General features: G+C 69.3%; 44 protein-coding genes, 3 tRNA genes and 1 pseudogene (1 of these 48 cut by a window edge). 35 read left to right on the forward strand and 13 right to left on the reverse strand.

Going from position 1 to position 57,671, the window contains the following annotated elements; all coding sequences use genetic code 11:
* From PSS76_RS08985 to mutM, 5 genes are all read left to right on the forward strand, one after another.
* Nucleotides 1-391: the 3' portion of a DivIVA domain-containing protein gene (locus tag PSS76_RS08985; RefSeq protein WP_013416591.1), read on the forward strand. Its footprint begins 365 nt before the window's first position; only the last 391 of its 756 coding nucleotides appear in the window; the start codon falls outside the window, past its left edge; it ends in the stop codon at nt 389-391.
* A gap of 156 nt (nt 392-547) precedes the next feature.
* Complete coding sequence (locus PSS76_RS08990) at nt 548-1,114, forward strand: YceD family protein (RefSeq protein WP_005512080.1); 567 nt, start codon at nt 548-550, stop codon at nt 1,112-1,114.
* Between the two features lie 2 nt (nt 1,115-1,116).
* Nucleotides 1,117-1,299 carry a 50S ribosomal protein L32 gene (gene rpmF / locus PSS76_RS08995; RefSeq protein WP_005512081.1) on the forward strand — a complete coding sequence of 61 codons (183 nt, stop codon included), beginning with the start codon at nt 1,117-1,119 and terminating at the stop codon, nt 1,297-1,299.
* A gap of 16 nt (nt 1,300-1,315) precedes the next feature.
* Complete coding sequence (gene rnc, locus PSS76_RS09000; protein WP_005512082.1) at nt 1,316-2,086, forward strand: ribonuclease III; 771 nt, start codon at nt 1,316-1,318, stop codon at nt 2,084-2,086.
* Between the two features lie 24 nt (nt 2,087-2,110).
* On the forward strand, nt 2,111-2,977 hold the full coding sequence (mutM, locus tag PSS76_RS09005; protein WP_005512083.1) for a bifunctional DNA-formamidopyrimidine glycosylase/DNA-(apurinic or apyrimidinic site) lyase: 867 nt from the start codon (nt 2,111-2,113) through the stop codon (nt 2,975-2,977).
* Here the strand turns inward: mutM and pdxR are convergent.
* The gene (gene pdxR / locus PSS76_RS09010; protein ID WP_337456117.1) at nt 2,913-4,385 is read right to left on the reverse strand and encodes a MocR-like pyridoxine biosynthesis transcription factor PdxR; all 1,473 of its coding nucleotides are present in this window, start codon (nt 4,383-4,385) and stop codon (nt 2,913-2,915) included. The two genes, mutM and pdxR, sit on opposite strands and share 65 nt — an antisense overlap.
* Nucleotides 4,386-4,463: 78 nt before the next feature.
* On the opposite strand from pdxR, the gene PSS76_RS09015 reads away from it, so the two are divergent.
* From PSS76_RS09015 to PSS76_RS09055, 9 genes are all read left to right on the forward strand, one after another.
* On the forward strand, nt 4,464-5,123 hold the full coding sequence (locus PSS76_RS09015) for a pyridoxamine 5'-phosphate oxidase family protein (protein WP_084968352.1): 660 nt from the start codon (nt 4,464-4,466) through the stop codon (nt 5,121-5,123).
* 226 nt (nt 5,124-5,349) lie between these two features.
* Nucleotides 5,350-5,448 carry a K(+)-transporting ATPase subunit F gene (kdpF, locus tag PSS76_RS09020; protein ID WP_084968353.1) on the forward strand — a complete coding sequence of 33 codons (99 nt, stop codon included), beginning with the start codon at nt 5,350-5,352 and terminating at the stop codon, nt 5,446-5,448.
* Nucleotides 5,449-5,468: 20 nt separating this feature from the next.
* Nucleotides 5,469-7,169: a potassium-transporting ATPase subunit KdpA gene (gene kdpA / locus PSS76_RS09025; protein WP_064077596.1), complete on the forward strand. Its 1,701-nt coding sequence runs from the start codon at nt 5,469-5,471 to the stop codon at nt 7,167-7,169.
* Nucleotides 7,166-9,292 carry a potassium-transporting ATPase subunit KdpB gene (kdpB, locus tag PSS76_RS09030; protein ID WP_084968354.1) on the forward strand — a complete coding sequence of 709 codons (2,127 nt, stop codon included), beginning with the start codon at nt 7,166-7,168 and terminating at the stop codon, nt 9,290-9,292. The genes kdpA and kdpB overlap by 4 nt, the downstream gene beginning before the upstream one ends.
* A gap of 7 nt (nt 9,293-9,299) precedes the next feature.
* Entirely contained in the window at nt 9,300-9,950 is a 651-nt protein-coding gene (locus PSS76_RS09035; protein WP_064057655.1) for a potassium-transporting ATPase subunit C, read from the forward strand.
* A complete protein-coding gene (locus tag PSS76_RS09040; RefSeq protein ID WP_337456118.1) occupies nt 9,928-12,501 on the forward strand; it encodes a sensor histidine kinase in 2,574 nt (857 codons plus the stop codon). The genes PSS76_RS09035 and PSS76_RS09040 overlap by 23 nt, the downstream gene beginning before the upstream one ends.
* Nucleotides 12,498-13,178: a response regulator gene (locus tag PSS76_RS09045; protein WP_005512090.1), complete on the forward strand. Its 681-nt coding sequence runs from the start codon at nt 12,498-12,500 to the stop codon at nt 13,176-13,178. Before PSS76_RS09040 ends, PSS76_RS09045 begins: the two co-directional genes overlap by 4 nt.
* A 58-nt stretch (nt 13,179-13,236) precedes the next feature.
* The gene (locus PSS76_RS09050; RefSeq protein ID WP_013416583.1) at nt 13,237-14,679 is read left to right on the forward strand and encodes an alanine/glycine:cation symporter family protein; all 1,443 of its coding nucleotides are present in this window, start codon (nt 13,237-13,239) and stop codon (nt 14,677-14,679) included.
* On the forward strand, nt 14,672-15,106 hold the full coding sequence (locus tag PSS76_RS09055) for an OsmC family protein (RefSeq protein ID WP_064057653.1): 435 nt from the start codon (nt 14,672-14,674) through the stop codon (nt 15,104-15,106). The genes PSS76_RS09050 and PSS76_RS09055 overlap by 8 nt, the downstream gene beginning before the upstream one ends.
* A 53-nt stretch (nt 15,107-15,159) precedes the next feature.
* Here the strand turns inward: PSS76_RS09055 and PSS76_RS09060 are convergent, their stop codons facing one another.
* Nucleotides 15,160-16,461: an HNH endonuclease signature motif containing protein gene (locus tag PSS76_RS09060; protein WP_084845785.1), complete on the reverse strand. Its 1,302-nt coding sequence runs from the start codon at nt 16,459-16,461 to the stop codon at nt 15,160-15,162.
* A gap of 897 nt (nt 16,462-17,358) precedes the next feature.
* Between PSS76_RS09060 and PSS76_RS09065 the strand changes: the two genes are divergently transcribed.
* From PSS76_RS09065 to PSS76_RS09110, 10 genes are all read left to right on the forward strand, one after another.
* Nucleotides 17,359-18,309 carry an SMP-30/gluconolactonase/LRE family protein gene (locus PSS76_RS09065; protein ID WP_443147371.1) on the forward strand — a complete coding sequence of 317 codons (951 nt, stop codon included), beginning with the start codon at nt 17,359-17,361 and terminating at the stop codon, nt 18,307-18,309.
* Nucleotides 18,310-18,317: 8 nt separating this feature from the next.
* Complete coding sequence (locus PSS76_RS09070) at nt 18,318-18,599, forward strand: acylphosphatase (protein WP_013416579.1); 282 nt, start codon at nt 18,318-18,320, stop codon at nt 18,597-18,599.
* Between the two features lie 22 nt (nt 18,600-18,621).
* A complete protein-coding gene (gene smc, locus PSS76_RS09075; protein ID WP_337456120.1) occupies nt 18,622-22,224 on the forward strand; it encodes a chromosome segregation protein SMC in 3,603 nt (1,200 codons plus the stop codon).
* A gap of 67 nt (nt 22,225-22,291) precedes the next feature.
* Nucleotides 22,292-22,825, forward strand: coding sequence for a glutathione peroxidase (locus PSS76_RS09080; protein ID WP_013416577.1), 534 nt, complete (start codon nt 22,292-22,294; stop codon nt 22,823-22,825).
* A 116-nt stretch (nt 22,826-22,941) separates the two neighbouring features.
* Complete coding sequence (ftsY, locus tag PSS76_RS09085) at nt 22,942-24,456, forward strand: signal recognition particle-docking protein FtsY (protein WP_221285548.1); 1,515 nt, start codon at nt 22,942-22,944, stop codon at nt 24,454-24,456.
* A gap of 236 nt (nt 24,457-24,692) precedes the next feature.
* On the forward strand, nt 24,693-26,066 hold the full coding sequence (locus PSS76_RS09090; RefSeq protein WP_013416576.1) for an ammonium transporter: 1,374 nt from the start codon (nt 24,693-24,695) through the stop codon (nt 26,064-26,066).
* A 3-nt stretch (nt 26,067-26,069) separates the two neighbouring features.
* The gene (locus PSS76_RS09095) at nt 26,070-26,408 is read left to right on the forward strand and encodes a P-II family nitrogen regulator (protein ID WP_005512103.1); all 339 of its coding nucleotides are present in this window, start codon (nt 26,070-26,072) and stop codon (nt 26,406-26,408) included.
* Nucleotides 26,398-28,935 (forward strand): [protein-PII] uridylyltransferase, encoded by a 2,538-nt coding sequence (locus tag PSS76_RS09100; RefSeq protein WP_005512104.1) that lies wholly within the window; start codon nt 26,398-26,400, stop codon nt 28,933-28,935. Before PSS76_RS09095 ends, PSS76_RS09100 begins: the two co-directional genes overlap by 11 nt.
* A gap of 124 nt (nt 28,936-29,059) precedes the next feature.
* A complete protein-coding gene (gene ffh / locus PSS76_RS09105; RefSeq protein ID WP_013416574.1) occupies nt 29,060-30,640 on the forward strand; it encodes a signal recognition particle protein in 1,581 nt (526 codons plus the stop codon).
* A 6-nt stretch (nt 30,641-30,646) separates the two neighbouring features.
* Nucleotides 30,647-31,741, forward strand: coding sequence for an amidohydrolase family protein (locus tag PSS76_RS09110; RefSeq protein ID WP_084844500.1), 1,095 nt, complete (start codon nt 30,647-30,649; stop codon nt 31,739-31,741).
* 171 nt (nt 31,742-31,912) lie between these two features.
* Here PSS76_RS09110 and PSS76_RS09115 read toward each other — a convergent pair whose 3' ends face one another.
* Complete coding sequence (locus PSS76_RS09115; RefSeq protein WP_337456121.1) at nt 31,913-32,899, reverse strand: ester cyclase; 987 nt, start codon at nt 32,897-32,899, stop codon at nt 31,913-31,915.
* Between the two features lie 152 nt (nt 32,900-33,051).
* Between PSS76_RS09115 and PSS76_RS09120 the strand changes: the two genes are divergently transcribed.
* Both PSS76_RS09120 and yidC read left to right on the forward strand, forming a co-directional pair.
* Nucleotides 33,052-33,372: a DUF6412 domain-containing protein gene (locus PSS76_RS09120; RefSeq protein ID WP_084844501.1), complete on the forward strand. Its 321-nt coding sequence runs from the start codon at nt 33,052-33,054 to the stop codon at nt 33,370-33,372.
* A gap of 123 nt (nt 33,373-33,495) precedes the next feature.
* Nucleotides 33,496-34,354 (forward strand): annotated as a pseudogene (gene yidC / locus PSS76_RS09125) (membrane protein insertase YidC); the annotation flags it as partial.
* A gap of 44 nt (nt 34,355-34,398) precedes the next feature.
* On the opposite strand, the gene PSS76_RS09130 reads toward yidC, so the two are convergent.
* Nucleotides 34,399-35,106: a hypothetical protein gene (locus tag PSS76_RS09130; protein WP_041674317.1), complete on the reverse strand. Its 708-nt coding sequence runs from the start codon at nt 35,104-35,106 to the stop codon at nt 34,399-34,401.
* A 29-nt stretch (nt 35,107-35,135) separates the two neighbouring features.
* Complete coding sequence (locus PSS76_RS09135) at nt 35,136-36,071, reverse strand: aldo/keto reductase (RefSeq protein WP_084866360.1); 936 nt, start codon at nt 36,069-36,071, stop codon at nt 35,136-35,138.
* 71 nt (nt 36,072-36,142) lie between these two features.
* Here PSS76_RS09135 and PSS76_RS09140 point away from each other — a divergent pair, with 71 nt between their 5' ends.
* On the forward strand, nt 36,143-36,751 hold the full coding sequence (locus tag PSS76_RS09140; RefSeq protein ID WP_233284580.1) for a TetR/AcrR family transcriptional regulator: 609 nt from the start codon (nt 36,143-36,145) through the stop codon (nt 36,749-36,751).
* A 20-nt stretch (nt 36,752-36,771) separates the two neighbouring features.
* Here PSS76_RS09140 and PSS76_RS09145 read toward each other — a convergent pair.
* Nucleotides 36,772-36,856: transfer RNA gene (locus tag PSS76_RS09145), tRNA-Leu, on the reverse strand.
* A 77-nt stretch (nt 36,857-36,933) separates the two neighbouring features.
* The gene (locus tag PSS76_RS09150) at nt 36,934-37,599 is read right to left on the reverse strand and encodes a DUF8548 family protein (protein WP_013416570.1); all 666 of its coding nucleotides are present in this window, start codon (nt 37,597-37,599) and stop codon (nt 36,934-36,936) included.
* A 444-nt stretch (nt 37,600-38,043) separates the two neighbouring features.
* On the opposite strand from PSS76_RS09150, the gene PSS76_RS09155 reads away from it, so the two are divergent.
* Together PSS76_RS09155 and acpS are read left to right on the forward strand one after the other, a co-directional pair.
* A complete protein-coding gene (locus PSS76_RS09155) occupies nt 38,044-47,343 on the forward strand; it encodes a fatty acid synthase subunit beta domain-containing protein (RefSeq protein ID WP_337456122.1) in 9,300 nt (3,099 codons plus the stop codon).
* On the forward strand, nt 47,343-47,756 hold the full coding sequence (gene acpS / locus PSS76_RS09160; protein ID WP_005512119.1) for a holo-ACP synthase AcpS: 414 nt from the start codon (nt 47,343-47,345) through the stop codon (nt 47,754-47,756). Before PSS76_RS09155 ends, acpS begins: the two co-directional genes overlap by 1 nt.
* Nucleotides 47,757-47,866: 110 nt before the next feature.
* Here acpS and PSS76_RS09165 read toward each other — a convergent pair whose 3' ends face one another.
* The 3 genes from PSS76_RS09165 to PSS76_RS09175 all read right to left on the reverse strand — a co-directional run bounded on the left by PSS76_RS09165 (nt 47,867) and on the right by PSS76_RS09175 (nt 50,366).
* Nucleotides 47,867-48,520: a TetR/AcrR family transcriptional regulator gene (locus PSS76_RS09165; RefSeq protein ID WP_013416568.1), complete on the reverse strand. Its 654-nt coding sequence runs from the start codon at nt 48,518-48,520 to the stop codon at nt 47,867-47,869.
* 107 nt (nt 48,521-48,627) lie between these two features.
* Nucleotides 48,628-49,416, reverse strand: coding sequence for an ABC transporter permease (locus tag PSS76_RS09170; protein WP_337456123.1), 789 nt, complete (start codon nt 49,414-49,416; stop codon nt 48,628-48,630).
* On the reverse strand, nt 49,413-50,366 hold the full coding sequence (locus PSS76_RS09175; protein ID WP_081182148.1) for an ATP-binding cassette domain-containing protein: 954 nt from the start codon (nt 50,364-50,366) through the stop codon (nt 49,413-49,415). The genes PSS76_RS09170 and PSS76_RS09175 overlap by 4 nt, the downstream gene beginning before the upstream one ends.
* A gap of 110 nt (nt 50,367-50,476) precedes the next feature.
* Here PSS76_RS09175 and PSS76_RS09180 point away from each other — a divergent pair, with 110 nt between their 5' ends.
* From PSS76_RS09180 to PSS76_RS09190, 3 genes are all read left to right on the forward strand, one after another.
* Nucleotides 50,477-51,238 (forward strand): TetR/AcrR family transcriptional regulator, encoded by a 762-nt coding sequence (locus PSS76_RS09180; protein ID WP_005512123.1) that lies wholly within the window; start codon nt 50,477-50,479, stop codon nt 51,236-51,238.
* 1 nt (nt 51,239) lies between these two features.
* Entirely contained in the window at nt 51,240-52,946 is a 1,707-nt protein-coding gene (locus PSS76_RS09185; RefSeq protein WP_084866363.1) for a DEAD/DEAH box helicase, read from the forward strand.
* Between the two features lie 77 nt (nt 52,947-53,023).
* Nucleotides 53,024-54,394 (forward strand): dipeptidase, encoded by a 1,371-nt coding sequence (locus PSS76_RS09190; protein ID WP_084866364.1) that lies wholly within the window; start codon nt 53,024-53,026, stop codon nt 54,392-54,394.
* An 11-nt stretch (nt 54,395-54,405) separates the two neighbouring features.
* On the opposite strand, the gene bcp is transcribed toward PSS76_RS09190, so the two are convergent.
* Nucleotides 54,406-54,876, reverse strand: coding sequence for a thioredoxin-dependent thiol peroxidase (bcp, locus tag PSS76_RS09195; RefSeq protein WP_022596838.1), 471 nt, complete (start codon nt 54,874-54,876; stop codon nt 54,406-54,408).
* A 144-nt stretch (nt 54,877-55,020) separates the two neighbouring features.
* On the opposite strand from bcp, the gene PSS76_RS09200 reads away from it, so the two are divergent.
* Complete coding sequence (locus tag PSS76_RS09200) at nt 55,021-55,242, forward strand: DUF3618 domain-containing protein (RefSeq protein WP_013416562.1); 222 nt, start codon at nt 55,021-55,023, stop codon at nt 55,240-55,242.
* 145 nt (nt 55,243-55,387) lie between these two features.
* Here the strand turns inward: PSS76_RS09200 and PSS76_RS09205 are convergent.
* Together PSS76_RS09205 and PSS76_RS09210 are read right to left on the reverse strand one after the other, a co-directional pair.
* Nucleotides 55,388-55,460 (reverse strand) — tRNA-Lys (locus PSS76_RS09205).
* A gap of 35 nt (nt 55,461-55,495) precedes the next feature.
* Nucleotides 55,496-55,568 (reverse strand) — tRNA-Lys (locus tag PSS76_RS09210).
* A gap of 272 nt (nt 55,569-55,840) precedes the next feature.
* On the opposite strand from PSS76_RS09210, the gene PSS76_RS09215 reads away from it, so the two are divergent.
* Nucleotides 55,841-57,085, forward strand: a complete 1,245-nt coding sequence (locus PSS76_RS09215; RefSeq protein ID WP_419179086.1) for a L,D-transpeptidase — start codon at nt 55,841-55,843, stop codon at nt 57,083-57,085.
* A gap of 52 nt (nt 57,086-57,137) precedes the next feature.
* The gene (locus PSS76_RS09220; protein ID WP_005512131.1) at nt 57,138-57,365 is read left to right on the forward strand and encodes a hypothetical protein; all 228 of its coding nucleotides are present in this window, start codon (nt 57,138-57,140) and stop codon (nt 57,363-57,365) included.
* Nucleotides 57,366-57,671 lie beyond the last annotated feature (306 nt).

A 57,671-nucleotide genomic window follows, 5' to 3' on the forward strand; every position in this document is an offset into this window, starting at 1 on the left:
CGCCGAGGCCGACGCGACGGTCGCCGAGGGTCAGCGCGAGTACGACTCGCTGACCGGGCGCGCGCGGGCCGAGTCGGACCGCATGATCGAGTCCGGCAAGGCCTCGTACGAGCGCTCCGTCGCGGACGGCATCGCCGAGCAGGAGCGACTGGTGTCGCAGGCCGAGGTGGTCCAGGCCGCCAACGCGGAGTCGGCGCGCGTGATCGACGCCGCCCATGCCGAGTCGGATCGACTGCGCTCGGAATGCGACCTGTACGTCGACACCAAGCTCGCAGAGTTCGAGGACTTCCTGAACGGCACCATCCGGTCCGTGGGGCGTGGTCGCCAGCAGTTGCGGACGGGGACCGGGGTGCCGGACTACGACGCCGGCTACGGCGACCGCCGCCGCTAGAAGGCCCCGGATCGGCGGCCGATCGACTGCCGATTTCGCCTCTCCGGGTTACATCGCGTACCGTGGAGTGGTTGCCCTACCCTGTGCTTCCTGAAAGAGATTCCGGTGTCATCCCATCATCGCAGTGCCTCACGTCCCGCCCGGGACGAGGGTTTCGTGCTGGATACGCTCTCGCTGGGCCGTCGGCCTGGTTCGATGCGTACGGTGTCACGGGTTGTCCCGGCTCCTTCCCGGATCGGTCTCGACATGGTCGCGATCGAAGAGGGTGCGGACGTGACTTTCGATCTGCGGCTCGAGTCGGTGTCCGAGGGTGTCCTCGTCACCGGCTCCGTCAGTGCGGACATCGTGGGCGAGTGCTCGCGGTGCCTCGAGCCGTTCACCGATTCGGTGAACCTCTACCTCACGGAGCTGTTCGCGTACCCGGACAGCGCCACCGAGGAGACCACCGAGGAGGACGAGGTCTACCGGGTCGTGGACGACGAGATCGACCTCGAACCGGTGATCGTCGATGCGGTCGGACTGGAGCTTCCGCTCCAGCCGTTGTGTAGCGACGACTGTGAGGGATTGTGTCCCGAATGTGGCATTCGCCTGGCGATTGCGGAATCCGGGCACGGTCATGAAATAATGGATCCTCGCTGGGCTGGGCTCGCAGCCAAATTCGGTGCAGGATCCGACGCCAGCAATGCAACTGCTGATGCCAGCAAGATCAACGAGGAGAAGTAGACGTGGCTGTTCCCAAGCGCAGAATGTCGCGGTCCAACACGAGGTCGCGACGGAGCCAGTGGAAGACCACTGCGCCCACCCTCATCACCTGCCCGAACCGTGCGTGCGGCGAGAAGACGCTGCCCCACGTTGCGTGCCCGTCGTGCGGCACCTACAAGGGCCGTCAGGTTACCGCAGCGGTCTAGTCTGCTAAGTCGCGCTGTGACCAGCAAAAAAAGCAATACAGCTTACGCCGGCGGCGAGGAAGATCACGGATCTCTCCTCGCCGCCCTTGGCGTGCCTCTGACGGAGGATCTGCTGACGCTCGCGTTGACCCATCGCTCGTACGCGTACGAGCACGGCGGGTTGCCGACCAACGAGCGCCTCGAGTTCCTCGGTGACTCGGTCCTGGGACTGACGATCACCGAGCGCCTCTACACGGCCCACCCCGAGAAGTCCGAGGGTGAGCTCGCGAAGATCCGCGCCAGCATCGTCAACATGCACGCCCTCGCGGAGGTGGCGCGCGGTCTGGGGCCTGGTGGTCTCGGTGCGCACCTGCTCCTCGGCAAGGGCGAGGAGATGACGGGTGGCCGCGACAAGCCGAGCATCCTGGCCGACGGCATGGAGTCGCTCCTCGGTGCGATCCACCTCGAGCACGGAATCGATACTGCCCGACGGGTGGTGCTCGATCTGTTCGCCGATCTGCTCTCGCGTGCCCCGAAACTCGGTGCCGGCCTGGACTGGAAGACCAGCCTCCAGGAACTGACCGCCGAACGTGGCATCGGTGTCCCGTCGTACGAGATCACCGCGACCGGTCCCGACCACGACAAGGAGTTCACCGCGACGGTCGTCGTCGGTGGCGATGCTTTCGGTGTCGGTGTGGGCAGGTCGAAGAAGGAAGCCGAGCAGAAGGCCGCCAGCACCGCGTGGAGCGCGCTGTCCGAGGCTGCGCAGTCGGTCGTCCTTCCCGACGACACCGTCGTCGAGTCCTGACCCGGCACAGGTCGAGGGCGTAGCGTGCCGGAGCTTCCCGAGGTCGAGGTGGTCCGACGGGGTCTCGAGGCGCACGTCGTCGGGCACACCATCGCCGACGTCGAGGTTCTGCATCCGCGTGCCGTACGCCGGCATCTGCCGGGCTCTCTCGACCTCGCCGGTCGACTCGAGGGCCAGACCGTGGTGGGGGCCGAGCGCCGAGGCAAGTACCTGTGGCTCGTCCTCGAACCGAGCTCGGTTGCGATCGTCGTCCATCTGGGCATGAGCGGGCAGATGCTCGTGCAGGATCCGACGGTGCCCGACGAGAAGCATCTCCGGATCCGGGCGCGCCTGGAGTCCGGCATCGACCTCCGTTTCGTCGACCAACGGACCTTCGGTGGATGGGCGCTGGCAGACCTCGTCACCGTCGACGGCACCGTCGTGCCGGACTCGGTCGCGCACATCGCCCGCGATCCGCTCGATCCGCGTTTCGATCCCGATCTCGTCGTGAAGGCATTGCGCGCCAAGCACACCGAGATCAAGCGCGCCCTCCTCGACCAGACCGTGGTGTCCGGCGTCGGCAACATCTACGCCGACGAGGCCTTGTGGCGGGCCGAGATTCACGGCAACCGTCCCACCGACAAGCTGAGTGGCCCGCGGCTGCGAGTCCTGCTCGACGCGGCCCGAGACGTGATGACCGAAGCTCTCGACCAGGGCGGCACGTCGTTCGATGCGTTGTACGTCAACGTCAACGGCCAGTCCGGCTACTTCGACCGGTCCCTCAACGCCTACGGGCAGGAGAACCTGCCGTGCCGACGCTGCGGGGCGCCGATCCGGCGCGAGAAGTTCATGAACCGCTCGTCGTACAGCTGTCCGAAGTGTCAGCCGCGGCCGCGGCTCGTTCGCGGATGACCTCGGCGATCGTCGTCGCGGCCGCGGATGCCTTCGATTCCGGCAACTGCGCGTAGCCGCACAGCAGTCCGCGCGGTCCGGCCTCGGACACCCGATACTTGGCCAGTGCCGGTACCTTCACGCCGCGGCGGGTGATCTCGGTGGCGATCGCGACGTCGTCGGCGCCGTCGGGAAGGCGTAGCGCCACATGCAGTCCCGCCTCGACTCCGAGGGGCTGCACGCCCGGCAGGTGCGTCCGCAACGCGTCGACGAGCGCCTGGCGGCGGGCCGCGTACGTGCGTGACGACCGGGTGAGGTGCCTGGTGAGCGAACCCGACTCGACGAACCTGGCGACGGCCTCCGCCGTGACGGCGCAGGCGGTCTCGCCGCTCGCCGCGAGTGCGTCGTGCACGCGGGGCAGCAGGTCGACCGGGGGCACGAGCCACGCCAAGCGCAGGGACGGCGAGAGGATCTTCGACACGGTGCCGACGTACGCCACCCGTTCACGTCCGCCCGCGATTGCGCGCAGAGCAGGCAGTGTCGGTACGCCGTAACGGAATTCGCCGTCGTAGTCGTCCTCGATGACGAGCCGTCCGGCCGTCGAGGCGTCGGCGAGGAGGGCGGCTCGCCGGGCTGCGGAGAGTCGCGAGCCCATCGGATACTGGTGTGCCGGTGTGCAGTACACCGCGGCGTCGGTGGCGCGTAGGGCCGCAGGGTCGATCCCGTCCTCGTCGACGGTGACCGGTCGGACGTCGGCGCCCGCGGCCGCGAGCGCGACCCGGGCTTTGGCGTAGCCGGGATCCTCGAACGCGATCGACTTGCCGGGCAGGTCTGCCGCGGCGACAAGGGTTCTCAGGGCGGCGAGCGCGCCGGGCACGACGACGATCTCGTCGGGTTCTGCCACGATGCCGCGAGTGCGCCGGAGGTGCACCGCGAGCGCCTCACGCAGTCGCCGATGGCCACCGGGCCCGGGTGGGATGTTCGGCACCGGCCCCGCCGTGGCCGCGCGCCACGCGGATCGCCAGTCGCGAGGAAGGATCAGGTCCGTGTCCGGGTAGCCGGGCGACAGGTCCAGGGCGACGGCGGGGCGGACGGTGCGGGGCGACGACGCCGTGCCCTCCGCCGGGGTCACGTGCGGGGTCACACCGGCGTGCGCCGCGACGTCGGCGCCCAGCGCGATCCGGGTGCCGGATCCCGCACGCGAGTCGACGAAACCCGCGGCCGCCAATTCGTCGTACGCGTCGACCACCGCGGAACGGGACACACCCAGTTCGACGGCGAGGACCCGGCTGGCCGGCAGGAGATCGCCGGGCCGGAGCGCGCCGCTCCGCAGAGCCGCGACCACTGCTCCGGCGATCCGCTGTCGGAGCGGTTCACTCGTGTCGGGCAGCGTGAGGTGCAGGGTCGACGCACGAGGGGTCCGGGCCATCCGTGCACCATACTGGTCTGGCTGATTGGACGATTCCGGACCTGGTCGGGGCGCCACTATCGGCCCACAGTTGTCGGTATGACCATCACACCGCCGCTGTGCGGCATCGGACGACTGCCCGAACGCTCCCGCGAGTCCCGCGCCGACCTGGACTCGGTGCTCGACGCCTGCGCCGTCGGCACGCTTGCCACCGTCGTCGATGGGCTGCCCTGGACGGTGCCGATGCTCTACGCCCGGGTCGGAGACCGGATACTGCTGCACGGTTCGACAGGGGCCGGCGCGCTGCGCCATGTCGCGTCCGGTGCGCCCGCATCGCTGTGTGTCACGCTTCTCGACGGAATCGTCGTGGCCGACAACCTCTTCAACTCCTCCGCCAACTACCGCTCTGCGGTCGTGCACGGCAACCTGACGCCGCTGCGCCGAGAAGAGGCGGAGTGCGCGCTCGTCCAACTGTCGGACGCGCTCATCCCGGGCCGCAGCACCGAGGTGCGTGCGTCGACCCGCAAGGAACTGGCCGCGACCCTCACGATCGCACTGCCGATCGAGCCCGGCCGCTGGACGGTCAAGGTGCGGGACGCCCCGCCGAGCGAGGGCGACCGGGATCCGGGGGTGTGGGCGGGGGTGGTGCCGATGCGAACCGTTGCGGGCGAACCGATCCGCGCCCCGTGGGTGTCCGACGACGTACCGGTGCCGGCGTCGGCACGGGCGCTCTCGAAGCCCGGACGGAGCGACGCGTAAAGATCGCGTCAACGCGATCAGTCGGTGGTGTCAGCGATGCGTAAGGGCAGCGCATCCGGGCGCAGAACGGGGGCACGCTCCGCAGTGGGCGTCGAGATACGACGCTGCGGTTTTCGAGGAAGACGAAGAGGAACGTCATGGCTGATTTGGCCTACGTCGGGTTGATCATCGGAGTGTTCGCCGTCTGTGCGCTGGTGCTGCGTGGTCTGCAGACGAGGAGCGTCCGGTGACGGTCGCCGGGACGGTCGGTGTCGCCGTCGTCGTGATCGCCGCCGCGCTGGTGATCTACCTGCTCATCGCGCTCCTGAGCCCTGAGCGGTTCTAGTCCTCGAGAGGTCTCCACACATGAATCCCGCTCTCGCAGCGGGACTGCAGATAGCACTGGTCGTTGCCGTGCTAGCGATTCTGTACGTCCCCGTCGGTGACTACATGGCGAAGGTCTACACCACCGACACAGATCTCCGGTCCGGGGATCTGCGCATCGAAACTGTCGTGTACCGGCTCTGCCGGATCAATCCCCGCACCGAGCAGACCTGGTACGGCTACGCCGGCAGCCTGCTCGGCTTCTCGGCCGCGAGCGTGCTGCTGCTCTACTTCCTGCAGCGGATCCAGGGAGTGCTGCCGCTCGGCGGCGGCCTGGAGGGCGTGAGTCCCGCCGTTGCGTTCAACACCGCGGCGTCGTTCGTCGCCAACACCAACTGGCAGTCGTACGTCCCGGAGACGACGATGAGCCACCTGACGCAGGCCGCGGGCCTGGCCGTCCAGAACTTCGTGTCCGCCGCCGTCGGCATGGCCGTCGCGGCGGCGCTCATCCGTGGATTCGTCCGCGTCTCGCGGGGCGGCGAGATCGGCAACTTCTGGGTCGATCTCACCCGCGGTGCCCTGCGCATCCTGCTGCCCTTCGCCTTCGTGATCGCGTTGATCCTGCTGAGCCAGGGCGTGATCCAGTCGTTCCGGACCGGCTTCTCGTCCACCGGGCTCGACGGGACCACTGTCACGAATGCACTGGCCCCGGTGGCCTCGCAGGAGGCGATCAAGGAACTCGGCACCAACGGCGGTGGCATCCTTGCCGCCAACTCGGCGCATCCGTTCGAGAATCCCACCCCGATCACGAACATCGTGGAGATCCTCGCAATCCTGCTGATCCCTGTCAGCCTCACCCGCACGTTCGGCACACTGGTCGGCGACCGTCGGCAGGGCCTGACTCTCCTCGCCGTGATGTCGACGCTGTTCTTCGGCCTGCTCGCGGTGACGCTCGCGGCCGAATCCGGGGCGCGCGGCGCCGCGGCGACGGCGGCCGGGTCGATGATGGAGGGCAAGGAAGTCCGCTTCGGAATCCCCGGATCGGCACTGTTCGCCGTCGCCACGACGGGCACCAGTACCGGTGCCGTGAACTCGGCGCACGACAGTATGTCGCCGCTCGGCGGCGGTGCGGTACTGCTGAACATGCTGCTCGGCGAGATCGCGCCCGGCGGCGTCGGGACCGGCCTGTACGGCATCCTCGTCCTCGCCCTCATCGCGGTGTTCGTCGGTGGTCTGCTCGTCGGACGTACCCCCGAATACCTCGGCAAGAAGCTCGGGCAGCGTGAGATCACGCTCGCGGCACTGTCGGTGCTCGTGATGCCCGCCCTCGTCCTGATCGGCACCGGCATCACCGTCATCCTCGGCTCGACCGTCGGATACCTCGGCAACAGTGGCGATCCCGGCACTCCGCAGTCCATCCACGGCTTCACCGAGGTGCTGTACGCATTCGCGTCGGCGTCCAACAACAACGGCAGCGCGTTCGGCGGCCTCACGGTCACGAGCGACTGGTTCCAGTCGGCGCTCGGTGTCTGCATGCTGTTGGGACGTTTCCTGCCGATCCTGTTCGTCCTCGCGCTCGCGGGATCGCTCTCCGCGCAGCGTCGGACACCCGCCGGTGCGGGCACCCTGCCCACGTCCGGCCCCATGTTCACGGGACTGCTCACCGGCACCGTCGTGCTGGTCGCGGCCCTCACCTTCTTCCCGGCCCTCGCTCTCGGGCCCATCTCGGAGGCCCTGCAATGAGTCTTCAGACCCACACGACGGTCCCCGTGACCGACGTTCCCACCGATGTGCCCGACGCGGATTCCGCGCACGGCCACGCGCCGGTCGCGGCCGGCATCTTCAGTCCCCGGCAGCTGATCACGTCGCTGCCCGGCGCGGTGCGCAAACTCGATCCACGCCACCAGGCCCGCAACCCGGTGATGTTCGTCGTCCTCGTCGGGTCCGTCGTGACCACGGTGATGGCGATCGTGCAGCCGACGGTGTTCTCGTGGGCGATTGCCGCCTGGCTGTGGTTCACGGTGCTCTTCGCGAACCTCGCCGAGTCGGTCGCCGAAGGCCGTGGCAAGGCCCAGGCCGCGAGCCTGCGGAAGGTGAAGCAGGACACCGTGGCCCGACGGGTCACGGCGTCCGGCGCGGTCGAGGAGGTCTCGGCCACCACGCTCGTGGTCGGCGACACCGTGGTGGTCGAGGCGGGCGAGGTGATTCCCGGCGACGGCGACGTCGTCGAGGGCATCGCGACCGTCGACGAGTCGGCCATCACCGGCGAATCCGCGCCCGTCGTCCGCGAGTCCGGGGGCGACCGGTGCGCCGTCACCGGTGGCACCACGGTGCTCTCCGACCGGATCGTCGTGAAGATCACCTGCGCGCCGGGGCATTCGTTCGTGGACCGGATGATCGCGCTCGTCGAGGGGGCGTCGCGCAAGAAGACGCCCAACGAGATCGCGCTGAACATCCTGCTCGCGTCGCTCACGATCATCTTTCTGCTCGCGGTGGTCGCGATCGGACCGATGGGCGAGTACGCGGGTGAGGCTCAGGATCCGGTCAAGCTCATCGCGCTGCTGGTGTGCCTGATCCCGACCACGATCGGCGCGCTGCTGTCCGCGATCGGTATCGCCGGGATGGACCGGCTGGTGCAGCGCAACGTGCTGGCGATGTCGGGCCGCGCGGTCGAGGCCGCCGGCGACATCGACACGCTGCTGATGGACAAGACCGGCACCATCACCTTCGGCAACCGCCGGGCCACCGCGCTCCATCCGGCGCCGGGCCGGTCGGAGGACGAATTGGCCGCCGCGGCAAGGCTGTCCAGCCTCGCGGACGGCACCCCCGAGGGGCGGAGCATCGTCGAGCTGTGTGCCGAGCGGTACGGGCTCTCCACCGAGGCTTCCGACAGCGAGCGGGGCGCCGAGTTCGTCGAGTTCACGGCGCAGACCCGAATGAGCGGACTGGACATCGCCACCGGCACCGGCCGGCAGCAGATCCGTAAGGGTGCCGGTGACGCCGTGCTGGCGTGGGTCGCCGGGTACGGTGCGGCGGTCGATCCGGCCGTGTCCGACTCGGTCGAGGAGGTCGCCCTCGGGGGCGGCACCCCGCTCGTGGTGGCGGTCGCCGAGCGTGGCACGGCGACGGTGCTCGGCGTGATCGCGCTGACCGACGTCGTCAAGCCGGGGATCGCCGAACGGTTCGCGGAGTTGCGGGCCATGGGGATCCGCACCGTCATGGTGACCGGCGACAACCCGCTCACTGCGCGGGCCATCGCGGAGGAGGCCGGGGTCGACGACTTCATGGCCGAGGCCACGCCCGAGGACAAGCTCGAGAGGATCCGTCAGGAGCAGGAGGGCGGACGCCTGGTCGCGATGACCGGCGACGGCACCAACGACGCCCCCGCCCTCGCGCAGGCCGACGTCGGCGTCGCGATGAACACCGGGACGTCGGCCGCGAAGGAGGCCGGCAACATGGTGGACCTCGACTCGGATCCGACCAAGCTGATCGAGGTGGTCGAGATCGGCAAGCAGTTGCTGATCACCCGCGGGGCGCTCACGACGTTCTCGCTCGCGAACGATCTCGCGAAGTACTTCGCGATCCTGCCGGCGCTCTTCAGTGCGATCTATCCGCAGCTCGCGGTGCTGAACATCATGCATCTGGCGACTCCGCAGTCGGCGATCCTGTCGGCGGTGATCTTCAATGCTCTCGTCATCGTCGGACTGATCCCGTTGGCGCTCAGGGGCGTCCGCTATCGGCCCGCGGCCGCATCGAAACTGCTCGGCCGAAACCTGTTGATCTACGGCGTGGGCGGTGTGGTCACCCCCTTCGTCGGAATCTGGGTGATCGACCTCGTCGTCCGCCTCATTCCTGGAATCGGGTGAAAAGCCAATGAGATTCGCTATCGGTTTCCTCAAGCAGGTGTGGGCGGGGCTGCTCGTCCTCCTTACGCTCACGGCGATCCTCGGGGTGCTGTATCCGGCCGCCGTATGGGGCGTGGGACGCATCGCCTCGGGGTCCGCGGAGGGCTCTCCGGTCCACGACGCCGCGGGGTGTGTCGTGGGCAGCCGCTGGGTCGGCGTCGATCCACAGGTCCCGGCCGGCGAGCCGGATCCGTTCTTCCACAACCGGGTCGTCGGCTCGGTCGCGGACGAGGACCCGTTCGCACCCGGTGACCCTGCAGCGGCCCTGCCCGGCAATCAGGGCCCCAGCAGCGAGGTGCTGGCCGGGTTCGTCGAGGCGCGCCGGGCAGCCGTCGCCGAGCGGGAGGGCGTGCCTGCGCGGGACGTCCCCGTCGACGCGGTCACCGGGTCCGGCTCCGGCATCGATCCCCACATCTCACCCGCCTACGCGCAGCTGCAGGTGCCGCGCGTCGCCGCGGCCACAGGCCTGGGGGAGGACCGGGTCCGAGAGCTCGTGGCCGAGCACACCGAGGGCCGTCAGCTCGGTTTCCTCGGTGCCGAGCGCGTCAACGTGCTCGAACTCAACGTCGCGCTCGGACTGACCGCACCCGGATGCAATGCGGTCCCCGCGGGTGAATGATGGCGTTGTGAGCAGTCCCGAGCAGCACCGCGCGCCGCGCCGTGGTGAGCTGCGCATCTATCTCGGTGCGGCGCCGGGCGTCGGCAAGACGTACGCGATGCTCGGGGAGGCGCACCGGCGCCTCGAACGTGGTGGTGACGTGGTCGCGGCCGTGGTGGAAACCCACGGCCGCGCCCGCACCGCCGAGCAGGCCGCCGGACTCGAGCTGATTCCACCGAAGTTCGTCGAGTACCGCGGCACGGCGATGCCCGAACTCGACGTCGAGGCCGTGCTGGCGCGGCGGCCGGCGGTGGTGCTCGTCGACGAACTCGCCCACACGAACACCCCGGGCAGCCGGAACGAGAAGCGCTGGCAGGACGTCTACGAGCTGCTCGACGCCGGGATCGACGTACTCTCGACCCTCAACGTCCAGCACCTCGAAAGTCTCAACGACGTGGTCCAACAGATCACCGGTGTGACTCAGCAGGAGACGGTGCCGGACGCTGTGGTGCGGGCCGCATCGCAGGTGGAGCTCGTCGACATCACCCCGGAAGCGCTGCGACGCAGGCTCTCTCACGGAAACGTGTACTCCGCCGAGAAGGTCGATGCGGCGCTCGGCAACTACTTCCGACGCGGAAACCTCACGGCGCTGCGCGAACTCGCGTTGCTGTGGGTCGCGGACCAGGTGGACGCCGCCCTCGCCAGGTACCGCGCCGAGAACAAGATCACCGACACGTGGGAAGCACGCGAACGCGTCGTCGTCGCCGTAACCGGGGGTCCCGAATCCGAAACCCTCGTACGGCGCGCGAGCCGTATCGCCGGCAAGGCGAGCGCGGAACTGATGGTGGTGCACGTGGTCCGCGGCGACGGCATCGAAGGGGTGTCCGCCGCCGAGATGGGGAAGGTGCGCAAGCTCGCCACGAGCATCGGCGCGAGCCTGCACAGCGTGGTCGGCGACGACGTCCCGACCACGCTGCTCGAATTCGCCCGCGAGGTCAACGCCACCCAACTCGTCATCGGGACGTCCCGGCGGTCGCGGTGGGCCCGGATCCTCGACGAGGGGATCGGGGCAGCGATCGTCCAGCAGTCCGGGAAGATCGACGTGCACATGGTGACGCACGACGAGGCCGCGACCCGGCACCGGATCTCGTTCCTCGGTCGCGGCGAACGGCGCGCGGTGTCGTGGCTGGCCGCCGTCGTCGTCCCGTCGATCGCTGCCGCCCTGATGGGGCTGATCGACCGGGTGGCGGGGGTCGGCGGACAGAACGCGTTGTTCTTCGTCGTCGTGCTCGTGGTGTCACTGCTCGGCGGCGTCGGGCCCGCGATCCTGTCCGCGTTGATCTCGGGCCTGCTGCTCAACTATTTCTTCACCGCCCCGCTCTACAGCTTCACCATCGCCCAACCGGACAACTTCATCACCACCGTCGTGCTGCTGGTGGTCGCGGTCGCGGTGGCGATCCTCGTCGACGCGGCGGCCAAACGGTCGCGCGAAGCCAGACGGGCGTCGCAGGAGGCCGAACTGCTGGCGCTGTTCGCCGGCTCGGTGTTGCGCGGCGCGGATCTGCCCGCGCTGCTCGAGAAGGTGCGTGAGACGTACTCGCAGACCGGGGTCAGCGTCGTCCGGCGCGGGGAGGGCGTCGTGAGCGCGGCGGGGGCGTCGGCGCCGAGCACCGTCGACGAGGCCGGCACGGTGTGCGAGGTGAGCGACGGCGAATACGCCCTGCTGCTCGCGGGCGAAGAACTGGGCGCCCGGGACCGCAAGGTCCTGTACGCGGTCGCGAATCAGGCCGTGGGCCTGATCCGGCAGCGGCAACTCGCCGAGGAAGCCAGCAAGGCGCAGGCCCTCGCGGAGGCCGACCGGCTGCGTCGGTCGCTGCTCTCCGCCGTCAGCCACGACCTGCGCACCCCACTCGCCGCGGTCAAGGCCGCGGTGTCGAGCCTGCGCAGCGACGACGTCGAGTTCTCACCCGAGGACACCGCGGAACTGCTCGCCACCGTGGAGGAGTCGACGGACCAGCTGACCGCTCTCGTCGGCAACCTGCTCGATTCCTCGCGTCTGGCCGCGGGCGTCGTGAAACCGACGCTGCGCCGGGTGTACCTCGAGGAGGTGGTGCACCGGGCGTTGGTCGGCGCGGGGTTCGGTGGGCCCGGGTCCGCACGACGGGTCCGGGACCAGGTGAAGGTCGAGGTGGGCGACGCCGCGGTGATGGCGGACGCCGGCCTGCTCGAGCGTGTGATCGCCAACCTCGTCGACAACGCGCTGCGATACGCGCCCGACGAGCCGGTTCGGATCGGAGCGGCTCGCGCGGGCGACCACATGACGATCACCGTCGCCGACACCGGACCGGGATTGGTGCGAGGCACCCACGAGCAGGTCTTCGACGCCTTCCAGCGACTCGGCGACCGCGACAACACCGTGGGCGTGGGCCTCGGGCTGTCGGTGGTCAAGGGGTTCGTCGAGGCGATGGGCGGCACGGTCGGGGTGACCGACACCCCCGGCGGTGGACTGACGATGATCGTGGAACTGGATGCGGCACCCGCGGGTGCCGGGGAAGTGGAAGGGGCCCGATGACGCGGGTGCTGGTGGTGGACGACGAGCCGCAGATCCTGAGGGCACTGCGGATCAATCTCAGTGTCCGTGGCTACGAAGTGACGACCGCGTCGACCGGGGCGGCGGCGCTGCGGGCGGCAGCCGAGCGGCACCCGGAGGTGATCGTCCTCGATCTGGGCCTGCCGGACATGGACGGCATCGAGGTACTGGCGGGTCTGCGCGGGTGGTGCACGGCGCCGGTGATCGTGTTGTCGGCCCGGACCGACTCGTCGGACAAAGTGGAGGCGCTCGACGCGGGGGCGGACGACTACGTCACCAAACCGTTCGGGATGGACGAGTTCCTCGCGCGCCTGCGGGCCGCGGTCCGGCGCGGCGCGGCGGCCGCGGAGACCGGTGAGCCCGTCGTCGTGACCGATTCGTTCACGGTCGACCTGGCCGCGAAAAAGGTCACCCGTGATGGGGCCGAGGTGCACTTGACGCCGACCGAGTGGGGCATGCTCGAGATGCTCGTCCGGAACAAGGGCAAACTGGTGGGGCAGAAGGAACTCCTCCGCGAGGTGTGGGGTCCCGCGTATGCCACCGAGACGCACTATCTGCGGGTTTACCTCGCACAACTGCGTCGCAAGCTCGAGGTCGACCCGTCGAAACCGCGGCATCTGCTGACCGAGACCGGTATGGGGTATCGGTTCCAGGTGTAGCAACTAACGGTCGGTTCGCGACTGGCGGACCGGACGAGCGTCCCGCATAGTCGCTGATGTGGACTCGCTCGTGGAACTGGTCACCGACGTCAACGATGCGTACTGGTACGCAGTAATCGTGCTGCTGGTCGGGCTCGGCCTGTACTTCACGGTGCGGTCCCGGTTCGTCCAGATCCGGTTGCTGCCGGACATGCTCCGATCGGTCACCGAGCCGGCCGAGACGCTGCCCGACGGGGAGAAGGGGATCTCGGCGTTCCGCGCCTTCTCGATCTCGGCGGCGTCGCGGGTGGGCACCGGCAACATCGCCGGCGTCGCGATCGCGATCAGCGTCGGCGGACCCGGCGCGGTGTTCTGGATGTGGGTGATGGCCCTCATCGGCGCCGCCACGGCGTTCGTCGAGTCGACGCTGGCGCAGGTCTACAAGATCCGCGACAAGGACGGAGGCTTCCGGGGCGGACCGGCCTACTACATGCTGCACGGACTGCGCCGTCGCTGGATGGGCGTGATCTTCGCCGTCATCATCACCGTCACGTACGGCTTCGTCTTCAATGCGGTGCAGACGAACTCGATCGTCGACGCGGTGTCCACCTCCGTGGGCGAGGACTCCCGCGCACTGAGCATCGTCGTCGGGCTCGTGGTCGCGGGTCTGACGGCTGCTGTGATCTTCGGTGGGGTGCGCCGGATCTCGGCCGTGTCGCAGGTGGTGGTCCCGGTGGTCGCGGGCGCATATCTGGTCATCGCTCTGATTGTGGTGGCGCTCAACATCACCGAGGTGCCCGGCATGATCCGGCTCGTTGTGGAGAACGCCTTCGGCATCCGTGAGGTGGTCAGCGGCGGATTCGCGGCCGCGTTCATGCAAGGCATCCGACGGGGGCTCTTCTCGAACGAGGCGGGCATGGGTTCGGCCCCCAATGCCGGTGCGACGGCCGCTGTCTCACACCCGGTCAAGCAGGGTCTGGTGCAGAGCCTGGGCGTCTACTTCGACACGTTGCTGGTCTGCACCGCAACGGCGTTCATCATCCTGCTGTCGAACCCGGACTACGGGACCAAGGCCGGCGCGTCACTGACGCAGAACGCACTCAGCGCGCAGCTCGGCGGCTGGACCGTGCACTTCCTGACCTTCGCGATCTTCTTCCTCGCCTTCACGTCGGTGATCGGCAACTACTACTACGGCGAATCCAACATCGAGTTCCTCACGGGAAGCCGACGCGTGCTGCAGGGGTTCCGGGCGATCGTCGTGGTGTGTGTGTTCGCCGGGGCCGTCGGATCACTGCCATTGATCTGGGCGCTCGCCGACCTGGTAATGGGTGTCATGGCTACCGTGAACCTGGCCGCACTGCTGCCGCTGTCGGGTGTCGCGTTCCTGCTGTTCGGCCACTATCGACGTCAGCGCGCGGAGGGCAAGGACCCGACGTTCCACCGCGACGAAGTGCCGGAGATCTCGGGCATCCAGGTGTGGGACGAGGCACCGGAAGATGGCAGGATCTCCACTCATGGCTGAACAGACTCCCGCACCCACGCCCACCGAACTCTGGGTCGAGCGCACCGGAACCCGCCTCTACACCGGACGTAGCTCGCGTGGCGCCGAGGTCCGGATCGGATCGGAGTCGGTGGAGGGCGTATTCACCCCCGGTGAACTGCTCAAGATCGCGCTGGCCGCGTGCTCGGGAATGAGCTCGGACTTCCCGCTGTCGCGCCGTCTCGGTGACGACTACGACGCCACCATCCGCGTGTCCGGCGCGGCCGACCGGGAGAACGAGGTGTACCCGCAGCTCGACGAGGTTCTCGAACTCGATCTCAGCGAACTCGACGTAGAAGCCCAGGATCGACTGGTCGCGCTCGTCGAGCGTTCGGTCGACAAAGTCTGCACCGTCGGCCGCACGCTCAAGGCCGGCACCAAGGTGACGTTGACGATCAAGCGCGACTAGAGCACGCCTGGTCGACGCCTGCCGTCCTGGGTGACGGCAGGCGTCGACGGTGCCTACGCCGCCCGGGGTCCGGCGCGATTGTGGGCGGGGATGGGTTTCTTGTAGGTATCCACGGTCGACGGTGGGGTGAACCACGGCTTTCTGTCCGGGCCTATGTGGACTTCCCAGTGGCTGTGATGCAGTAGCTGGTGGTGGTAGCGGCAGAGTAGGACGAGGTTGTCGAGGTCGGTGGGTCCGCCGTCGGCCCAATGTGTGACGTGGTGGCCTTCGCAGTGGGCGGGCACTGCGCCGCAGCCGGGGAAGGCGCAGCCGTGATCGCGGGCGATGAGTGCCCGCCGTTGCTTCTTCGACACAGTCCTACTGGTGCGGCCCAGATCGATCGGGACGCTGTCGCTCATGACGATCGGCGTGAGGTGGCAGTCGCAGGCCAATCTGCGGGCGGTCGCGATCGACAGTGGTCCCAGGTGTGGCATGCGGGCGATGTCTTTGTCGCCGAACAGGTCCGGATCGCCGTCCGAGCCTGTCCACTCGTGGTCCGCGTCGGCACGCGCGAGGTCCTGCGCGTTCACGTGCAGGGATAGATGGGGTCGCTCGCCACCCTCGATGGGCGCCTCGCCCGAGTCGAGGTAGCGGTGCAGAATCTCTGCGAACGCATCGGCCCGCTGCCGCGCCGGGGTGCGGGCGCCGGCGGGGTCGTCCATCGGGTTGCGCGGCTTGGTCAACGTCGACAGGGCGGTCAGGAGCATCTCTCCGGTGACTGCGTCGAGATCACCCTTGACTGCAACTCGCCCGTTCAAGGTCTTCGACGCATGGAACTCGTTGCGTTCGGTGTCCTCGCTGGGTGGCAGTTCGTCGGATTCGAAGATCCGCTCGAGCCGGGAGATGCAGGTGCGGACGGTCATGGTGGTTGCAGTGGTTCCGGAGGCGCTGTCCAGCAACACCTTCCGGCAGGAATCCAACGCTTCGTTCGGCATGCCGCGGGGTGGGGTTTCGCAGAACTTCCCGATCAACGCCGCATGCTCGGCCGATATATCGCCGGAGTTGAAGGCGTCAGCGATCTCGGGCTGCCGGCTCAGCATCCTGCCCAACGCGAGGATCCGGGCTGCGGCCGGCACTTCCAGCAATGTGTTCGCGGCCAGCCACTGCTTGACGCTGCGGAAGCCGAGGGTGTCGAACGAGACTGCGCGCTCGTCGATTTCGGAGACCATCGCGACCCGCAATGCCTCGAGGCGTTCGATCTCGCGGGTGACTTCGAGAGTGTTCTGCAGCAATGTGATTTCGGTGAGCAGGCGCACGTCGTCGGGCTGCAGCGCGGTAGCTGCGATGCCCGTGTCGTTGAGTCCCCCCGGATTCATGATGCAAGCTTAGTTCGAACTGATGTTCGAGTCAATGGATGTGGCTGTCGCAGCCGGACGTGATCGCAGGGTTCCTGCGTGTGGTGTCAGGCGTCATCGTGTCCGAAACATCGGGCTCCTGATCTTGGTGTAGGTCGACGGGGGTCGACCCACACCTCGGTAGGCCCGCCCGGACAGCGGCACGGCATGTGGAAGCGGAACTGAAACCGGCTACGGCACAAACGCTCACACCTGATCGACCCTCCGAAGCGGGCAAGGCACACTGGCATACCATGCAGCCCAGTTCAAAACGTAGCTTGCGGGGAGGGGCTTGCTCTGCAGTGCTCTCGGCCCCTGTCGCGGCCGGCTTGACAGCCCTGGTGTGGCAGTTCCCCGTAGCTATCGCCGGCACCGCCGGCCATTCCGTAGGGGCTGCAATCGGAGCGGCGGTCACCATGGTCGCGTTCATGACGTTGTTCTCAATCTTCGGCGGTGTGCTCGCCATCGGATTGGTGGGAGCTGGGGCCGGCTACCTCGTACGGCACTTCCGGCCTGGATCGCCGCAGATTGCCGGTATCGCTGTTGGTTGTGCGTCGGCGTTGGTGGTTGCTGTCGCAGATGTATTCCTGACCGGTCGTTAGAACTCGGGGACCGGGTTGGACTGGGCGGATTCGACGATTACGTTGGTCGTCCGCGTCTGGGGTCGCGACAGTTCGGGACTGGTCGGTTGGCGTGAGCATCCGCCGACCGTGCGCTCGGGATTCACGCCGGATGATGCCGATCGAGTCGCCCGCGCATGGCATACAGGTGATCCGGACCGATCCGAGGTCCTGGTTCGACGGCGTTGTGCGGGTCGATTCCGATCCCTGCAGGCTCGACGTCTGCAACAATCGCGCCCTCGGCCCGGAACGGACGGACATGGGGGACATTGTGCGGAGTCAGCGAAGGGTGCGGCTCGGAGTTCTTGCGCTTGCGGCGGCAGCAGTCACGACACTGCTGACAGGGTCGCCGGCGTCGGCCCAGTCGTCGAGTGACGGGATCGGTTGTCCGCGTTGGGACGTCGTGACGATCGCGTCCGGCTACGGGATGCTCGAGAACCTTGCGTTCGACGGTCGCGGTTCCATGCTGCTGTCGGATTCGTCGATGACGGCGCCCGGCGCTGTGCGCACGCTCGACGCGTCGGGTGCGCGGGGAACGCTCGCCGATCCAGTGAACGGTCCGGGTGGGCTGGCCGTATCCGGCGACGACGTGTACTTCACCACCGGTAACAGCGCGGTTTCCGGGCTCTTGAACATCGCTGACGGCACCGTCGACGTGGTGAACCTGGTGAGCCGCGAGCGCCGAACCGTGGCCGGCGGTCTCGTGATGCCCAACGGTCTCGCCCGACTCGGCAACGGCGACCTGCTCACCACCCACAACCTGGGAACCCCCGGACTCACCCGGATCCCCGCGGACCGCCCCGGCACGTCCGAGCGCGTGCGCACCGACCTGGGCACGGTCGACGGGATCGCCGGCGACGGTGAGCGCGTGTACCTGACGACGTCGTTCGACCCGGTCAGCGAGCTGAAGGTCCTCTCCGCGTCGGATCTGCGTGGCCCGGTCCGACCGATCCCGCTGCCCGGCATCGGTCCGCTCAACGTCGCCGACGACCTCACCGTCGGCCCGGACGGCGCCGTCTACCTGGCGTACAACGTCGCGGGCAAGGTGCTGCGGGTGGATCCCGTCGCGGGTACGAGTTGCGAGATAGCGTCGGGGCTCATGTTGACGTCGGCCGTGAAGTTCGGTGCGGGTCCCGGATGGGACAGCCGCGCCCTGTACGCGGTGGGCTTCGACGGCGCCGTCCGGAAGCTGACACCGCCCGTCGGATAATGGCAGCCATGACTTCCGACACCGAACGCCTCACCGCCTGGGTTCACGGCTACGTCCAGGGTGTCGGCTTCCGGTGGTGGACGCGGGCACGTGCCCTCGAACTCGGGCTGGTCGGCCACGCCACCAACCACGCCGACGGGCGGGTGCTGGTGATCGCCGAGGGCCCGCGCCCGCAACTCGAGCGGCTGCTCGAGCTGCTGCGATCGGGACAGACGCCGGGAAACGTGACGCTGGTAGTCGAGCACATCGACGCGGCACGCGGAGGCCTTTCCGGATTCGTCGAGCGTTGATCCGCCGGTAGAGTCCACCGTCATGCACCTGAAGAGTCTGACGTTGAAGGGCTTCAAGTCCTTTGCGTCCGCAACGACTCTGCGGTTCGAGCCGGGCATCACGTGTGTCGTGGGACCCAACGGCTCCGGCAAGTCGAACGTGGTCGACGCCCTCACCTGGGTGATGGGGGAGCAGGGCGCGAAGGCGCTGCGCGGCGGCAAGATGCAGGACGTCATCTTCGCCGGCACCGCCGGGCGGGCCCCGCTCGGCCGCGCCGAGGTGACGCTCACGATCGACAACTCCGACGGCGCCCTGCCCATCGAGTACTCCGAGGTGTCCATCACACGACGGATGTTCCGCGACGGCGCCGGCGAGTACGAGATCAACGGCAACTCGTGCCGCCTGATGGACGTGCAGGAACTGCTCAGCGACTCCGGTATCGGCCGGGAGATGCACGTCATCGTCGGGCAGGGTCGGCTGTCCGCAATCCTCGAATCGCGTCCCGAGGACCGGCGCGCGTTCATCGAGGAGGCCGCGGGCGTTCTCAAACACCGCAAGCGCAAGGAAAAGGCGGTCCGCAAGCTCGACGCGATGCAGGCCAACCTCGCGCGGCTCACCGACCTCACCGCCGAGTTGCGCCGACAGCTCAAACCGCTCGGTCGCCAGGCCGAGGTCGCGCGACGCGCACAGACCGTTCAGGCCGACCTGCGCGACGCGCGGTTGCGGCTGGCAGCGGACGACCTCGTCACACGCCGGGCCGAACTCGCCCACCAGACTCACGACGAGAAACTCGCCCGCGAACAGCAGGAGACGGTGCAGGCGGCGCTCGAGGCGGCGACTGCCGAACTCGGTGGACACGAGCAGGCGCTGGCCCGCCTGACGCCGCAGGCCGAGGCGGCGAGCCAGACGTGGTTCCAGCTGTCGGCGCTGGCGGAGCGGGTGAGTGCGACCATCCGGATCGCGCAGGAGCGCGCGCGGCACCTCGACAGCGAACCGGAACCCGGCCGCGGCCAGGATCCCGACGAGATGGAGGCCCGGGCCGAGCGGATCGCGGCGGAGGAGGCCGAACTGATCGCCGCCGTCGACATCGCGCGCGCGACGCTCGAGGCCGCACGCGAACAACTCGCCGAGCGTGAGGAGGCGTCCGCGGAGGCCGAACGCGCTCACTTCGCGGCGGTGCGGGCGATCGCGGATCGCCGCGAAGGGCTGGCACGACTGGCGGGGCAGGTCGACACCTTGCGTACCCGTGCCGAGTCCGTGGACGCCGAGGTGGCCCGGCTCGACGTGGCAATCGGCGAGGCCCGTGAACGCGGCGACGCAGCGCAACGTGAATTCGACGCGGTCGAGGCAACCGTCGACGACCTCGACGCCGGGGAACTCGGGCTCGACGGCCACCACGAGCGCGCGGTCGAGGCACTCGACCTGATCACCGCGCGGGTCACCGAACTGCAGGCCGCCGAACGCGACGCCGGCCAGGATGTGGCGTCGCTGAGAGCGCGCATCGACGCGCTGTCGATGGGGCTCGAACGCAAGGACGGCGGCGCCTGGCTGCTCGAGCACCACACCGATCGCGAGCTCACCGGCCCCGTCGCCGAACTGCTCCGCGTCGACCCCGGCTACGAGGCCGCGGTCGCCGCGGTGATGGGTCCGGCGGCCGACGCGATCGCCGCAGAATCTGCCGCCGCCGCGGCGGCGGCCGTGCAGGCACTGCGCGCCGCCGACGGTGGCCGGGCTGCGATCCTGCACACCGCCGAGCATTCCGACGTCGCGCCGCGTCCGGACCTTCCCGAGTCGGCGACGTGGATCGCCGACAACGTGCACTGCCCCGAATCGCTGCGCGCCGCAGTCGATGCCCTCCTCGATCGGGTGGCCGTCGTCGATTCGCTCGACGCGGCAACCGAAATCGTGTGCCGGCAGCCGTCCCTGCGGGCGGTGACCCGGGACGGCGATCTGGTCGGAACCGGTTGGGTCACCGGCGGATCCGATCGCCGTCCGAGCACTCTCGAGGTGCAGGCCGCGATCGACGCGTCGACGTCGGCACTCGAGGCGGCCGAGCGACGTTCCGAGGAACTGGCAGCTGCCCTCGCCGGCGCGGTCGCCGAGCAGGCCAACCGCGCCGAGGTCGCGGAGCAGGCGCTGGCCGCTCTGCACGAGTCCGACGCCAACATGTCCGCGGTCTACGAACAGCTGGGGCGCCTGGGGCACGTTGTCCGGGCGGCCCACGCCGAGTCGGAGCGGCTGCTCGCGCAGCGGGCCAAGGCGGAGAGCGGGCGGGAGGAGACGCTCGCTGCGCTCGCCGAACTCGAGGAGCGGTTGCGCCGCGCGGAGGACGAACAGTCCGGTGCCGCGGCCGACTCGGGCAGTACTGCGCCGACGGATTTCGAACGGGAGGCCGCCGCGGCTGCGCTCACCGAGGTACGTGCCATGGAGGTCGAAGCCCGGCTCGCGGTGCGCACCGCCGAGGAGCGAGCGGAATCCGTTCGGGGCAAGGCTGATTCGCTGCGTCGTGCGGCCCAGGCCGAACGCGAGGCCCGAGCGCGGGCCGAGCGGGCGCGGCAGGCCCGTCGAACCGCCGCCGAGGTGGCGGCCGCAGTGGCCTCGGCCGGGCAGAAGGTGGCCGACCGTCTCGACCGCGTCGTGGCGGACGCGGTGGCACACCGTGACGAGCTGAGCCGCCTGCGCGCCGCGCACACCGAACAGGTCGAGGCGGTCAAGGAGCGCGTCCGGCAGCTCACCGCCCAGATGGCGGCACTCACCGATGCGGTCCACCGGGACGAGGTGGCGCGGGCGCAGGCGGCCCTGCGGATCGAGCAGCTCGAACAGACGATTCTCGAGCAGTACGCAGTCAACCTCGACGATTTGATCGCCGAGTACGGGCCCGACGTCGCGCTGCCGCCGTCGGAACTCGAGATCGCGGAGTACGAGCAGGCCCGCGAGCGCGGGGAGCAGGTCACCCGGCCCGCGCCGGTGCCGTACGACCGCGCCTCCCAGGAGCGCCGGGCCAAGCGCGCCGAGAAGGACCTGGCGACGCTCGGCAAGGTCAACCCGCTCGCGCTCGAGGAGTTCGCGGCGCTCGAGGAGCGGTACAACTTCCTGTCCACCCAGCTCGAGGACGTCAAGAACGCGCGCAAGGACCTGCTCGGGGTGGTCGCCGACGTCGACGCCCGCATCCTGCAGATGTTCACGGAGGCGTACGCGGACGTCGAACGCGAGTTCGTCGAGGTGTTCGCGAAACTCTTCCCGGGCGGCGAGGGCCGTCTGGTGCTCACCGACCCGTCGGACATGCTCACCACCGGCATCGAGGTGGAGGCCCGGCCGCCGGGCAAGAAGGTCAAGCGGCTGTCGCTGCTGTCCGGTGGCGAGAAGTCGCTCACCGCGGTCGCGATGCTGGTCGCGATCTTCCGGGCCCGGCCGTCGCCGTTCTACGTCATGGACGAGGTGGAGGCCGCGCTCGACGACACGAACCTGCGGCGCCTGATCGGGTTGTTCGAGCAGTTGCGGGAGAAGTCGCAGCTGATCGTGATCACCCACCAGAAGCCGACGATGGAGGTCGCCGACGCGCTGTACGGCGTCAGCATGCGCGGCGACGGCATCACCACCGTCATCTCGCAGCGCCTGCGCGGTCAGGACCTGGTTGCCGGGTGAACCCGGCACCGTCATTCACGTGCGTGCACCCCGCACGACCCCACCGAACTACATGGGAGAACCATCGATGAACGCCCACAACTTCCCCGTCCAGACCGCCGACGGCGCCACCGAGGATCTCAGCGCCCACAAGGGCAAGTTGCTGCTGATCGTCAACGTGGCGAGCAAGTGCGGCCTCACGCCGCAGTACGAGGGCCTCGAGGCGCTGCACCGCGCCAACAAGGACAAGGGCCTGCAGGTCGTCGGCTTCCCGTGCAACCAGTTCGGCGACCAGGAGCCGGGCGACGACGCCGAGATCCAGCAGTTCTGCAGCGTCAACTACAACGTCACCTTCCCGGTGTACGCCAAGCTCGAGGTCAACGGCGACGACGCACACCCGCTGTACCAGTACCTGCGCGCGCAGGCCCCCGGTGACTTCGGCCCGGACCACGGCTTCCTCTACGAGCACGTCAGCAAGACCCGCCCCGAGGCGATCGGCACCGACGAGGTCAAGTGGAACTTCACGAAGTTCCTCGTCGACCGGGACGGCGAGGTCGTTCGCCGCTTCGAGCCGACCGTCACCCCGGAGCAGATCGCCGACGAGATCGCCGCCCTGCTCTGACGGCCCGACGTGACACCCGAGGAGCCGCTCCTCGGGTGTCACGGACCGATCTCGCCACGCCCCGCCGGACTTGCCCGGAGGCGTCACGGACGCGGGCAGCCTGACAGGATGTCGGTGTGACTACCGGAGCCTGGATAGCAATAGCGGCCGTACTGGCCGTCCTCGTCGTGGCGCTCGTCGTCGGCCTGACCCTGGCCCGCCGTCGCCGCATCAGCCTCACCGCGGCGCCCGAGAAGCCCGAGCTGACGGAGCAGCCGAAGGACCGTTCGGGCGGATACCAAGCCGGTGGCGGCTTCAACTTCAGCCAGGGGCCGTCGGCCACCGCGCCGCCCAAGGTGCCGCCGGCCGCGCCCAAGCCGCCGGTCGTTCCGCCCAAGCCCCCGGTCGCGCCGCCCAAGCCCCCGGTCGCGCCGCCGGTTCCCCCGACCACGCCGGTACCGGAGGCGAAGCCCACCGTCACCCCGGAGCCGGTCGCCGAGCCGGAGGCTCCCGCCGCTCCCGAGCCCGTCACCCCCGAACCGGTGGCTCCGCCGGAGCCGGTGGTCGAACCTGCACCCGCACCCGAGCCCGTCGTCGAGCCGGAGCCTGCGCCGGAGCCGGCCGTCGAGCCGGAAGCCGCGCCGGAGCCCGTCGTCGAGCCGGAGCCGGTGGTCGAGCCGGAGCCGGTGGTCGAGCCGGAGGCTGCTCCCACTCCCGCGATCGAGGAGATCGAGCCCACCGCGGGCCGGCTCGATCGCCTGCGCGGTCGGCTGTCGCGCTCGCAGAACGCCGTCGGCAAGAGCCTGCTGGGCCTGCTCGGTGGCGGCGACCTGGACGAGGACTCGTGGGAGGAGGTCGAGGACACGCTGCTGATCGCCGATCTCGGCACCGCCACCACCGTCAAGGTCGTCGAGCGGCTGCGCGAGGAGATGGCGTCCCGCGGTGTGCGCACCGAGGCGGAGGCCCGGGCGCTCCTGCGCGAGGTCCTCGTCGAGGAGTTGCGTCCCGAGATGGATCGCTCGATCCGCGCCCTTCCGCACGGCGATCATCCCGCCGTGCTACTCGTCGTCGGCGTCAACGGCACCGGCAAGACCACCACGACCGGCAAACTCGCCCGGGTCCTCGTCGCAGACGGCCGACGCGTCCTGCTCGGCGCCGCCGACACCTTCCGTGCGGCCGCGGCCGATCAGTTGCAGACATGGGCCGAGCGCGTGGGTGCCGAGGTCGTTCGCGGACCCGAGGGCGGCGACCCCGCGGCCATCGCGTTCGATTCGGTCGCCAAGGGCATCGAGGACGGCGTCGACGTCGTGCTCATCGACACGGCCGGTCGTCTGCACACCAAGACCGGCCTGATGGACGAGCTGGGCAAGGTCAAGCGCGTGGTCGAGAAGAAGGCGGCCGTCGACGACGTGCTGCTGGTCCTCGACGCCACCGTCGGACAGAACGGCCTGATGCAGGCCCGCGTGTTCGCCGAGGTAGTGGACATCACCGGCGTCGTGCTGACCAAGCTCGACGGCACCGCCAAGGGTGGCATCGTCTTCCAGGTCCAGCACGAGCTGGGCGTTCCGGTGAAGCTCGTCGGTCTCGGCGAGGGCGCCGACGACCTCGCTCCCTTCGAGCCGGAGGCCTTCGTCGACGCGCTGCTGGGCTGACCGGCACGCTCCGTCCATCGCTGCCCGGTCCCTCGTCCGAGGGGCCGGGCAGCGGCGTTTCGCGACCTTCGCGGTGGTTCACGAAGTTTCGATCCGGGGTGAACGCAACCGCGAAACCCGACTGCAACACAACCGGCCGATCCGTTCACCTATCCGAAACGCTGTGCAACCACGGATGAAACACCAGGTGAGCAGTCTTGCTGATCAGAACGACAAGACTGACGAGGAGGCTCACCGTGGATTTCCCCACTATCGGAGCCCCGGACACCGGGGACACCGCGTGGATGCTCATGAGCGCCGCGCTGGTGCTCTTGATGACTCCGGGCGTCGCGTTCTTCTACGGCGGCATGGTCCGCGCGAAGAGCGTGCTGAACATGATCATGATGAGCGTCGGCGCGATGGGAGTCGTCGGCGTGTTGTGGGTGCTGTTCGGCTATTCCATCGCGTTCGGTGACGACAAGGGCGGATTGATCGGGGATCCGACGGAGTTCTTCGGACTGAAGGGATTGTTCGGGGGTGACTACCTCGGTGACGCCGAGGCCGGCACGGCCGCCGCGATCCCGCTGGTCGGCACCATCCCGGCACTGGTGTTCGTCGCCTTCCAGGCGATGTTCGCGATCATCACGGTCGCCCTGATCTCGGGCGCGGTCGCCGATCGCATGAAGTACGGAGCCTGGCTGCTGTTCGCCGGCCTGTGGGCGACGGTCGTCTACTTCCCGGTCGCGCACTGGGTGTTCTCGTTCGACGGCGTCACCGCCGAGACGGGCGGTTGGATCGCCAACAAGCTCGGCGCGATCGACTTCGCCGGCGGCACGGCCGTCCACATCAACGCGGGTGTCGCAGGTCTGGTCCTCGCGCTCATGCTCGGTAAGCGTCGCGGCTGGCCCAAGACGCCCTTCCGTCCGCACAACCTGCCGTTCGTGATGCTCGGCGCCGCGCTGCTGTGGTTCGGATGGTTCGGGTTCAACGCCGGCTCGGCTGTCGGCTCCAACGGCGTCGCCGCTGCGGCGTTCGTCACCACCGTCGTCGCCACCTGCGCCGCAATGCTGGCCTGGTTGCTGGTGGAGAAGATCCGCGACGGTCACGCCACCACGCTCGGTGGCGCGTCGGGCATCGTCGCCGGCCTGGTCGCCATCACCCCCGCCTGCTCGTCCGTCGACGTCGTCGGCGCGATCGTGATCGGTGTCGTCGCCGGCGCACTGTGCGCCCTGGCCGTCGGCCTGAAGTACCGCTTCGGCTACGACGATTCGCTCGACGTGGTCGGCGTCCACCTGGTCGGTGGTCTCGTCGGAACGCTGCTGGTCGGCCTGGTCGCGACCGAGGCTGCACCGGCCGGCGTCAACGGCCTGTTCTACGGCGGCGGACTCGACCAGCTGTGGCGTCAGGCGGTCGGCGCGGGCGCCGTGCTCGTGTACTCCTGCATCGCTACGGCCGTCATCGCGCTTATCGTGAAGGTCACGATCGGACTGCGAGTCAGCGCCGAGGCCGAGGCTCGTGGCGTGGACGAGGCCGAACACGCCGAGAGCGCCTACGACTTCGTCGCACTTGCAGGTAGCCCGGTCCCGGGGCGCGTACCGGCGCCCGCAACTGTTGCCGCCAGGGAGGCATGAGTCATGAAGCTGATCACCGCAATCGTCAAGCCGTTCACGCTCGAGGACGTCAAGACCGGACTCGAACAGGCCGGTGTTCTCGGTATGACGGTCAGCGAGGTCCAGGGGTACGGGCGGCAGAAGGGGCACACCGAGGTCTATCGGGGCGCCGAGTACTCGGTCGACTTCGTCCCGAAGGTTCGCGTCGAGGTCGTTGTCGAGGATTCGGTAGTCGACAAGGTCGTCGAGGTCATCGTCGAGGCCGCCCGCACGGGGAAGATCGGTGACGGAAAGGTCTGGGTCACGCCGGTCGAATCGGTCGTCCGGGTACGTACCGGAGAACGGGGCGGGGATGCGATCTGACCCTCGCGGGTCCGGATTCGACGGCCCTGATCCTGTCGCCATCACGGCGACGGGGTCGGGGCCGTCCGGGTCCGACGGACCCGACGCCAACCACACCGACGACGCGCGCGATCTGGCCCGGGCGCGGGAACAGCTCCTGGCGGGAGGTACTCGGAACCACCGCCTCGACGCACCGTCACTGCGACACGCACTGGTCGACCTGCACGAGTTCTGGCTCACCACAAAGGGAAACGAGCTGGGCATCCGGCCGGACTCGGGCTTCGCGATCGTGGCGGTCGGCGGCCTGGGCCGCCGCGAGATGATGCCGTACTCGGACCTGGACCTGATCCTGCTGCACGATGACGTCGACCCCGCGCTGGTCGCCAAGGTCGCCGACCAGCTGTGGTACCCGCTGTGGGACGCGCACATCAAGCTCGACCACAGTGTGCGGACGGTGCCGCAGGCGCTCCAGGTGGCCGCGAGCGACCTCACCGCCACCCTCGGCATGCTCGAGGCCCGGCACATCGTCGGCGATGTCGAGCTGAGTCACCTGCTCATCGGCGGTGTGCGCCGGCAGTGGCGTACCGGGATCCGTTCGCGATTCGACGAACTCGTCGAGCAGGCGCAGGCGCGCTGGGCCCGGAGCGGCCAGATCGCGCACCGCGCCGAGCCCGACATCAAGAACGGCCGTGGTGGCCTCAGGGACGTCCAGCTCCTCAACGCGCTGTCCATCGCACAGCTCACCGACGGGATGCCCGGGCTCGGTCCGGACACGCCCGGTGGCGGTCTCGCGCTGGCGCACCGGCGTCTGCTCGACGTCCGGACCGAACTGCATCGGGTGGCCGGGCGTTCGCGGGACCAGCTGCGAGCGCAGGATGCCGACGAGATCGGCGCGGCGCTGCGGATCGGAGACCGCTTCGATCTCGCACGAATGCTCAGCGACTGCGCACGCACGATCGGGTACTCGGTGGACGTGGGTCTGCGCACCGCCGGCAACTCGCTGCCCCGCAAGGGGCTGTCGAAGCTGCGACGGGTGCCGCTGCGTCGGCCCATCGACGAGGGGGTCGTGGAGCAGTCGGGCGAGCTGGTGCTGGCGCGCGATGCGCGACCCAAGCGCGATCCCGGTCTGGTGGTGCGGGTTGCGGCGGCGTCGGCGTCGACGGGACTGCCGATCTCCGCGTCCACGCTGGGGCGACTGTCCGACAGCGCGCCCGAGCTGCGCGAACCGTGGCCCAAGGGGGCGCTCGGTGACCTCCTGGTGCTGCTCGGCTCCGGTCATCGGGCGATCCCGACGATCGAAGCGCTCGACCGCACCGGTCTGTGGGGCCGGCTGCTGCCCGAGTGGGGCGCGGTGCGCGACCTGCCGCCGCGCGACGCGGTGCACACGTGGACCGTCGACCGGCACCTCGTCGAGACCGTCGCCCAGGCCGGTGCCCTCACGACGCGGGTCTCACGTCCCGACCTGCTGGTGCTCGGTGCGCTCCTGCACGACATCGGCAAGGGACGCGGCGGGGACCACAGCGTCGTCGGCGCGGAACTGGCGGGTCAGATCGGGGCCCGGCTCGGGCTGTGGCCGTCGGACATCGCCTTGTTGACCGGCATGGTGCGTCACCACCTGCTGTTGGCGCAGACCGCCACCCGCCGCGACCTCGACGATCCGGCGACCGTCCAGATGGTCGTCGACAAACTCGGCGGCGACCATGTGCTGCTGGAGTTGTTGAGTGCGCTGGCGGAGGCGGATTCGCTCGCCACCGGGCCGGGGGTGTGGGGCGACTGGAAGTCGTCGCTCATCGGCGAGCTGGTGCGCCGCTGCCGGCTCGCGATGGCCGGCGATCAGCTGCCGGTACCCGACCCGATCGATCCGGCGCTCATCGATGTCGCGACGCAGGGTGGTGTGCACGTCGCGCTCGACCCGGGGACCGCCGCGCACACCTATGTGGTGACCGTCGTCGCCCCGGACACGCCCGGGCTGCTGTCGCACGAAGCGGGGGTGCTGGCGCTCAGCTCCCTGCGGGTGTTGTCGGCCTCGCTCGGCAGCCACGGGGACGCGGCGATCAACTCGTTCGTCGTGGCCCCGAGATTCGGTGCGCCGCCCCAGGCGGGGTTGCTGCGACAGGAGCTGATCCGGGCGATGGCGGGCGAGATCGACGTGCTCGAGCAACTCGACGCCAAGGAACGCGAAGTGCGCGAGAACCAGGTGCTCGAGGATCGGACGGTCGCGGCCGTGCCGGTGCAGTACGCGCTGGCACCTCCGCGGGTGATCTGGTTCGACGTGGTGGGCGGGGAGGACGCCCAGGGCGACGCGATCGTCGAACTGCGGGCAGAGGACCGGCTCGGAATGCTCAGCCGGCTGGCCCGGGTCCTGGAACGCAACGGTGCCGACGTGCGCTGGGCGCGGGTGAGCACGCTCGGATCGTCGGTGGTCGACGCGTTCTGCATCAGCATGGAGGGCGGCGGCACGCGGGCACGCCGGGAGCAGATCGAGAACGCGATCCTGTCGGTCGTACCGGCGCCGGAGCCGAAGAAGGAGGAACCGGCGACGGAGTGAGCCGTCGACCGGCCGCGCGCCTCCGGGGTTGCCGCGCGGATGCGGGCGCTGGAACGGTTACCCTGGTTCCGAGAATTATTCACGGCCTGCGGGCGGACCAGCACAGAGCTCAGGAGCGCATTCGGTGTTCGAATCCCTTTCCGACCGGTTGACCGGAGCCCTCAAGGATCTGCGTGGCAAGGGTCGACTCTCCGGAGCCGACATCGACGCCACGTGCCGCGAGATCCGTCTCGCGCTCCTCGAGGCCGACGTCGCGCTCCCCGTCGTCCGCACCTTCATCGCCAAGATCAAGGAGCGCGCGAAGGGCGCCGAGGTCTCGGCCGCGCTCAACCCGGCGCAGCAGGTCGTCAAGATCGTCAACGAGGAACTCGTCGGCATCCTCGGTGGTGAGACGCGACGCCTGCAGTTCGCGAAGACGCCGCCGACCGTGATCATGCTGGCCGGTCTGCAGGGCTCCGGTAAGACCACCCTCGCCGGCAAGCTGGCCAAGTGGCTGAAGGATCAGGGCCACACACCGCTGCTCGTCGCGTGTGACCTCCAGCGTCCCGGCGCCGTCAGCCAGCTGCAGATCGTCGGTGAGCGCGCCGGCGCGGCCGTGTTCGCGCCGCACCCCGGCACCTCCATCGGCGGTGGCGAGAACCCGCTCGGCATCTCGGCCGCCGACCCCGTCGAGGTCGCGCGCGCCGGTGTCGAAGAGGCCCGCAACAAGCAGTACGACGTCGTGATCGTCGACACCGCCGGCCGCCTCGGTATCGACGAGGAGCTGATGGCGCAGGCCGCGGGCATCCGCGACGCCGTCCAGCCCGACGAGACGATCTTCGTGCTCGACGCCATGATCGGCCAGGACGCGGTGCACACCGCGGAGGCGTTCAAGTCGGGTGTCGGCTTCACCGGTGTCGTGCTCACCAAGCTCGACGGCGACGCCCGCGGTGGTGCCGCGCTGAGCGTCCGCGAGGTCACCGGCGAGCCGATCCTGTTCGCGTCGACCGGTGAGAAGCTCGAGGACTTCGACGTCTTCCATCCGGACCGCATGGCGAGCCGCATCCTCGGCATGGGCGACGTGCTCACGCTCATCGAGCAGGCCGAGCAGGTGTTCGACGCCCAGCAGGCCGAGGCCACCGCCGCGAAGATCGGCTCGGGCGAGCTGACCCTCGAGGACTTCCTCGAGCAGATGATGGCCGTCCGCAGGATGGGCCCGATCGGCAACCTGCTGGGCATGCTGCCCGGTGCCGGACAGATGAAGGACGCGCTCGCCAACGTCGACGAGAAGCAGCTCGACCGCATCCAGGCGATCATCCGCGGCATGACGCCCGCGGAGCGCGAGAACCCCAAGATCATCAACGCGTCGCGCCGCCTGCGCATCGCGAACGGCTCGGGCGTCAAGGTCTCCGACGTCAACCAGCTCGTCGACCGTTTCTTCGAGGCACGGAAGATGATGGCCGCGATGGCCGGCCGCATGGGCATGCCCGGCGCGCGCAAGCAGGTGCGCGGCAAGAAGGGGAAGAAGGGCAAGAAAGGCGGCAAGGGCCCGACGCAGCCGAAGATCAAGGGCGGCTTCCCCGGGATGCCGGGCGGTCTGCCGGGCATGCCGGGCGGGATGCCGGCCGGCTTCCCGGACCTGTCGAAGATGCCCAAGGGCCTCGATCAGTTGCCTCCGGGTCTCGACGGCATCGACCTGTCGCAGCTCAAGCTTCCCAAGAAGTAGGCCCGCGTGACGTCCTACCACCTGCGGGGCACCGGTCTGCCGGACGAGCAGCCGTTCGAGCTGTGGATCCGGGACGGCAAGTTCACCGACGAGCCGGTGCCGGACGCACAGACCCTGTGCACCGAGGGTTGGATCCTGCCCGGCCTCGTCGACGCGCACTGCCACATCGGGATTCGGTACGGCGGCGGTGCCGAGGACCTCGACGGGGCGCTGGCGCAGGCCCGGATCGAGCGGGATGCCGGCGTCCTGCTGGTCCGCGACGCCGGATCGCCGGTGGACACCCGCTCGCTCGACGAGGTCCCCGGACTGCCGCGGATCATCCGCGCCGGACGGCACATCGCCGCGCCCAAGCGCTACATCCGCGGCCTGCCCGTCGACCTGGAGGACGAGTCGCAGCTGCCCGACGAGGTGGTGCGGCAGGCCCGTGCCGGTGACGGCTGGGTGAAGCTGGTGGGGGACTGGATCGACCGCGAGGTCGGTGACCTGGCCCCGTTGTGGAGCGACCGCATCCTCGTCGAGGCGATCGAAGCCGCGCACCGTGAGGGCGCCCGCGTCACCGCGCACGTGTTCGGCGAGGACGCGCTCCCCGGTTTGATCGATGCCGGGATCGACTGCATCGAACACGGCACCGGCCTGACCGATGCCACGATCGCGATGATGGCGGAGCGCGGCACCGCCCTGGTGCCGACGCTGATCAACATCGACAACTTCCCGGAGATCGCCGACGGCGCAACACGTTTCCCGGTGTACGCCGCGCACATGCGGGACCTGTACGCGCGGGTGAACGACACCATCGGCGCCGCCCGCGACGCCGGCATCCCGATCTACGCGGGTACCGACGCCGGCGGACACGTCCGGCACGGCCGCGTCGCCGACGAGGTCGCCTCGCTCGGCAAGGTCGGCATGACACCCACCGAAGCCCTCGGAGCCGCGTGCTGGAATGCGCAGGCCTGGCTCGGCGGTGGGGGACTGGCGGTGGGTGCACCCGCGGACCTGGTTGTGTACGAGCAGGATCCACGTACCGGGCCGCAGGTCCTGGCGCAGCCGTCGCTCGTGATGGTCGGCGGCGAAGTCGTGACGACGCGGGGTTCGCTGGCCTGAGTTCGCTGCCGCCGGCGTCACACACGACTTGTCGGGTTCACACACCCGTTCCGTGCGCATTCGGTGTGTGATGCCGATAGGAGGTGTGTGATGCCAGGGCAGCGTGAGGTGGGCGGTGGAGCCTCGTCGGCGCGGCTCAGGTCGACTTCGCGTCCGCGACCGAATGTCGACTCAGCCGAGCTGGTCCATCAGCGACAGCAGGTTGGCGGCACCCCAATGTTCGACGATCCGGCCGCCACGCACCCGCATGACGTCCACGGTGTCGAACGTGACTGCGCGGCCGGTGGGTTCGACGCCCGGGAACGTCCCCCGTCGGGTTCCGCGGTAGGTCTTGTAGGTGGTCACCAGGTCACCGTCGACCGACTGCCAGTGGATTTCGGCGTGGAAGTCCTGGAAGGCCGCGCGCATCGACTGGTACAGCAGTCTCGTGCCGGACTTGTCGGGGGTGAGTCCCGGCTGCGGGGTGTGGTCGACGTAGTCGTCGGCGAACAGCTCGTCGAAGACTGTGAAGTCGCCGCCGCCCTGCACCTGCTCGGTGGTCCGGCGGACGACGGCCTTCGCGGTGTCGCCGTCGCTGTCCGGGATCGTCGGAAGCCTCCCGGGGGCAGTGGAGTCGGCGGCGTGGCGCCCGTTCGAGTTCGACGCCCGGCGGGCGATGCTGCCCGCGAGCAGAGGAGTCTCGCGTCGGACGTGGTCACCGCACGCGGCGTGGCAGGAGGCCGCTGCGTCCTCGAAGACGATCCCGTGTTGTTCGAGGAAGGCAAAGTAGTCCCCGGTCGGGGTGACGAGGATCCGGTCGGTGACGGTGCACCGACCGTCGCCGGTGGGCTGGGCCCGCAACTCCCAGGTCACGTCCACCGTCGTCCGGCCTTCCGCGGACACGACGTCCGACGTCGACAGCATCCGGCAGTGGTGAGGCTCGACGACCTCGGTGGCGAAGTGGTGGATCAGGAGTGCGTCGCCGATCGTCTCGACACCGATGGACAGGGGATGCCCGTCCTCGGCGGTGCCGACGCCGATCGTGATGTGGTCCGGGGGACAGCATCGTCGGTACTCGGCCTCGGGTAGCGAGAACAGCCAGTCGGTGATGTCGACCCTCTCGGCGGCCACGTCGACGACGTGGGTGCAGGTCGAGTCCGAGAGAACACGTGTGGACACCGTCGTCCCCTGTCTGCCGCGGAACGGTGTCGCGACGGTGGTGCCGCGATACCCCCGAACGCTAGCGCCGCGAACGGGTGCGGAGTTCGCGTGTCGCGGGAATGGTTGCAGCATCGACACCGGGTGGGCGCCGTGCCGGTACTGTGCCTGTCATGGCACCGTTCCGGTCGGCACTCGCGGAGAGGCTGAACACAGTTCAGCTCACCTGGGTCGGCGTGCTGACCCTGGTGATCGCGACGACGGCTGTCGACGGTCCCGCCGCCCTCGCGGGCACTGCTCTGGCGATCGCGCTGATCTTCGCGGTCAGCGGTGACGGTGCGCTGTCGCAACTGCACCGGTTGGCGGCGCCGGCCGCCGGACCACCGCGCGAGGAGCGGCACCTGCGTGGCGCGTTCTGCAGGCAGAGCGCGCCGAACACCCCCGGCCGTCCCCGTCGTCCCCGAGCACCCGGACAGGCTCTCGCCGCCGCATAGCTTCGCTGTGCCGCACAGATGACCCCTGTCCGTCCAGCGCCCGTGGCAATCCGAAGGACCCCGGCGCGGCAAACACCCGCGTGATACGACCCGTCGTCGTGTCACGCGACGAAGAGGTGCTCGATGCTCGATTTCGTCTACTATCCCGTCTCCGCGATTCTGTGGTTCTGGCACAAAGCGTTCGGCGCCGCACTCGGTCCGGACAACGGCTTCGCGTGGGCGCTCGCGGTGATGTTCCTGGTCTTCACCCTGCGTCTGCTGCTGCTCGGACCCGCGATCCGACAGATCCGGACCGGCCTCCAGATGCGGGAGTTGCAACCGCAGATCAAGGCATTGCAGAAGAAGTACGCCGGTGACCGGCAGCGCATGGCGCTCGAGATGCAGAAACTGCAGCAGGAACACGGCTTCAACCCGTTGATGGGTTGTCTTCCGATGCTGGTGCAGGCGCCGGTGTTCGTCGGGCTCTATCACGTGCTGCGGTCCTTCAACCGCACCGGAACCGGTCACGGTGGGCTCGGGATGACTGCGCAGGACAACGCGAACACCGCGAACTACATCTTCAGTCCGGCCGACGTGCAGTCGTTCCTGAGCGCGCGCCTGTTCGGTGCACCGATCTCGACCGCGATCACTTCTCCGCAGAGCACCCTCGAGTCCTTCGCGGCGCACGGCGGCGTGCCGACCGTGGCCACGATCGCGGCCGTGGCGATTCCGCTGATGGTGATCGCGTCGCTCGCCACGCACTTCAATGCGCGTGCCTCCGTCGCCAGGCAGGAGCCGGACGCATCGGCGAACCCGCAGACCGCGATCATGAACAAGCTTATGCTCTGGGTGTTCCCGCTCGGCGTCCTCGTAGGCGGTCCGTTCCTGATGATCGCGATCCTGCTGTACTGGGTGAGCAACAACATCTGGACCTACGCGCAACAGCATCTCGTGTTCGCTCGGCTGGACCGGGAGACGGCAGTGAAGCAGCGCGCGCTCGCGCAGGAACGGCAGAACAGGCGCTGACCGGACACCGCGACGCGCGGATCAGTCGCGGGTGTGCACCGGCGACGGGATCTTCGTGGAGCGGTATGCGTCGCCGCTGCGCGTCGGTTGCCAGAGGCGCCAGTGCTTCGCGGACAGACGAAACGGCAGGTGGTCCTGCAGATGACGCGCGGCTGGGGCCAGACGGTCGTCGGCCGGCAGGTTCAGCCACAGCGACACCGAGGACGCCGCGGTGCCGACGGTTGCACGAACGCCGGAGGCGCCCAGCAGACGGCCGTACCCGTCGACCGCGAAGCGGCCGAAGGCATCGGGGGTGATGTCGGGGTACGGGGCACGGGCGAGCGGGTCGAGTAGATCGACACGCATGCCACAGGTCAGCGCGGCCAGCGAATGCCCGTGGCTCGTCACCGCGTCGGGCCCGGCGGTTCCCAGCATGTCGAGGGCGTGGTCCACGGCGCCGGGCGCGACATTCCATTCCGTGTGGGTTCGCGCGCGGTGACGGGGGCCGCCGAAACGGTCGGTGGCGAGGGCGACGAGGTGCTCGGTCGCTGCGGGTGGGCCACCGGCCGCGACCCGGAACACCCACGACGGGGGCGACGCCTGTGCGGTGCACTCCTCGACGAAGCTCCGAACCCGCCGAAATGCCTTGTCGGGATCTTTGGCTCGCAGCGAGTGCGCGCCGCCGGCGGATGCCGGCAGCCCGTCGTAGGTGACCACGTGCGGAGACGAACTGTCCGGTGTCCGTGCCATCCGTTCATCGTAGGGAAGGACGGCGATGCTCAGTTCCGGTTGCCGATCCCGCCTCCGCCGGCGACACGGTCGACGGCACGGAGATCCTCGGCGTCCAGTACCAGGTCCGAGGCGGCGATGTTCTGTGCGACCCGGGATGGGTTGCGGGAACCGGGGATCGGGACCACGTAGTCCCGGCGGGTCAGGAGCCAGGCCAACGCCAGTTGGGCCGAAGTGGCATCCTTTCGACGGGCCAGAGCGTCGAGGCCGTCGACGATCGCGAGGTTGGCATCGAAGTTCTGCGGGTCCCACCACGGCAGGTGTCGACGGAAGTCGTTCGCGTCGTAGTGGTCTCGGGAGAAGACAGCGCCGCTGAGGAACCCCCGGGCCAAAGGCGAGTAGGCGACGAAACCGATACCGAGATCCTCGAGCACGGGGAAGAGCGACTCGACCTCACGGGTGAAGATCGAATACTCGCTCTGCAGGACCGAGATCGGATGAACCGAGTGCGCCTTGCGGATCGTCGCCTCGTCGGCCTCGGACAGACCCAGATACCGAACCTTGCCCGCCTGGACGTACTCCGCCATCGTGCCGACCACGTCCTCGATGGGCACAGTCGGGTCCGGACGGTGCTGGTAGAGCACATCGATCGTGTCGATGCCGAGGTTGCGCAGGCTGGCGTCGACGACCTCGCGGATGTGTTCGGGACGCGAGTCGGCCCCGAACGACCGGGTGAGTCCGAACTTCGTGGCGATCACGACGTCGTCACGCACCGGAGCCAAGGCGCGGCCGAGCAACCTCTCGCCCTCGCCCCAGCCGTACATCTCGGCGGTGTCGAACATCGTCACGCCGAGATCGTGTGCGGCACGGATCGCGGCAATCGATTCGACGTCGTCGGTCGGGCCGTAGCCGATTGCCGTGCCCATCGCGCCGTAGCCCAGGGCGGAGACCGTGAGTCCTTGTTTGCCGAGTGTGCGTTCTTCCATGGATCCTCCTCGCTGGCAGTTGCAGACCAATGTGTCAGAGGCTGACAAGTTTGTCCATGTATGCTGCCGATGTGGACAGTTCCCCGGCACCCGCCCCGCGTTTGCGCGACATCACCCGTGAAGCTGTGCGCACGCGCATATCCGATGTCGCGATCGACCTGTTCGCCGAGCACGGTTTCGAGTCCGTCACCGTCGAACAGATCGCTGCCGAGGTCGGGATCTCCGCGCGGAGTTTCCATCGGTACTTCCCCGCCAAGGAGGATGCGGTCATCGGGGACCTGACTCGCTGGGGTGAATTCGTCCGCGACGGGCTTGCCTCGCGCCCGACCGACGAACCGCCCCTGGTCTCGTTGCGAATCGCTTTCGAAGCCTTGCTGTCTCGCCCGCGCAACGCCGGTGAGGAAGAGCGGAGCAAGCGGACCATGCGGGTGCTCACCAGCACCGCGTCACTTCGTGCCCGAAACCTCGAGAAGCACCTGGGTTGGGCGAAGATGTTGGTTCCCGTTGTGGAGGCACGTCTGAACGGCGACTATGCGCAACTTCGGGCACAGACGCTCGTGCAGTCCGCACTCGCCTGTTTCGACATCGCCCTGAGCACCTGGGCCGAATCCGAGGGGGTGGACGCAGTCGACCTCCTGCGCCGATCCTTCGCCACCCTTGCCGCAGAGGACGTGGCGTAGAGGCGACGACACGGCCGCCGTGGTGCGCGAGGGGGGACTTGAACCCCCACGTCCTGAGACACTGGAACCTAAATCCAGCGCGTCTGCCAATTCCGCCACTCGCGCGAGCGATGTCAGCCTACGCCACCGCCGGCCGGTCCTGAACCGCAGGACCGGCCGACCGCACCCGTGAGGTGATTCAGCTACGCGGACAACGGTTTCGGTCTGATCGACCGGGCTCGTCCGTACCGCCACACGGCGTTGAGGAGGGCGGCCGGTGGGATGTTCTCGGTCTCGGATGCGGAGGCGAGAAGTTCGAGGGCGCATGCCTCGCTCACCGGTGGTTCGGCGGGGCCCAGCGCCTGCGCGACGAACCCGTGCACTGCACCGAGCGCTGCGGGGCCGACCAGCCCGAGTTGCAGGACGAAGGTCTCCCACGTGGCGCCCCCCAGTCCCGGAACCGCGGTGATCGCCTCCCGCGCGCGTCGGCCGTCCCCGATCCGTTCGCTGCCGGGAATTCCGGCGTCGATCAATGCCGCCGCCGCGAGGGCCGCCGCCTCGGCCTTGGTGGTGTAGTTGCCCGGCACTCGCTGCCGGTTGTCGAGGATTTCCGCGAGGTGGTCCGGGGCGTCGGCGAAGGCAGCCAGCGCGCCAAGATCGTCGAGCTCGTGCTTCCGGTGCGCGCGCCAGTTGGCGACGACCCGCCGGACGCCGGACGTCGGGGTGCCGTAGGTGGCGCGGGCCGCGAAGATCGCGTCGAGCAGCGCTGCCTCGGCCTCGCGTGGCCAGCCGGCCGGCCAGTGTGAGCGGTCGGGCGGCAACGCGGTGCCGATGTATCCGACGAGTGCGCGAATCCGATTGTCGGTCATGAATCCCCCCTGGATTTCGATTGACGCGTCGCACGGTAGCGGCGTCCTCCGACAACGGCGACGGTCCGACAGCGCCTGCCGCACGTCTGGGCGCCGCCGTCAAGGTGATCACGAATTGGTAACAATCAACGTGAGGGTTCCCTCAGGTTTGTGGACGTCCTCGCATGCCACCTGACCCGCGGTTACGAGGTCTACTCACGAGTCACTTGAGGGCGACGGTGTGCGCAATGTCACTCGATACTCGCTGGTAGGAACGGGGTCGGCGGACAAACGTGAGGCTTTCCTCATGATTCTGTGCCAACCTTTACACGCCCGGATTCGCTGGATTCCGAAGTGAATTCGAGGGGTGCCGTGGGTGTCTCGGGATGCCACGCGTCAGCTCTGCCGAGGGCGGCCGACCAAGACCTACCTCCCGTGAGGGAACCAGGAGAGGACACAACTTCAGTGACGATCGACGACACTGCAGGAAACGGACGAACCTCGAAGGAGCAGAGCCAGTTCGGTGCTGATCGGACTCCGGTCCGTTCCGCGGCGCAGGGACCCCTCGTGGACCGTCTGCGTGCCGGCGAGCCGTACGCGCTCGCGTTCGGTGGGCAGGGTGCCCCGTGGCTGAGCGCACTGGCCGAACTGACCCGCGACAGCGGTCTGGAGCCGACGCTCACGGAGCTCGTGAACGAGGCTGCCGCGATGCTCGAGCCGGTCGCGCAGGATCTCCTCGTCGTCCGCCCGGTCGGTTTCGATCCGATCGCGTGGATTCTGGAACAGGAACTCGCCGACGACGAGACCGCGCCCGCGGGACCGTCCGAGGCTGCCCTGACGTCGGCCGCGGTCTCGCTGCCCGGCGTCTTCCTCACCCAGCTGGCCGCGCTGCGCGCGCTGCAGCAGCAGGGCCTCGACCCCGCGGTGAACGCCCCGGTCGCCACCATCGGCCACTCGCAGGGCCTGATCGCCGCCGCTGCCGTCGCAGGCGGCGGTGCCGCGGACGGCGCGCTGCTCGCAACCGCCCAGCTCATCGGTGCCGCTGCGGGTCTCGTCGGCCGTCGCCGCGGAATCATCGCCGGTGCCGACCGCTCGCCGATGCTGGCCGTCTCCAACGTCGACCCCGAGCGGTTGGCCGTCATCGTCGCCGAGCTGGCCGAGGGCCAGACGGCCGAGCGCGCCGCCGTCCTGGCGATCCGCAACGGGCGTCGTCGCGTCGTGCTGTCGGGCCCGCCGGCTCAGCTCGCACGGGTCCAGCAGCGCTGCGAGCAGATCGCAGCCGACGAGGCCCGTGAACGCGATGCCAAGACCCGTGGTGGCGCAGTCTTCTCGCCTGTCTTCGAGTCGCTCTCGGTCGAGATCGGCTTCCACCACCCCGCGCTGGCCGAGGCCGTCGACATCATCGGTGGTTGGGCCACCCGTTGTGGTCTCGACGCCGACCAGGTGCGCGCGCTCGCGCAGGCCGTCCTCGTCGACCCGGTCGACTGGGTCGACGCCGTCGAAGGCGCCGTCGAGTCCGGCGCTCGCTGGATCCTGGACCTCGGACCCGGCGATCTGCTCACCCGCATGACGTCCGCGGGCCTGCGCGGCCACGGCGTCGGCATCCTCGCCGCCTCCACCCGCGGTGGCCACCGCAACCTGCTCACCCCCGGTGCCACCCCCGAGGTCGCTCGGGCGTGGACGGAGTTCGCGCCCAAGGCCGTTACCCTGCCCGACGGCCGCGTCGCCGTCGAGACCGCGTTCACGAAGCTCACCGGACGCTCGCCGATCCTGCTCGCGGGCATGACCCCCACCACCGTCGATCCCGCGATCGTCGCTGCCGCCGCGAACGCCGGCCACTGGGCCGAGCTCGCCGGTGGCGGCCAGGTCACAGAGCAGATCTTCGCCGACAACGTCGAGGGCCTGAAGGGGCTGCTCGAGCCGGGCCGCGCCGTCCAGTTCAACTCGATGTTCCTGGACCCGTACCTGTGGAAGCTGCACGTGGGTGGCAAGCGCCTCGTCCCGCGGGCCCGCGCCGCGGGCGCACCGTTCGACGGCGTCGTCGTCACCGCCGGCATCCCCGAGCTCGACGAAGCCGTCACGATCATCGACGAGCTGACCGAGGCCGGCTTCAGCTACGTCGCGTTCAAGCCGGGCACCGTCGCGCAGATCCGCTCGGTGATCCGCATCGCGAACGAGGTCCCGGACTTCCCGGTCATCGTCCACATCGAGGGCGGCCGCGCCGGTGGCCACCACTCGTGGGAGGACCTCGACGACCTGCTGCTCGCCACGTACGCCGAGCTGCGCACCCGCGACAACCTCGTGCTGTGTGTCGGCGGCGGCATCGGCACCCCCGAGCGGGCCGCCGACTACCTGACCGGACGCTGGGCCACCGAGCACGGGTTCCCGGCGATGCCGCTCGACGGCATCCTCGTCGGCACCGCCGCGATGGCGACGCTCGAGGCCACCACCTCGCCCGACGTCAAGCAGATGCTCGTCGACACCCCCGGCACCCCCGACTGGGTCGGTGCGGGAACCGCGCAGGGCGGCATGGCTTCCGGCCGCAGCCAGCTCGGTGCCGACATCCACGAGATCGACAACGCCGCGTCGCGCACGGGCCGTCTGCTCGACGAGGTCGCCGGTGACGCCGACGCCGTCGCGGCCCGCCGCGACGAGATCATCGCCGCGCTCGACGTGACCGCCAAGCCGTACTTCGGCGACGTCGCCTCGATGACCTACCAGCAGTGGCTGCGCCGCTACCTGGAGCTGGCCGTGGGCGTCGACTCCGCGCAGGCGTTCGACTGCGGCGGCGACGTGCAGGACGCGATCGTCGACGCCACGCAGTCGGTGTGGCTGGACGTGTCGTGGCGGGATCGCTTCGGCGAGATGCTGCAGCGCGCCGAGGCCCGACTGCACCGCAACGACCGCGGCCCCATCCAGACGCTGTTCGCGGACCCTGCGACGCTGGACCAGCCCTTCGCAGCGCTCTGCGCTCTCGAGGCGGCGTACCCCGACTACGCCACCACGGTGCTGCACCCGGCGGACGTCCCGTTCTTCGTCGCGCTGTGCAAGACCCCCGGCAAGCCGGTCAACTTCGTTCCCGTCGTCGACGGTGACGTCCGACGCTGGTGGCGTTCGGATTCGCTGTGGCAGGCCCACGACCCGCGCTACACCGCCGACCAGGTGTGCATCATTCCCGGCACCGTCGCGGTCGCCGGCATCACCCGCGTCGACGAGCCGGTCGGTGAGCTGCTCGACCGCTTCGAGAAGGCCACCGCGGACGAGTTGGTCGCCGCCGGCGCCACCCCGACCCCGATCGCCGGTCGTCGTCACGGCGGCTTCGGCACCGGACTGCTCGACGCCGTCCTCACCGCCCCGGACGTCCTGTGGGCCGCGCGCCTGACGCAGAACCCGGTTCGCCGTCTCGGCGCCGTCGACGAGTGGACGATCGAGTCCGACACCGTCGCCAGCCACGACAAGACCGGCGCCCGCCTCGTCGTCGCCGACGACGAGCACGTCGATCTGACCGTGCCGCTCGCGCAGGGCAAGGCCGTCGAGATCCGCATCACGGTGCCCGTCACCGTCCGTGACGGCGGCGCCCCCGTCGTGACCCAGGCCGACGCCGAGGCGTCGATGTCGGCACTGTTGGGTGTCGCTGCGGGGCAGGAGCTTCCGCAGGTGAAGAACGGTGTCGCGCACATCAACCTGGCGTGGACCCCGGATCTGGTCGCCGACCACGCCGGCGTGACCGGTGTGGGCCTGCCCCAGACCGTGAGCACCAGCGGCAAGGCCGTGCCCGACGTCGTCGTCGGCGCGTGCTGGCCTGCCGTGTTCGCGGCGCTCGGTGCCGCCACCACCGAGTCCGGCGTGCACGTCATCGAGGGCATGCTCGACCTGGTCCACCTCGATCACGCGGTCGACCTCGTCGGCGAACTGCCCACGGAGACGAGCATTCTCGTGGTCCGTGCCGAGGCCGGCGATGTCATCGACACCGACATGGGTCGTGTCGTCGAGGTCCGCGTCGAGGTCGGCGCGATGCTCGGTGAGGGCCTCGAGGCTCCCGCCGTCGCGACGCTCACCGAGCGCTTCGCGATTCGTGGCCGCACCGGCAAGGGCGAGCTGGCCGATCCGGCTCGCGCCGGCGGATCGCTGTCCGCCGACGTCGCGGAAACCCCGCGTCGTCGCCGCCGCGATCTGAAGATGGTGGCGCCGCGCAACATGGCCGCGTTCGCCCGCGTCTCCGGCGACCACAACCCGATCCACACCTCCGACGCCGCGGCGCTGCTCGCCGGTCTGGGCAGCCCGATCGTGCACGGCATGTGGCTGTCGGCCGCCGCGCAGCAGGCCGTCGTCGCCGTCGACCCCGCATCGAAGGTGCCGACCCGTCGCCTGACCGCGTGGACCGCCCGCTTCCTCGGGATGGTCCGCCCCGGCGCCGAGATCGACGTCCGCGTCGACCGGGTCGCCACCGATCACGGCGACGAGATCGTCGAGGTCGGCTGCCGCGTCGACGGTGACCTGGTGATGGTCGCGACGGGTCGCACAGCGGCGCCGAAGACCGTGTACGCCTTCCCCGGCCAGGGCATCCAGCGCCCGGGCATGGGCCTCGACGCCCGCTCGCGCAGCAAGGCCGCGCGTGAGGTCTGGGAGCGTGCCGACAAGCACACCCGCGAGGCACTCGGCTTCTCGATCCTGGCCGTCGTCCGCGACAACCCGACGCTCGTCAAGGCGCGCGGGGTGGAGCACCGGCACCCGGACGGCGTGCTGCACCTGACCCAGTTCACGCAGGTCGCGATGGCGACCCTCGGTGTCGCGCAGGTCGCTGAACTCCGCGAGTCCGGCGCGTTCGTCGAGGGCTCCTACCTGGCCGGTCACTCGGTCGGCGAGTACAACGCCCTCACCGCGGTCGCCGGCGTGCTGCCGCTCGAGGCGCTCCTCGAGGTGGTCTTCCAGCGTGGATCGGCAATGCACGAACTGGTGCCCCGCGACGGTGCGGGCCGCAGCGACTACCGCATGGCCGCGATCCGCCCGTCGCAGATCGGCGTCGCCGACGACGAGCTGCAGGCGTTCGTGGGCGGTGTCGCCGAGGCGACCGGGGAATTCCTGCAGATCGTCAACCTCAACCTCAAGGGTTCGCAGTACGCGATCGCCGGCACGGTCAAGGGGCTCGAGGCGCTCGAGCGTGAGATCGACATCCGCCGTGAGGCGTTCGGTGGCAAGCGCGCGTTCATCCTGGTGCCCGGCATCGACGTGCCGTTCCACTCGACCGTCCTGCGCGGCGGCGTGGACGACTTCCGCGCCAAGCTCGACGAGCTGCTGCCGCAGGACATCGACCCGTCGCTGCTGATCGGCCGCTACATCCCGAACCTCGTTCCCCGGCTGTTCAACCTGGGTCGCGACTTCGTCCAGGAGATCGCCGACCTGGTGCCGTCCGAGCAGCTGCAGGCGGTACTGGCGGACTTCGACAGCTGGAGCGAGCGTCCCGTCGCGCTGACCCGCGTCATCCTCGTCGAGCTGCTGGCGTGGCAGTTCGCGAGCCCGGTCCGCTGGATCGAGACGCAGGACCTGCTGTTCACCGACGAGGCCGACGGCGGACTCGGTGTCGAGCGATTCGTCGAGATCGGTCTGGGGGCTACCCCGACCGTCGCGAACCTGGCGTCGCAGACCCTCAAGCTGGACGAGCACGCGAACACCAAGGTCGAGGTGCTCAACATCGAGCGCGAGGCGTCGATCGTCTACAGCACCGACGTCGATCCGGCGCCGGTGGAGGACGACGAGCCCGTGGAAAGTGCCGCGCCTGCCGCGGCTCCGGCTGCTGCTGCTCCCGTCGCGGCCCCGGCCGCACCCACCGGTGGTCCGCGCCCCGACGACATCGCGTTCAAGGCCGCCGACGCCACCAAGGTGCTCATCGCGCTCTGGACCAAGCTGCGCCCGGACCAGATCGGTCCCGCCGACACCATCGAGGCGTTGTGCGACGGCGTGTCCTCGCGCCGCAACCAGCTGCTCGTCGACCTCGGGTCGGAGCTGTCGCTCGGTGCCATCGACGGCGCCGCCGACGCCGACATGGGATCGCTCGCGGTCACGGTCGATCGCCTGGCCCGCACGTACAAGCCGTTCGGCCCGGTGCTGTCCGACTCGATTGGCGATCACCTGCGCAAGGTCTTCGGTCCGTCCGGCAAGCGTCCGGCCGCCATCGCGGATCGCGTCAAGAAGGTCTGGGAGCTCGGCGACGGCTGGGCCACCCACGTGACCGCCGAGGTGGCCCTCGGTACCCGTGACGGCTCGAGCGTCCGCGGTGGCGCGATGGGCGGGCTGCACGAGGGTGCTGTCGCCGACGGTGCTGCCGTCGACGCCCTCGTCGACGCCGCCGTCCAGGCCGTCGCATCCCGCCGCGGCGTGGCCGTCTCCATGCCGGCTGCCGGCGGGGGAGCGGGCGGAACCGTCGACGCTGCCGCGCTCGGTGAGTTCACCGAGGCCATCACCGGCCGCAACGGCGTGCTGGCCTCGGCCGCACGTCTGGTGCTCGAGCAGCTCGGCTTCAGCGAGTCGGCCGCTGCCGCGGTCGCCGCGGACGACACCGCGCTCGTCGACCTCGTGTCGGCCGAGCTCGGCTCCGATTGGCCGCGCCTGGTCGCCCCGGCGTTCGACGCCAAGAAGGCCGTCCTGATCGACGACCGCTGGGCCACCGCCCGCGAGGACCTCGCACGCGGCTGGACCGGTGAGATCGACCTGACCGTCGAGCGTTTCGACGGCGCCGGTGCCGCCGTGGCCGCCCACGCGCAGTGGTGGCAGCAGCGCGCCACCGCGGAGGGCCGCACGACGCTGGCCGAGCTGTACGGCCGCATCGCAAAGGTCGCGGTCGCCCCGATCGAGGAGACCGGGCAGTACACCGGTGAGATCGCGGTCGTCACCGGTGCCAGCAAGGGCTCGATCGCCGCATCGGTCGCCGGCAGGCTGCTCGGCGGCGGCGCGACGGTCGTCGTGACCACCTCGCGCCTCGACAGCGACCGACTCGGCTTCTACCGCAAGCTCTATGCCGCGAACGCCCGCGCCGGTGCCGCCCTGTGGGTGGTGCCCGCGAACATGGCGTCGTACAGCGACGTCGACGCGCTGGTCGAGTGGGTCGGCAATGTCCAGACCGAAACGGCCGGTGGCGCGAAGAAGCTCGTCAAGGAGGCGATGACGCCGACGATGCTGTTCCCGTTCGCCGCACCGCGAGTGGCCGGCGAGCTGTCCGACGCGGGTGCCCGCGCCGAGATGGAGATGCGGGTCCTGCTGTGGTCGGTGGAGCGCCTGATCGGCGGACTGTCGCAGATCGGCTACGACCGTGACGTCGACACCCACCTGCACGTCGTGCTGCCCGGCTCGCCGAACCGCGGCCTGTTCGGCGGCGACGGTGCCTACGGCGAGTCGAAGGCGGCGCTCGACGCGGTAGTCGGACGCTGGTCGGCCGAGCGCACGTGGGCCGAGCGGGTCACGCTCGTTCACGCGTTGATCGGTTGGGTGCGCGGGACCGGCCTCATGGGCGGCAACGACCCGATGGTCGAGGCCGTCGAGGCCAAGGGTGTGCGCACCTGGTCCACCGACGAGATGGCGACCGAGCTGCTGCTCTCGTGCACCCCGGAGGTCAAGCGCGCCGCTGCGGACGCGCCGCGCCTGGTGGATCTCACCGGCGGGCTCGCCGAGGTGGACCTGGACCTGCCGGCGCTCGCGAAGGAGGCCGCCGAGGCGGCCGAGGCTGCGGGCAAGGCCGAGGACGAGGCGTCGAAGGACGCGAATTCCATTGCCGCCCTGCCTGCTCCGCCGCGGATCGTCGACGCGCTCGACGCCCCGTCCTGGCCCGAGCTGGATGTCGACCCGGCCGACCTGGTCGTCATCGTCGGCGCCGGTGAGCTCGGCCCGTACGGCTCCGCGCGCACCCGCTTCGAGATGGAGGTCGACGAGCAGCTGTCGGCGGCCGGCGTGCTCGAGCTGGCGTGGAACACCGGAATGGTTGCGTGGGAGAACGATCCCAAGCCGGGCTGGTACGACGTCGAGAGCGGCGATCTGGTTCCCGAGGAAGAGATCGCCGAGCGTTACCACGACGCTGTCGTCGAGCGTTGCGGCATCCGCACCTACGGCGACGAGGGCGCGATGGTCGACAACACGGCGCCGCTGCTGACGTCGGTGTTCATCGACAAGGACCTGTCCTTCGTGGTCGGCTCCGAGGCGGAGGCCCGTGCGTTCGTCGATTCCGACCCGGAGAACACCGTCGCGGCGGTGGACCCGGAGAGCGGCGACTGGACCGTCACCCGCAAGGCCGGCACCGAGATCCGCGTGCCGCGCAAGGTCAAGCTGACCCGCACGGTCGGCGGCCAGATCCCGACCGGATTCGACGTCACCAAGTGGGGTATCCCCGCCGACATGGCCGGCTCCGTGGACCGCGTCGGGCTGTGGAACATCGTCACCACCGTCGACGCGTTCCTCACCGGCGGCTTCACCCCGTCCGAGCTGCTGCGCTGGGTGCACCCGGCGTTCGTCGCCAACACGCAGGGCACGGGCATGGGCGGCATGACGTCGATGCGCTCGCTGTACATCGACACACTGCTCGGCGAGTCCCGCGCGAACGACATCCTGCAGGAGGCCCTGCCGAACGTCATTGCGGCGCACGTCGTGCAGTCGTACGTCGGCGGCTACGGCGCGATGGTGCACCCGGTCGCGGCGTGCGCCACGGCCGCGGTCTCCGTCGAGGAGGGCGTCGACAAGATCAAGCTCGGCAAGGCCAAGCTGGTCGTGGCCGGCGGCTTCGACGACCTGGGTATCGAGGGCATCGTCGGCTTCGGCGACATGTCGGCGACCGCCAAGTCGGACGAGATGGCCGCGAAGGGCATTGCCGACAACCGCTTCTCGCGGGCCAACGATCGACGTCGCGGCGGCTTCGTGGAGTCGGCCGGCGGTGGCACGATCCTGCTCGCTCGCGGTGATCTCGCGCTCGAGATGGGCCTGCCGGTCCTCGGCGTGGTCGCGTGGGCCGGCTCCTTCGCCGACGGCGTCCACACCTCGATCCCGGCTCCCGGCATCGGTGCCCTCGGCGCCGGTCGCGGGGGACAGGATTCGCAGCTCGCGCTGTCGCTCAACGCGCTCGGTATCACTGCCGACGACATCTCGGTGGTCTCCAAGCACGACACCTCGACGGCGGCGAACGATCCGAACGAGGCCGAACTGCACGAGCGACTGGCGGCGGCCCTGGGCCGCAGCGAGGGTGCCCCGCTGTTCGTCATCTCGCAGAAGACGCTCACCGGTCACGCCAAGGGTGGCGCGGCGGCGTTCCAGCTGATCGGCCTGTGCCAGGTCCTCGGCCAGGGCGTCATCCCGCCGAACCGCAGCCTGGACTGCGTCGACGACAAGATGGCCGAGTTCTCGCACCTGGTGTGGCCGCGGACCCCGCTGCGCTTCGGGAACGAGTTCGCGCTCAAGGCAGGCCTGCTGACCAGCCTCGGCTTCGGTCACGTGTCGGGTCTGATCGCGGTGGTCCACCCGCAGGCGTTCGTCGAGTCGATCCCGGCGGATCAGCGCGAGGCGTACCTGGCGCAGGCGCAGCAGCGCACCATCGACGGACAGCGCCGACTGGCGTCGGCGATGTGCGGTGGCGAGGCCCTGTACGAGCGTCCCGCTGACCGCCGATTCGGTGGAGATGCGGTGCCCGCCAAGGCTGCTCGTCAGCTCGAGGCGGACATGCTCCTCACCGAGGAGGCGCGCCTGGGTACCGATCACGTGTACCGCGCCGGAAAGCCCGGGTGCCAGTGATGGCGGTTCTCGGAATCGGCTTCGACGTCGTCACGATCTCTGAGTTCGAAGAGCAGATGAAGCGACCCGGCACCGCGATGCTGTCGAGCTTCCGACCGGCCGAGCGTCGGTACTGCGAGTCCCGCAGTACCGACCCGGCGCGGCACTACGCGGTCCGTTGGGCGGCGAAGGAGGCGGTCATCAAGGCCTGGGCGGCATCGCGGTTCGCTCGCCCGCCGGCCGTCGGTGACAACGCCTACGCGCTGGTGGAGGTCGTCAACGATGCGTGGGGTCGACCCACCATCAAGCTGCACGGTGAGGCTGCGGAGTTCCTGCCGAGCGCCAAGATCCACCTGTCGCTGACCCACGACGGCGACGTCGCGGGCGCGATGGTGGTGATCGAAGAACCTGACCCGATCGCGCCCATCGGCTGATCGAGCACGGAAAATACGAGGCCGGTCGACGGACACAATCCGTCGGCCGGCCTCGTTCTTCGTTTACAGGGGGCAGCGGGTACCGGCCACGCGTGCGGCGCGGTACCCGGCTACTTGGAGCGGGATTCCTTCTCGGCCACAAGCAGATACGCGACCATCAGGCGCTTGAGTTCGGCGACCGCGTCGGCGTGGCTCTGCCCGTCCTGTACCGAGAAATTGAGCATCGAGTACACGACGTGGACGAGGACCTCGGCCATCATCGTGCGGCGCTCGCGGGGCGTGTGGGGAGTGAGAGGCGCGAGCATGCGCGTGACCCGCTCGGCGAACTGCTTCTCGTGGATCACACCCGTCGCGCGGGTGGACGGCGTCGACTGCATCGCGAGCCACACCTCGCGGCGGGACGGATCCGACGTCCACAGTCCGGCCATGTGGTCGACGAACGTGTTGAGGAACCGCAGCCAGTCGAGCGACGGAACCTCGCCACCGAACGCCTCGAGTTCCTGCTGCACACCCACCAGGTCCTGCCGGTTGAGTTCGCACACGATCACGTACTTGTTCGCGAAGAACTGGTAGAGGGTGCCGATGGGGACGTCGGCGCGCGCCGCGACCTCCTCGCACGTGAACGACTCGAACCCGACGTCGACGAGCAACTCGCGGGACGCGTTGAGCAATGCGTCGAACTTGCGACGGCTGCGTTCCTGGGTGGGACGCTTCCGCGGCATCAGTTCCTGGGGGTCGCTCTGGACCTCCAGCGCGGGGTCCACCCGGCGAGGGGGACGGCGGCTGGTAGTGGACTCCACGAGCACAGGTTATCTGTCTTTTCGTTCGGATTCGACGAGGTTCCCGCTTCTGGTGTTTCCTCCGGTACCGCCTACCGGGCGGTGCGCCTGCGGTACAGCGTCGTGGCGGCCGCGTACCCCACCGCGGCGATCGCGACGCACCACCCGACGGCGAGCCATGCGCTGTTGCCGACCGGGGTCTGCATCAGTAGCCCGCGCACGGTCTCGATGATCGGCGTGACCGGCTGATTCTCCGCGAACCACCCCAGCCACGTCGGCATGGTCTCCGCCGGCACGAACGCACTGCTGACGTACGGGAGGAACAAGATGACGAAGGTGAAACCGTTGGCCGCCTCGGGATTCTTTGCGAGCAGGCCGAGTGCGGTCGCCAGGTACGACAGCGCGAACACGAACAACGCCAGAACACCGACCACGCCCAGCCAGCGCACGGGATTCGCGGTGGGCCGGAACCCCATCAGTAGGGCCACCGCCACGACGAGGGCGCTGGTGACGAGATTGCGGGTGACGCTGGCGAGCACGTGGCCGTTGAGCACCGCCGAACGCGCGATCGGGAGCGTGCGGAAGCGGTCGATGATGCCGTCGGTCATGTCGGCCGACACACTCACCGCCGTCGTCGCCGAACCGAATGCGGCGCACAGCAGGATGATTCCGGGCACCACGTAGTCGATGTACGCGCTGCCGGTGTCGATGGCGCCGCCGAAGACGTACACGAACAGCAGCATCAGCATGACGGGGAGCGCGAGCGCGGTGATCATCGTGTCCGGGCTGCGCGTGAGGTGGGTGAGATTGCGCCGCAACATAGCCCACGAATCCGCGATCATGGTCCGGCCGTCGTGCCGCGCGTCGAGGGGCGTCGTCATCGGACAGCTTCCTTCTTCTCGGAGCCGGTCAGAGCGAAGAACACGTCGTCCAGATCGGGCGTGTGCAGGGCGAATCGTTCGACGGACAGCGTCCGGTCGTCGAGGCGGGCGAGGATTCGCCCGAGGGAGCCGATGCTGCCGTCGGTGGGAATCGTGAGTGTCGCCGTCTCGGAGTCGACGACCGCCTCGGGCAGTGCGGCGGCGGCCGCCGCGGCCTGTGTGCCGTCCTGGAGCCGCAGTTCGACATGACCGCCGGGGACGAGCCGCTTCAGTTCGTCCGCCGACCCCTCTGCCACGATTCGACCTCCGTCGAGTACTGCGATGCGGTCGGCCAGGGCCTCCGCCTCGTCGAGGTACTGGGTGGTGAGCAGGATCGTGGTGCCCTCGCGCACCAGCTCCCGGACCATGTCCCACATGTCCCGGCGGCTGCGCGGGTCCAGCCCCGTCGTCGGCTCGTCGAGGAACAGGACCTTGGGCCGGGCGACCAGGCTCATCGCGAGGTCGAGGCGCCGCCGCATGCCTCCGGAGTACGTGTCGGCGCGGCGGTCGGCGGCGTCCACGAGGTCGAACCGGTGCAGCAGTTCGTCGGCGCGGGCCCGAGCTCCGCGGCGACCGAGGTGATGGAGTTCGCCCATCAGGGCGAGGTTCTCGCGTCCGGTCGAGAGCTTGTCGACCGAGGCGTACTGGCCGGTGACGCTGATGTCGGCGCGGACCGCGCGGGCCTGCGACGGGAGTGTGTGCCCGGCCACCCGGACCTGTCCTGCGTCGAACGGCAGCAGCGTCGACAGCACGCGGACGGTGGTCGTCTTGCCGGCGCCGTTGGCTCCCAACAGCGCGAACACCGACCCTGTGGGCACGTGCAGATCGACTCCGCCCAGCACCGTTCGCTCGCCGAAAGCCTTGCGCAGCCCGGTCACCGCGACGGCGTGGTCGAGAGATTGTGGGTTCATCCGAACACTCCTCCCCATAACTGTGTATGACATATACAACTGCTTAGACCATACGCAGTTTTAGGATGAGCGCAAGAGCGACCGGGGTGACAGGCAGGAGCACGACGCGGATGGAGACCACAGGGGAGGCGGCGCTGCCTCGATTCGTGGAACTGGCGTGGGGATTGGACGAGTCCGGTCGGCGCGGCCCCAAACGGGGTCTGTCTCTCGACGAGATCCTCGATGCCGCCATCGAACTCGCGGACGAGGAGGGCGTCGCGGCGCTGTCCATGGCGCGGGTCGCCAAACGCCTGGGCTTCACCACGATGTCGCTGTACCGGTACGTCGAGAGCAAGGACGAGCTACTCGAGCTGATTGCCGACCGGGTGATCGGAGCCCCACCGGACATCCCGGCGAACGTGTCCTGGCGGGCCGGACTCGAGACCTGGGCGCGCGCCGAGTACGACGCTTTGATGCGCCACCGCTGGTGGCTGCGCCTGCCGATCGACGGGGCGCCGCTGGGGCCCAACAACATCGCCTGGCTCGAGGCCGCCCTCCGCTGTCTCGCGTCGACGCGGCTACCCGAGGCGCTCAAGGTGCAGGTGGCGCTGAACGTCTCGGTCCATGTCATCGGACGGGCGCGATTCACCGCCGATCTCGTCGTGAACGCCGAGTCGGACAACTACGCGGCCATCCTGCCGCGGCTGATCGATCCGACCCGGTTTCCCGCGCTCACCGCGGCCCTCGACGGCGCTGCCTTCGCCGCGGACGACGTGGACTGGGAGGACTCCGACTTCCGGTTCGCGCTGGGCCTCCTCCTCGACGGGGTCGAACGTATCGTCTCGCGCTACGAGTCCGGTGCCGCCGGCGACGACGCGAACTCGGATTCCTGACGTGGCCGGCCGCACCGTTCGCCGACGTCCGGCGAAGAAAACCGCTCGCAAGGCCGCTTCCGCCCCGGCTCTCCCCGTACCCGCGGCGGGGGAGCGGGTGTGGATGCTCGACGTCCCGCACCGCGTCAGCGCGGCGGGCGCCACCTGGAACAAGAAGCTCCGTTGCCACGTGTACGTCGGTCGTGACCTGCCGGCGTCGCTCGCGCCGTTCGCCGCGAAGCCCTACAGCTACCAACAGTGGCTCGCGGACGACTTCGCCGGGACGCGGGGGCCTTCGGCGACGGCAGCTGCCAAGACTCCGCGCCCGGAGCAACTCGCGGCCGGCAGCGCGATCGCCGACGCCGCGCGGCACGGGATGCGCGGCATGGCTCTGTTCGACGACGTCGGCATGGGCAAGACGATCTCGGCGGTCCTCGGCGCCAAGGAGGTACTCGCGCAGCGCGGCGGCACGAACGTGCTGGTGATCGTCGACCGACCGACGGCGATCACGATCCCGTCGTGGCGTTCGACGATCGCTGCGGTCGGCGACGGCGGCTACCGCTGGCTGATCTGCTCTCCCGACCAGTTGAAGAAGCTGATCGCCGCCAACGGCCGGCCCAAGTTCGCTTTCGACGTCGTCATCGCGGACGAGGCGCAGAACTTTCGGCACACGTCCCAGCGCACCGACTACATGCGCCGCATCACGAAGATGCTCGCTCCGCCGGACAGGGCGCCGTTCCTCATCGCGGTCACGGCGACTCCGGGACACCACCCCGGCGAGTGGCGATACCTGTCGTCGCTGTTCGCGCAGATCCACGGCGAGGACCCGGCGGAGTGGGACGACCTCGGCGCGAGGCTCGCCCGCGCCGGGCTCCCGCTGGCCCGCAGATTCGGTTCCTGGCAGTGGTCACCGGAGGCCCTGGAGCGGGTGGCGTTGCAGGCCGAGGCCGTCGCCGTCGTACGCGGCTGGCTCACCGCGCACGATCCACCCCTGATGCTGCACCGCAACTCTCCGTGGGGGCCGGCACCGATCGACGGGCTCGGCGTCGAGCTCACACCCACGGAGCAACAGCAGTACGACCTCGAGTGGGGCGAGTTCCGACGTGAGATGGGCGTGGCCCGTACCGGATCGGATACCGCACGGGGTCTCGCTGCGCTGCTCAGGTTCCGGCAGAAGGCCGGAATGATCCGGGTCCCGCACACCGTCGATCTCGCCGCGGCGTACGTGGCACGGGGCTATCAGGTGGTGATCGCCGCGGAGATGGTGTCGACCGCGGCCGCACCGATCGCGGAAGCACTCGAGGCCCGCGGTGTCCCGGTGGCACGGATCTTCGGAGGTCGCACCGACGCGGAGGAGCAGCGGTTGCGGTTCCAACGCGGACTGGCGCCGGTCTGCGTGTTCACGACCACCACCGCGATCAGCCTCCACGCGAACGAACAGCTCTCGGACGGCACGTCCGCAACCGCGACGCCGCGGATCGGCCTGTTCCATCAGCCGCGGTACTCCGGCATCGCTGCCCGGCAGACGGTCGGCCGCGCACACCGCGACTACCAGGTGTGCCCGTGGTTCCTGCTCTACAGCGAGGGCACCGTCGAGGAACTGGCCGCCACGACGATGGTGCAGCGGCTGCTGGTGGCTGCCGCGTCCGTCGACGGCGACCTGAGCACCCTCGGGGCGATCGCGGAACTGTTCGGGGCCGAATGGCTGCCGTCCGACGCCCTGGCCTAGCGGAACGCGCGGATGCTCACGCGCGTCCGTCCGGGCTCGTAGGCTCGGAGCGTCACGTCGAGAGTCCTGGAGGTGCGGTGGTGGTGGAGAAGTCGGACGAGATCCGGACCCGGGTGAGGCAGCTCATGCCGACCGCGCGCGACGAGCTCGCGACGCTCGTCGGATTCCGTTCCATCGCCGATCCGCGCCAGGCGCCGCCGGAGCAGTGCACCGGGGCGGCGAAATGGGTCGCCGACGCCTTCCGGTCGGTCGGCATCGAGCACGTGGAGCTCGTGGAGACGTCCGACGGATCGAAGGCCGTCGTAGGGCACCATCCGGGACCGGACGGCGCCCCCACCGTCCTGCTGTACAGCCACTACGACATCCAGCCCGCCGGCGAGGAGGCACTCTGGCATTCACCGCCGTTCGAGCTCACCGAGCGGGGCGGGCGCTGGTACGGGCGCGGCGCGGCGGACTGCAAGGGCAACGTCGTCATGCACCTGCTGGCGCTGCGCGCGCTGGCGTCGGTCGCGGACGCCTTCCCCGTCGGAATCCGGATCGTGTCGGAGGGCTCGGAGGAAACCGGCACCGGTGGTCTCGAGCAACTGGTGCAGGACCGTCCCGACCTGTTCGCCGCCGACATCGTCGTGATCGCCGACACCGGCAACGTCGCCGTGGGGCAGCCGACGGTCACCACGAGTCTGCGGGGGATCGCGAACGTCGTGGTGCACGTGGAGACCCTGGAAGGGGAACTGCACTCGGGAATGTACGGCGGCTCCGCGCCGGACGCGCTCGCGGCGCTCGTGCAGATGCTGTCGACGCTGCGTGACCACGGCGGCAACACCGTCGTCGACGGACTCGACACCGCGCAGGACTGGGACGGCGCGCAGTATCCGGAACAGCAGTTCCGCAAGGACGCCGGCGTGCTCGACGGGGTGCGGCTGACCGGATCGGGATCGGTCGCCGACGCCGTCTGGGCACGGCCGGCGCTGACCATCCTCGGCATCGACGCCCCGCCCGTGATCGGTTCGGCGGCGGCAATCCAACCGCGCGCATCGGCGCGCCTGAACCTGCGGGTGCCGCCCGGCATGGATCCTCAGCGGGCCCAGGACGCGCTCGTCGCCCACCTGGAAGGCGCGGCCCCGTGGGGCGCGCACGTGCGGGTCGAGCGCGAGGTCGTCGGTGCCCCGTTCCAGGCGCAGACGTCGGGCCCGGGCTACGCGGCGCTGCAGGCGGCACTGGAGACCGCGTACGGCCATCCGCTCGCCGTGGCCGGGCAGGGCGGGACCATCCCGTTGTGCAACGTGCTCGCCGAGCAGTTCCCGGGCGCCGAGATCGTGCTCATGGGAGTGGAGGAGCCGCAGGCCCTCATCCACGCGCCCAACGAGAGCGTCGACCCGTCGGAGATCGAGAACCTCGCCGTCGCCGAGGCCCTGTTCCTGCTGGGCCTCGGCGAACGGGGGGAGTGAACGGAGCGGGCCTAGACGGACAGGTCGCGGCGCAGCTTGGCGACATGACCGGTGGCGCGCACGTTGTACTGTGCGACCTCGATCTTGCCGTCCTCGTCGACGAGGAACGTCGAGCGGATGACGCCCTGGACGACCTTGCCGTACATCTTCTTCTCGCCGAACGCGCCCCACGCGGTGAGCGTCGTCTTCTCCGGGTCCGACAGCAGCGGGAAGGTCAGGCCCTCGTTGTCCCGGAACTTCGCGAGCTTGGCCGGCTTGTCGGGAGAGATACCGACGACGTCGAGGCCGGCGCCGTTGAGCTCGTCGAGGCTGTCGCGGAAGTCGCACGCCTGCTTGGTGCAGCCCGGCGTGCTGGCGGCCGGGTAGAAGTACACGATCACCTTGCGGCCGCGGTAGTCGGCGAGGGACACCTCGTTGCCGTCGGCGTCGGGCAGGGTGAACTCGGGAGCGATGTCTCCGGGGGCAAGCCTGTTGTCGGTCACAGCGAGTGAGGCTACCGAAGGGGCCTGACGGGTGCGGTCTGCGCCGCGGCGGCTCTTCTGTTCTACGGTTGTGTCGAGCCGGGCCGGTAGCGTGACCGGCACAGCAGCATCACAGCCGCATCATTCGAACCAGTTGGAGGACACGTGCCCAGGGACACCGAGGCCATCGAGCGGGACATCGAGAACGCCCGCAATCAGCTCGCGCAGACACTCGACGTGCTGGCCGTCCGCACGAATCCGAAGCGGCTGGTCGAGACCACCAAGCACACGGTGCTCGCGAAGCTGAACGAGCCCGCTGTCAAGGCGGCGCTCATCGGTGCCGGTGCCGTCGTCGGACTGCTCGTGCTGCGCAAGATCTTCCGCTGATCGATCCGCACTCGATCTCCGAACGGGACGTCGGGGCACGCATCCGCGTCACGGTGCGTACCTGATGTCCCGTTCGTCGTTCGGCGGGCGGCGGATTCCCGAGACACGAAGAAGGCCCCCGCACGATGTGCGGGGGCCTTCTCGGTGCGCCCACAGGGACTCGAACCCCGGACCCAGTGATTAAGAGTCACTTGCTCTACCAACTGAGCTATAGGCGCTAGCTCTGCTCGAACGTCCAGTGGACGATCCAGCGTGCGCCGCCAGGGACTCGAACCCCGAACCCAGTGATTAAGAGTCACTTGCTCTGCCAGTTGAGCTAGCGGCGCATTTTGCCTCGGCGGGGTGTCCCCGCTCGGTGCGAGGAGAACATTAACGGACCGCTTCCGACGAAAGCAAATCAGTCCCTCTGTAACCACTGCGGCGCAGGTAGCGATTGGTATTCGACCGTTACTCGACTGTCCGGCACGTCGTCGGAGGGCGCGTCGTCGGACTGGCATCATGCAGGTGCGCGAGCGACGGACCGGTCGGGTTCCGGCGCCGGGGCGGGGCACGCCAGGCGGGTGTGTCGTGGTTGTTGTGGTTGTGAAGTGGGGTTTTCATGAAGATCGGTCGCGGGGTCGAGAGTCGGCGCGGCGAGCTAGTCGGACGTTCGAAGGTTCCGGTCGTGGTTGCGGCGGTGGCTGCAGCGCTCGGGGCGGTGATGCTCGTCACCGGCTGCACCATCTCGACCGGGCCGGCCGGGGCGTCGACGTCGTCGGACGCGCCCATCGACTCGAATCCGCTCCTGTCGTTGATCAAGCCGGTCGTCACCACGACGGTCACCGACGGGGCCGTGGGTTACTCGCCCGGTGACCCGGTAGCGGTGCGCGTCGCCGACGGTCGCCTGGTCGACGTGGAGCTGAGCAACCCAGAGGGACGCGCCGTCGAGGGCGTGGTTGCCCCGGACGGGCTGTCCTGGACCAACACCGAGCCACTCGGTTACAACCGCAAGTACACGCTGCGGGCCGACGCCTACGGGCTCGGCGGCTCGACGTCGACAACGCTCACCTTCACCACGAGTGCGCCGGGCAACCTCACCAAGCCGTACGTGATGCCCGGTGACGGCAGCGTCGTCGGCATCGGGCAGCCGGTCGCGGTCCAGTTCGACGAGAACATCCCGGACCGCAAGGCGGCGGAGGCGGCGATCGAGATCGTCACGGTGCCGCCTGTCGAAGGCGCGTTCTACTGGCTCAACAACCGGGAGGTCCGCTGGCGTCCACAGAACTACTGGGCGCCGGGAAGCAAGGTGACCGTGGACGTCAAGGTCTACGGCCGCGAGCTCGGCAAGGGGATGTTCGGGCAGGAGGACGTCCACTCCTCGTTCACTATCGGGGATGCGGTCGTCATCACCGCGGACGACGACACCAAGCAGGTGACGGTGAACGTGGCCGGTAAGGACGTCAAGACGATGCCGACGTCGATGGGCAAGAACAGCACCCCCACCGACAACGGCGTCTACATCATCGGAGATCGCTTCGACCACCTGGTGATGGATTCGTCCACCTACGGCGTCCCGGTGAACTCGGCGGACGGCTACCGCACGCCCGTCGACTGGGCCACGCGAATGTCCTACAGCGGCATCTTCTTCCACTCCGCACCCTGGTCTCTCAGCGAGCAGGGAAACACCAACACCAGCCACGGGTGCCTCAACCTGAGCCCGTCGAACGCGAAGTGGATCTACGACAACACCAAGCGCGGCGACATCGTGATCGTCGAGAACACCGTCGGGGGGACCTTGTCGGGTACCGACGGCCTGGGCGACTGGAACATCCCCTGGGAGACCTGGCGCGCCGGCAACGCATGACCGCCGATTAATCTGGGTGTGACCGAATCGTCCGAAGGAACGGGAGCTGAACGTGGAATCGGTGGGAGTCGGGGACCTGGTGCAGGCGGCGGGACATGCGGGCCCGTGGACCGTCCTCGAGGTCCGACACGGCATGGCACTCCTCGAACACGCCGACGGCCACCGGCTGTCGCGTCGGACGACTTCGCTGACCGTGGTGCGTAAGGCGCAGCCCGGTCCCGCCGCCCCGGCGGCCGAATCGGCCGACAGCGACGGTGAGTCGCCCACGCTGTTCGACTAGTCCCACGCCGTTCGATCGGGAGGGGCGCGACGAGTCGATGCGCGCCCCGTCGCTCCGGCGACACGAAAGTGGCCGGCACCAGATGGTGCCGGCCACTTTCGTAGTTTGCGGTTCTGATCCGTTAGGACGGGGTCAGATGACGCCCAGCAGGGCGAGCAGGCCGATGACGCCACCGATGCCGCTGACGAGGCCGGCGCCGATGCCGAAGTAGTTGCGGATCTCGGGGGTCGAGGAACCGAAGGTAGGCATGTTTTCTCCTGTTGTTGATGCTGTCGGGCTGCGTCAGTGAGGAAAGTCACTGCCGTG

This window comes from Prescottella sp. D32 (genome assembly GCF_037287305.1).
Taxonomy (GTDB): domain Bacteria; phylum Actinomycetota; class Actinomycetes; order Mycobacteriales; family Mycobacteriaceae; genus Prescottella; species Prescottella equi.

Bases quoted from the DNA above. Each gene is read 5' to 3' on its own strand.
- PSS76_RS09080 (WP_013416577.1), top strand. From the start codon at position 22,292: ATGAACGCCCACAACTTCCCCGTCCAGACCGCCGACGGCGCCACCGAG.
- PSS76_RS09150 (WP_013416570.1), bottom strand. From the start codon at position 37,599: ATGACCGACAATCGGATTCGCGCACTCGTCGGATACATCGGCACCGCG.
- PSS76_RS09130 (WP_041674317.1), bottom strand. From the start codon at position 35,106: ATGGCACGGACACCGGACAGTTCGTCTCCGCACGTGGTCACCTACGAC.
- PSS76_RS09045 (WP_005512090.1), top strand. From the start codon at position 12,498: ATGACGCGGGTGCTGGTGGTGGACGACGAGCCGCAGATCCTGAGGGCA.
- PSS76_RS09055 (WP_064057653.1), top strand. From the start codon at position 14,672: ATGGCTGAACAGACTCCCGCACCCACGCCCACCGAACTCTGGGTCGAG.
- PSS76_RS09065 (WP_443147371.1), top strand. From the start codon at position 17,359: ATGGGGGACATTGTGCGGAGTCAGCGAAGGGTGCGGCTCGGAGTTCTT.
- PSS76_RS09120 (WP_084844501.1), top strand. From the start codon at position 33,052: ATGGCACCGTTCCGGTCGGCACTCGCGGAGAGGCTGAACACAGTTCAG.
- PSS76_RS09060 (WP_084845785.1), bottom strand. From the start codon at position 16,461: ATGAATCCGGGGGGACTCAACGACACGGGCATCGCAGCTACCGCGCTG.
- acpS (WP_005512119.1), top strand. From the start codon at position 47,343: ATGGCGGTTCTCGGAATCGGCTTCGACGTCGTCACGATCTCTGAGTTC.
- PSS76_RS09215 (WP_419179086.1), top strand. From the start codon at position 55,841: ATGAAGATCGGTCGCGGGGTCGAGAGTCGGCGCGGCGAGCTAGTCGGA.
- kdpA (WP_064077596.1), top strand. From the start codon at position 5,469: ATGAATCCCGCTCTCGCAGCGGGACTGCAGATAGCACTGGTCGTTGCC.
- pdxR (WP_337456117.1), bottom strand. From the start codon at position 4,385: ATGGCCCGGACCCCTCGTGCGTCGACCCTGCACCTCACGCTGCCCGAC.
- PSS76_RS09035 (WP_064057655.1), top strand. From the start codon at position 9,300: ATGAGATTCGCTATCGGTTTCCTCAAGCAGGTGTGGGCGGGGCTGCTC.
- PSS76_RS09170 (WP_337456123.1), bottom strand. From the start codon at position 49,416: ATGACGACGCCCCTCGACGCGCGGCACGACGGCCGGACCATGATCGCG.
- PSS76_RS09070 (WP_013416579.1), top strand. From the start codon at position 18,318: ATGACTTCCGACACCGAACGCCTCACCGCCTGGGTTCACGGCTACGTC.
- PSS76_RS09180 (WP_005512123.1), top strand. From the start codon at position 50,477: ATGGAGACCACAGGGGAGGCGGCGCTGCCTCGATTCGTGGAACTGGCG.
- kdpB (WP_084968354.1), top strand. From the start codon at position 7,166: ATGAGTCTTCAGACCCACACGACGGTCCCCGTGACCGACGTTCCCACC.
- PSS76_RS09040 (WP_337456118.1), top strand. From the start codon at position 9,928: ATGCGGTCCCCGCGGGTGAATGATGGCGTTGTGAGCAGTCCCGAGCAG.
- PSS76_RS09095 (WP_005512103.1), top strand. From the start codon at position 26,070: ATGAAGCTGATCACCGCAATCGTCAAGCCGTTCACGCTCGAGGACGTC.
- PSS76_RS09175 (WP_081182148.1), bottom strand. From the start codon at position 50,366: ATGAACCCACAATCTCTCGACCACGCCGTCGCGGTGACCGGGCTGCGC.
- smc (WP_337456120.1), top strand. From the start codon at position 18,622: ATGCACCTGAAGAGTCTGACGTTGAAGGGCTTCAAGTCCTTTGCGTCC.
- PSS76_RS09135 (WP_084866360.1), bottom strand. From the start codon at position 36,071: ATGGAAGAACGCACACTCGGCAAACAAGGACTCACGGTCTCCGCCCTG.
- PSS76_RS09015 (WP_084968352.1), top strand. From the start codon at position 4,464: ATGACCATCACACCGCCGCTGTGCGGCATCGGACGACTGCCCGAACGC.
- PSS76_RS09100 (WP_005512104.1), top strand. From the start codon at position 26,398: ATGCGATCTGACCCTCGCGGGTCCGGATTCGACGGCCCTGATCCTGTC.